The sequence below is a fragment of the Clostridium sp. genome, from assembly GCF_051656525.1.
Lineage (GTDB): Bacteria > Bacillota > Clostridia > Clostridiales > Clostridiaceae > Clostridium.
Window position 1 is genome coordinate 1 of the sequence record NZ_JBOGCC010000127.1, and the last position, 51,342, is coordinate 51,342.

Below are 51,342 nucleotides of genomic sequence, written 5' to 3' on the forward strand. Positions count from 1 at the left end.
AAGAAATTTACTCATATGTTTAGAAAAGGAATAGAATAATGCTTTGTATTATAAGTGTAACTAAAAAAGGTGATAATATAGCAAAATCATTAGCTAAAGAATTTAATGGAGATTTAGTTTTAAAATCAGAAATGGAAAGCTTTAAACTTGGAGAAGAGGCAAAAAAAGCTTTTGAATATTATGAAAGAATAGTTTTTGTTTCTTCTACAGGAATCGCAGTTAGAGCTATAAATGGTCTTATGGAAAGTAAGGATAAGGATCCATGCGTAATTGTAGTAGATGTTTGTAATACTTTTACAATAAGTCTTCTTTCAGGTCATCTCGGTGGTGGAAATTATTTAACATCTAAAATTGCTAGATTTTTAAATAATACTCCTGTTATAACTACAGCTACAGATAATATGGGAAAAGATGCACCAGATATAGTAGCTTTAGAAAATAATTTAACTATAGACTCTTTAAAAAAAGCTAAAATATTTGCAAGTCGTCTTGTAAATGAGGAAGAAGTTTATTTTTATGATGAAAAAGAAAAAATAAATCTTCCTAAAGGATATATAGAAACTAAAGAAATAAAGCCTTGGACATTAGCTGTAACTAACAAAAATATAAATAGAAGTGATGTGTTATGTCTTATAAGAAAAAACATTATATTAGGAATAGGTTGCAAGCGAAATACAGAACCAGAAAAGCTAAAAAAAATAGTTTTAGATAGATTAGAAAGCTTAAATATAAATCCACTAAGTATAAAAATTATCTCTTCAATAGATTTAAAAAAAGATGAAGAAGCTATTTTAAATTTAGGAAAAACTCTTAATGCAGAATTAAAATTTTTCACAAAAGAAGAAATAAGTATCTATCATAATAAATATGATGGAAGTGATTTTGTAGAAAAAATTACAGGAGTAAGATGTGTAAGTAGTCCTGTTATTGACCTTTTAAATGGAAAAATTATAAGAGATGTAGAAAAGATTAACGGAATAACTCTTACTATAGGAATAATAAATTAGAAATTTATAAAGCTAAAGGAGAACTAAACATGGGAAAATTATTTGTTATTGGAATAGGTCCAGGTGGACTTGAACATATGACTTTAAAAGCTTTAGAGGCTATAAAAGAATGTGATGTAGTTGTAGGATATACAAAATATATAGATATGATAAAACCTATTATAGACGATAAGGAAATTTTTATGACTGGAATGAGAGGGGAAGAGGCTAGATGTATTGAAGCATTAAAGCTTGCTAAAGATAAAAAGGTTGCTTTAGTAAGTACTGGTGATGCTGGTATTTATGGAATGGCTGGTCTTATATTAGAACTTAAAGAAGAGGAGGATGTGGAAATAATTCCAGGACTTACAGCATCAAGTGCAGCAGGTTCAGTAGTTGGCGCACCTCTTATGCATGACAATTGTAATATAAGTTTAAGTGATTTAATGACACCTTATGAAACTATTAAAAAGAGAGTTAGAAATGCAGCAGATGCAGATTTTATAATTTCTTTATATAATCCAAGAAGTAAAGGAAGACCTCATTATTTAAGAGAGTGTATTGAAATTATTAAAGAATACAGAGGTGACGAAACTCCAGTTGCAGTAGTAAGACATGCACTTAGAGATGGACAAGAGTGGACTTTATTTAATCTTGGAAATTTTAATGAAGAAATAGTTGATATGTTTTCTATAGTTATAGTTGGAAATTCTCAAAGTTATGTTAAAGATGGAAAATTTATAACACCAAGAGGATATAAATTATGCTAGGATTCGTCTTAGGAACAGGTGAGGGACGTGAAATTTTAAAAGAGGTAAATAAATTTACTTCTAATATATTTGTTTCAACAGCTACAAAATATGGTGGTGAACTTCTAAAAAATAATAAAATAAAGGTTTTAAATACAGAACCTTTAGATTTAGAGGGCTTTAAAGCTGCTATAAAAAAAAATGATATAAAAATTTTTGTAGATGGAACTCATCCTTATGCAAGTGAGGCTTCAAAAACTATAATTAAAGCTTGTAAAGAGATGAACATTACTTATGTAAGATATGAAAGAAAGAGTTTTTTTGATGAATTTAATCATAAAAATATTATAAGAATAGATTCATATAAAGAATTAAAAGACGCAGTTAAAGATATAGATGGAACTATTTTAAATACAACAGGAAGTAATAATGCTTTAGTAATTCATAATTTAAATTTGAAAAATAGAATTATACATAGAGTTCTTCCTATGTGGCAAGTTTTAAAAAAATTAACTGATGGCGGAATAGATATAGGAGATATAATTGCTATAAAAGGACCTTTTTCAATAGAATTAAATAGAGGAACTATTAAAGAATATAATATAAAAGCTATTATAACTAAAGATAGTGGATTTGAAGGTTCAGTAGATTCAAAAGTAAATGCAATACTAGAAACTGATGGGAAAATAATCTTAATAAATAAGCCTAGGATAGAATATACTAATGTATTTTCAGAAATAGCTGAGGTGGTTTCTTTTTTAAAAGATACGATGTAATAAACATATTTTTGAAGAGATTTAGAGGAAGAGTGAATGAGATTATAAAAAGTGGATAAGTTTATTTAGCTTGTCCACTTTTAATATATAATAGAAATATAAAATTAAATTTTGGGGTGATTATTATGATTAAAAGTGTATCTTTAAGGAAAAATATAAAAAGTATAGATGAAACAGATAAAGAGATTATGGCTCAAACTAAAGAATATATTGATAATTTAGCAAAACCATTAGGGAGTCTTGGAGAACTTGAAAGTATAGCGATAAAGCTTAGCTCTATAACTGGAAAAGTTAAAAATAAAATTGAAAAAAAGGCTATTATTATAATGTGTGCTGATAATGGTGTAGTAGAAGAACATGTAGCATCCGCACCTCAATATGTAACACTAGCTCAAACTAAACATTTTATAAAAGGAGGTACTGGAGTTGCAGCTTTAGCTAAAGAGAATAATACAGACTTAATAGTAGTTGATATTGGTATAAATTCTAATGAGAAAATAGAAGGTGTCTTAGATAGAAAAATTCGAAAAGGCACAAATAACCTATATCAAGATAGTGCAATGTCTAAGAATGAGGTCGAGAGAGGAATTGAAATCGGGATTGAAATCGTAGAGAAAGCAGTTAAAGATGGATATGAAATCTTAGGAGTTGGTGAAATGGGGATAGGAAATACTACTACCTCTTCAGCTGTACTTTGTGCTCTTTTAGATGAAAATTTAGATAATGTAGTGGGAAAAGGTGGCGGTATTACTGAGGCTAGTTTTAGAAAGAAAAAAGTTGTAATAAAATGGGCTCTAAAAAGAATTACTAGTGATGATGTTATAGAAATTTTATCTGAAGTTGGAGGCTTTGATATTTGTGGGATGGTAGGTGTATTTTTAGGTGCTGCTAAAATGAAGATTCCTGTTGTTGTAGATGGTTTTATTTCAGCTGTATCTGCTCTTGCTGCTTATAGACTAAACCCTTTAGTTAAAGAGTATTTATTCTCATCTCATAAATCATTTGAAATTGGATATGATTTAGCTATGAAGGAGCTTGGTCTTAGTCCTATTTTAAATCTAAACATGCGCCTTGGAGAAGGTAGTGGTTGCCCAATTGCTTTTTCTGTTATAGATTTTGCAAATAGTATGGTAAACAATATGGGAAGTTTTAACGATGCAAATATAGATAACTCCTATTTAGATACAGTAAGAGAGGAAAAAAATTATAAAGTATGATTATATTTATAAGTGGTGGTTCAAAAAGTGGAAAATCAAAAATAGGTGAAGATTTTAGTAAAAGTCTTCATAGAGAAGGAAATTTAATATATTTAGCTACAATGAAACCTATGGGGAGTGAAGATTTAAGACGAATTGAAAATCATAAAAAAGATAGAATAGATACAAAGTTTAAATCTTTTGAAATAGAGTATGATATTTTAAAAGCAAAAGAATTTATAGATAAAAAAGATACAGTATTATTAGACTCTTTAACATCTCTTATGGCAAATGAAATGTTTAAAGGTGAACTTTTATTAGATGAAGATAAAATAGTTAAAAAGGTTAGTGAAAAGATTTTTTCAGAAATTGAGAAGCTTAGTAATTTATCTAAAAATTTAATAATAGTTTCTGATTATATTTTTTCAGATAGCATAATTTATGATAAAGTAACAGAAAATTACAGAAAAGAATTAGGAAACTTAAATAAAAAAGTATCCCAAATGGCGGATGTATCTATATATGTAACTTATGGGTTAATAGAAGTATTTAAAGGAGAGGGGATTTTAAAAGATGAAAAACTTATTTAATGCCTTTAATATGGATATAGGTATGTTTACAATTCTTCCTCCTCTTAAAAAAGTTTGGGATGAAAAGTCTGGAAAACATATGATGAAATTATATCCTATAATAGGACTTATAGTTGGAGTACTATGGTATGCAGGAACAATTATTTTAAAGGAATTGCATTTACCTAATATGCTTTTAAGTGTATTTTCTTTAGGTATTCCATTTTTTCTTACAGGATTTATACATTTAGATGGATTTATGGATGTAAGTGATGCAATACTTTCAAGAAGAGATAGGGAAACTAAATTGAAAATATTAAAAGATTCAAGAGTTGGCGCATTTTCAGTAATTTCTTTAGCTTTTTTACTACTAGTAGATTTTTCAAGTTTAAATGAAATAGTATTGTCGAAAAACAAATTAATCTTTTTAATTTTAATTCCTTTTATTTCAAGAAGTATAGTGGGATACTTTTTAATAAAAGAAAAGCCCATAAATGAAAGTTACTTTGTAAAACTTTATAAAGAAGGAACAGGTATATTTGATATTATAGTTTTATTGTTTTTCTTTTTAATTGGAATGACAGTTTTTTTAATTATAGGATATAAATATCTTTTAATACCGGTATGTATGCTTTTATTTGGATTCTATCTTTTATGGAATTGTAAAAAAAATTTTGGTGGAATCAATGGAGATGTAGGTGGTTATACATTAGTTTTAATAGAAATGATAGGACTTATAGTCCTTTGTATAATTTAGGAGGAGAAATTTTGATAATTTATTTTGGTGGCGCATATAATGGAAAATTAGAGCTTGTTTTAAATAAATATAATTTAAATAAAAATGAAATATTTTTTTGTAATGATGAACATCTAGACTTTACTAAGAAGATTATTTCAGGATTAGATAAATTAATTTTAAAAAGAGCTTTAGACAAAAAGGAAAGTTTTAATTATATTGTAAACAATATAGATAAATTAAAAGATAAAATAATAATTGTAGATCAAATTTCAGAAGGAATTGTTCCAATAAAAAAAGAAGAAAGATTTTGGAGAGAAGAAACAGGAAAGGTAATGCAAAAGCTTATAAAAGAAAGTGATGAAGTTTATAGAGTTTTCTTTTCTTTAGAAAAAAGGTTAAAATAAATGACTAAAATTATATATTTAATTAGGCATGGAAAAACATCATATAATCTTGAAAGACGCTACTTAGGTTATACAGATATAAGTTTAAGTATTCAAGGTAGAAAAGAAATAGAGGCTAAAAATTTAATTATAGATAGTGTAGACAAGTATTTTACCACTGGCATGAAAAGAACGAATGAAACTTTTAATATTTTATTTAAAAATAAGGATTATGAGATTATAGATGAATTAAAAGAGTATAATTTTGGTGATTTTGAGGGAAAGACCTATGAAGAATTAAAAAATAAAAAGGAATATATATCTTGGATAACTGACTCTACAAAAGAAGTTAAAACTCCAAAAGGGGAATCAAAAAAAGAGTTTTATAAAAGAATTGAAAAGGGAATTAATAAAGCTTTAGAAAAAATAAATAAAAATGGAGTTATAGTTTGTCATGGCGGCGTTATAGGTACACTTTTAGAACTTTTCACTGATACTAATGATTATTTTTATAATCTTCAACCTAGTTGTGGAGGTGGTTATAAGGTAATTGTTAAAGAAATATCTCCATTAAAATTAGAAATCGTAGAGGAGTTTTAAATTATGAGTTCATTATTACTTGGATTTATTTTAGATCAATTTATAGGTGATCCTGAAAATCCTTATCATCCTGTTAGATATATTGGTAATCTTGGAATGGGATTAGAAAAATTATTTAGAAAATTATTTAGAAATGCATTAAAATTTGCAGGACTTTTAACTTGGATTGCTACTATATTAATAAGTTATTTTATAACATTAGTTATTGTTGGGATATGTCAAAGAACTAATATCTATTTAGATATTATAGTTAATGGGATTATTATTTATTTTTGTATTGCAAGTAAGGGATTAATAGTTGAAGGACTTAAAGTTATTGAAGAGTTAAAAAGTAATAATATAGACGGGGCACGAAAAAAATTATCTTATATTGTTGGAAGAGATACAAACAATCTAGATGAGGAATCTATTATACGAGCTGTAATAGAAACTGTAGCAGAAAATATGTCTGATGGCATTATTGCACCATTATTATTTATAGGTCTTGGTGGAGCACCTCTTGGAATTGTTTATAAAGCTGTTAATACATGTGATTCTATGTTTGGATATAAAAATGATAAATATAAAGATTTTGGATTTTTTCCAGCAAAGTTAGATGATGTATTTAATTATATTCCAGCTAGAATAACAGGATACCTTATAGTAATTGCATCTTTTTTATTAGGATTAGATTACAAAAGTGCTTACAAGATCTATAAAAGAGATAAAAATAATCACAGTAGCCCAAATAGTGCTCATCCTGAAGCAAGCATAGCTGGAATGCTTGGTGTACAGCTTGGTGGAGACAATTATTATTTTGGAAAACTAGTAAAAAAACAAACTATTGGGGATAAAAATAAAAAAATTAAAATAGAAGACTTATATAATGTAAATAAAGTTTTAATTATAGTAAGTTATTTAGGGCTTATAATAAGTTTACTATTAAGAGGAGTGATTTTAAAATGATGGGACATGGAGGAAATATAGAAGAAATTAAAAGAAAATTTAATTTAAATGAAATAACAGATTTCTCAGCTAATATTAATCCTTTAGGAATAAATAATAAAGTAAAAGAAGCTATGATTAAAGAAATAGATAATATAGAAATTTATCCTGATATTACATACTTTAATTTGAAAAAAGCCATTAGTGAGTATGAAGAAATCTCTATAGATAATATATTTCTTGGAAATGGTGCTGCAGAGGTGATATTTAATATTGTACGTGCTATTAAACCTAAGAGAGCTCTAAATATAGTACCAACATTTAGTGAATATGAAGAGGCTTTAGGTAGCATAGATTGTGAAATTGAACATTATGAAATGGATAAAGACTTTATTTTAAAAGAAGACTTTATAGATAGCATAAAAAATATAGATATATTATTTATTTGTAATCCCAATAATCCTACTGGAAAGATCATAGATAAAACTTTAATAAAGCAAATTCTAAAAAAAGGTTTAGATGAGTCAATAACTATAGTTTTAGATGAATCTTTTATAGATTTTTTAGAAAATAAGAATGAGCATTCATTTATAGGTGAAATAGAAGATTATGAAAATTTAATTATAGTAAAATCTTTAACTAAATTTTTTGCATTTCCAGGCATAAGACTTGGTTATGGAGTAACTAAAAATAAAGAGTACTTAGAAAAAATTAAAAAAGTAGAAATACCTTGGAGTATAAACAGAATAGCTCAAAAAGCTGGTGAAGTAGCTTTAAAAAGGACTTCATACATAAAGGCAACTATAGAAAATTTAAATGAAGAAAAGGAATTTTTATTAGAATCATTAAACCGATTTAAAGGATTGCAGATTTTTGATGGAACAGTTAATTTTATATTTTTTAAAGGAAAAGAGAATTTAAAAGAACTACTTTTAGAAAAAGCCATTTTAATTAGAAGCTGTGAAAATTATAAAGGACTTGAAAAAGGATACTTTAGAATTGCAGTAAGAAAAAGAGAGGAGAATATAAAGCTTATTAATGCTTTAGAAGAAATATATTGTAATGAAAAATAAAAGAGTAATGATACTTGGGACCTCTTCATCTGTGGGGAAAAGTACAATATCCACAGCTTTTTGTAAATACTTTAGATCTAAAGGGATAGATGTAGCTCCTTATAAAGCACTTAATATATCATTAAACTCATATATAACTGAAGATGGTGATGAAATTGGACGTTCACAAACAGTACAAGCTGAAGCATGTAAATTAGAAGCAAAAGAATATATGAATCCTATTCTTATGAAACCAGGTGGTGGTAAAACACAAGTTATAGTAAGAGGAAAAGTATTTTCTACAGTAGATGCCTATAAATATAAAGATTTGAATAATGTATTAAAAGAGAATGCATATGAAGCGTTTCTTTTAGCCGAGAAAACTCATGAAATGTTAATACTTGAAGGTTCAGGGGGCTGTGCTGAATTAAATCTTAGAAAAACAGATATTGCTAATATGTATATGGCATTAAAAACAAATACTCCTGTAATTTTGGTTGCAGATATAGAAAAAGGGGGTGTATTTGCATCAGTTATAGGAACACTTTCTATTATTTCAGAAGAAGAAAGGAAGCTTATTAAAGGAATAATAATAAATAAGTTTAGAGGAAATCCAAAATTTTTTGATGAAGGTAAAAATTTAATAGAAGAAAAAACAGGAGTTAAAGTTCTTGGGGTAATGCCATATACTAAACTTAATATAGAAGAAGAGGATTCTCAAACAGAGAATATAAATCGCGAAAAAATTAATGGAATAGATATAGCTGTAATAAAATTACCTTATATGTCAAATTTCACAGATTTAAATTATATAAGTACTATTAAAGATATAAGTGTGCGATATATAGAAAAACCTAATGAGATAGAAAACGCAGATGTAATAATACTTCCAGGAAGTAAGAATACTATAGAAGATTTACGAACATTAAAAAGAAGAGGTTTTGAAAAAGCTTTAAAGAAATTTTCAAATGAAGGCAGAAAAATACTTGGTATTTGTGGTGGATTTCAAATGATGGGTTCAAGTCTTAATGATCCTTTAGAAATAGAAGGGGAAATAAAGAAAGAACCTGGCTTAAATTTTTTTGAAATGGATACTTATTTTGAAGAGGAAAAAATAACTAAAAGAATAAAAACTAAAACTGATACAGAAATTAATGTAGATGGATATGAAATCCATAATGGAAGAAGTTATTCAAAAGAAATTCCTTGGATTAAAGAAGATGATAGAATAGTTGGATTAAAGAAAAAAAATATATATGGAACTTACCTTCATGGTATATTAGATAATAAAGAGATTATAAAAGAACTTTTAAATATTAATTGTAAAATTTCTTATAATGATTTAAAAGAAAAAGAATATGAAAAACTAAAAAATATATTAGAAAAAAATATTGATATGAAATATGTTGAAAAAATAATCAAAGAATGGGAATGATTAATATGATATATTGATATTTTTATAGGGGGACTAAAGATGATTTTTAGAAAAGCAGTATTAACTGATTTAGAAAATATTCGTGAAGTAATAAATGACGGAAAATTATATTTAAAGACAAATGGAGTAGAGCAGTGGCAAGGTGATTATCCTACAGATGAACTTTTAATTTCAGACATAGTTTCTGGCAATAATTACGTTTTAGAGGAAAATGGGAAAATAATAGGAACAGAAGTTATAATATTTGATGGAGAACCTAGCTACACTAAAATAGATGGAGAATGGCTTAGTAATAAAGATTTTGTTGTAATTCATAGATTATCTGTTAAAAGAGGTTTTAGAAATAAAAATATAGGAAGTGAATTATTAAAATTTGCAGAAAACCTATCAATAAAAAATAATATTTATAGCTTAAGAATAGATACACATGAAAATAATTTAACTATGAAGCATTTAATGGGGAAAAATTCATTTGTTTATTGTGGAATTATATATCTTGAAGATAATTCAAAACGAATTGCTTTTGAAAAGATTTTAGATTAATTTTAAAGTAAGTGCTATACTGAATGGTGATATTATTTAAAATAAGAAAGGTGATTTGATTACATATGAAAAAAGTATTATTATCAATTCAGTGGATGGCATTTATTATATTATCTAATGTTGTTTATGCATTAGCAATTGGCCCTATGTTTCATTTAACTGAAATACAAACAATAGCATTTCTTCAGCGAACAATCTTTATTTTAGGTGTTGGAGCATTAATACAATTATTTTTTGGACATAAAATTTATATAAGTGAAGTTCCATCTGGCCTCTGGGTAGGTCTTATGGTAATTTATGCTGGAATTGGGCAAGCACTCTTTGGAAGTGATGTAAATACAATTAGAGTTATAAGTTTTGCTATAATTGCTACTGGAATTATTATTATTTTACTAAGTATTTTTGGACTTTTAGAAAAATTAATGATAATTTTCACACCATCTGTACTAGCAACTTTTCTATTTTTAGTTGTAGGGGAATTATCAAAAGATTTTATAGAAGGCATGTTTGGAATTGGATATAACGGGAGAAGTGAAATTTCAATACCAATAGCATCAGTTTCAATTGGTATTGTTATTTTATCTCTTATAATTAGAAAATTTAAAAAGCTTGCTCCAATATCCTTTATTATAGTTATTGGTATGGGATGGCTTGCATTTTATATTTTAGGTTTACCAATTGATAAAATGCCACATATTCATAGCTTATTTAATTTACCTAAAGCATTTCCTTTTGGAATGCCAATTATAAGTATGAGTATGATTCCATCAATTATTATTGCAGTATTTGTTTTATTAAGTACAATGATTGCATCTACAAATATAATTAAAATTATGCTTGAAAAAGCAAATAATAAAACTTATGATGTCTCATTAAAAAAGGGTGGCGTTGCTTTAGGTATAAATCAAGTAATTGCAGGAATATTCTTTTCTGTTGCAGCTATTCCTGGAGTAGTTGTTGCTGGATTTATAGAGCAAACTGGCTCAACAAGAAGAACACCTTTTTTAATAGGGAATATCCTAGTTATAATAATTAGCTTGGTAACACCAATAATGGCTTTTTTTGGGACATTACCAACACCAGTTGCATACGCTTCTATTTTCACAGTATTTGCAAGTCTTTTTGGAAATGCAATAAAAGAACTAGATAAATTACAAAATAAAAGTAAAATGCTTTTTAGTATAGGAATTCCTATATTTGCAGGTTATGGAATAATGTATCTACCAAATTCAGCATTTACTGGATTACCTACAGGATTAAGTTCATTTTTAAGTAATGGTTTAGTTGTGGGAATAACTTTAGCAATAATTATAGAAATATATAATTTAATCTTTAATAAATAAAGCTATTCTATAGAGACTATAATTAATAGTCTCTATTTTTATGTAAAAAAATCTAAAGTAATTTATAAAGAAAAACATTATATCATAACCTACAATTAATGATATAATGAACTTATTCTTTATAAAGAGATAATTATTGAAGAAAAATAATAAAAATGAGGATATGCAAATGAAAATATTAAAAAGAGAAGATTTATATGTAAGTGGAAATTATATAAACTTAAAGAAGCTTTCTATAAAAACGGGTATTAGAAAAGGAGACTTAAAAAAAGATTCATTTAAAGGAAATTATTTAATTGATCCTAAAACAGAGAAACTTTTAAATACTAAAAATTATGATGTAGTAAAAGAAAATGATGTAGAAAATTTAATGTATTATACTGAGGAATTAAATGAAATATTTTTAGTTGAAACTATTTATTCTGATAAAAGCAAGGAGAAAGGAGCTAAATTTAAGGTTTATTATATTTTAAATGGAGTAAAATATATATTAAGCTTTAATGACTTTGAGTATATCTATAAAGATTGTATGTCTATTTTAAAAAAAGAAATAAAAACAGATACAGAACTTAAATATGTAACTGCTGGATTTTTAAATTTAGAGAAAACTGAAGTTAAAGTAGATTTAAAGACTAACTTAAAAAGAGTAAAAGAGTTTAAAGATAAAGCTGATTACAAAAGAAATGTACCATATTTCGTTATAAATAATACTTTAGCAACTACTACTAAATTTGATATAAAGTCTAATATAACTAAAATAAAAACTGATAGAAATATATTTGTTTTAAGATACAATCCTAAAGATAGACTTTATTATAAATTATTAGAAGAGGTTGTACAATTAAGAGAAACTGATTTGATAGTATCTTTAGGTGAAATTAATACAGTTCATATATATACATCTTATGGACTTGGAAAACTTTTAGATATTAAGAATAATGTTATTCCAACCAAAAATAATATATCTTTATTTGCTAATATATTAGATTTAGGATTAAAGGTATTAGGATAAAAAATTAAAACTTAGGAGAAAACTTTAATGAGAAATATAAAGCTTATAATACAATATGATGGAACTCGTTATAAGGGATGGCAAAAACAAAATGTTAAAGGTCATGAAGCTATAACTATTCAAGATAAATTTGAAAAAGTTCTTTCAAAAATGATGAATGAAGATATTCAAGTAATAGGTTGTGGCAGAACAGATAGTGGTGTTCATGCTAATAATTATGTTGCAAACTTTAAATGTAATTCTAATGCTACAGTTGAAGAAATAAATACTTACCTAAAGTTATATCTGCCTGAAGATATAGTTGTAAAAAATATTAAAGAATGTAGTGATAGATTTCACGCAAGATTTAATGTAATAAAGAAAACATATGTTTATACTATAGATAATAATTCATACTGTGATGTCTTCAATAGAAGATTTTCTTATCATGTAGAAGAATCTTTAGATATTGAAAAAATTAAAGAAGCTGCAAATGTTTTAATTGGTACTCATGATTATAGAAGTTTCACTAACTTAAAAGCAAAAAGCAATAAATCTACAGTAAGAACAATTTATAGTATTGATATTTCAAATAATAATGGAATTATTAAGATAACTTACTCTGGAAATGGATTTCTTTTAAATATGATTAGAATTCTAACAGGAACGCTAATTGAAGCTGGTAAGGGAGTAATTTCAGCTACTGATGTAAAAGATATATTGGAGGCTAAATCACGTAATGAAGGTGGATTTAAAGTACCAGGTAAGGGACTTTGTATGGAAAGTGTTGAATACTAAATATAAAAATTTTTAAAAGTGCTAAAATTATTTTTAGCACTTTTACTTTAAGTATTTTCTTAAATTTTTATTTATATAATCTTCCATTTCTAAATGAAGCATATTTAAGCTATTTAATTCTGAAGTTCTTTCAAAATGCTTTGTTGCTAATTCCAACGAGTCTATAATTTCTAAATATTTTTTAAAATCTAATAAATCTAATTTTTTTTGAATTTCAAATTTAAACTTATAATCATCAATATCTTTTTGTTCTGTAATAGTTTTTATCATATAAATAAGTTCTTCTACTGTAAAAATAAAATCTCCTCCTGTACTATATATTTTTTTATTTACATATAGTAATTATATCATTAAATATAATTTATTAATATAAAGCTTATGTTAAATAAGAGGTGAAAATATGAGTGATAATGTAGATGCAATACAATTATTTAGAAATAATATCTATGAATTTGAAAATAAATATTATTATCCTGGTGAACTTGGGAGCACTTATACAAAAGAAAAAACTATCTTTACTTTATGGGCTCCGTGCTCAAATAAAGTATTTCTTTTATTGTATGGAATAAAAGGAAAAAATCTTAATTATAAAGAAAGACAAATGATTGAAATGTCTTACCTAAGTAATGGTGCTTGGCAAATTGAAGTTGAAGGTGATCTTCATCTTCAATATTATAATTTTTTAGTGTTAAATGGTGAACTATCACATGAGGTTGTAGATCCTTATGCTAGATCAGTATCAGTAAATGGTTTACGCTCTCAAATAGTTGATATGGAAAGAGTAAATCCTCCAAACTTTAAAGATGATAAAATCCCACCTTTAATATCATTTCAGTCTTCAAGTATATATGAAATGCATATTAGAGATTTTACAATAGATGAAGCTTCTGGTATATCACCTAAGATACGTGGAAAATATCTTGGATTTTGTGAAGATAACACATATCTTTTAGGAACTAGTATAAAAACTGGACTTTCTCATTTAAAAGAACTCGGTATTACTCATGTTCATTTACTGCCCTTCTTTGACTTTTCATCTGTTGATGAAAGCAACTTTGGTATAAACGAATATAATTGGGGATATGACCCACAAAATTATAATGCTTTAGAAGGTTCCTATTCAATTGATCCAATAAATGGTGAATCTAGAATAACTGAATTTAAAACATTAGTTCAAACATTTCATAAAAATGGTATTAGAATTATTATGGATGTGGTCTATAATCATACTTTTAAAAGTGATGACTCTAATTTAAATAAAATAGTGCCTAAATATTATTATAGACAAGATTATTATGGTTGTTTTTCTAATGGTTCTGGTTGTGGAAATGAATTATGTTCTGAAAGAAAAATGGTTCGTAAACTTATTATAGATTCTATAATATATTTTGCTAAAGAATATCATATTGATGGCTTTAGATTTGATTTAATGGGCCTTCATGATATTGATACAATAAAATTAATTAGAGAGGAACTAAATAAAATAAATAGTTCAATTATTATATATGGTGAAGGTTGGACTGGAGGAGACACACCACTTCCTTACGAAAAACGAGCTATAAAAGATAATTTAACCGCCTTTGATAAAAAGCAGATTGCAATTTTTAGTGATGATATTAGAGATGGAATTAAAGGACATGTTTTTTATAGAAATTCTCAAGGTTTTGTAAGTGGAGCTTATGGACTAGAAGAAACTATTAAGTTTGGTGTCGTAGGTTCCGTCTATCATCCAGAAATTGATATAAATAAAGTGAATTACTCTAATCATTTTTGGGCTAATGAACCATATCAAACAATTAATTACTGCTCATCCCATGATAATTATACGTTATTTGATAAGTTGTTTCTTTCTAACTCTGAAGACGATGAAAGTGTTCGTCTTTTAATGAATAAATTAGCTGCTACAATTATTTTCACATCACAAGGAATTCCTTTTATCCAAGGAGGAGAGGAGCTACTTAGGCAAAAAAAAGATTTGAATGGTAATATTATTGAAAACAGCTATAATTCATCTGATATAATTAATAAAATTAATTGGAGTAGAAAGAAAAAATACTCTGAAGTTTTTAATATATATAAAGAGTTAATATCTATAAAAAAAGAACACCCAATCTTTAGTCTTCCAAGTAGTGACATTATTAGAAAAAGTATTACCTTTTTAAAGAATGGTATTGACTTTAAATCTAATAATTTAATTGCTTTTAGAATTAGTGGTTCTTTTGTAGAAGATACTTGGAAAGAAGTAATTGTAATTTATAATGCAAATAGAGAGTATATAAATGTTTCACTTCCTAAAGGCGAGTGGACTTTAGTTTTTAATAGCCATATTTCTAATTCAAGTAATACTAATTTTATTACTAATATATTTAATTGTGCTGAAATAGGTGGTTATATTTTAGCAAAATTTTAATACAATTTATTTTTGTATTAATTATTAAATATTAAATTTACTATTAATCTCTTATTTTTATACAAAAAAGAAGGAATTTAAGTTTTTTTATCGAAATAATATAATGAATTTATTTGTATTTATATAAGGGGGAATTGGTATGGAAAATATTAATGGGTGTTATGTTTTATTAAAGGATGATTTTGGGAATATTTTATTAGTTCAAAAAGGGAAAAAGAAGAATCCAGGTAAATGGCAATTAGTTGGAAGAAATAAAAAAGGAAAAGAATCAAATGATAAATGTATAAATAACTCTATAAAAGAGGATTTAAATACATTAATTTTTGACTTAGAGGAATACAAATCTTTTAATATTTCAGAAACCGATAACATATTAGTTTTTACAGGAAAGATAAAGGATTTTATGAATCATGGAAAAAATGTTGTGACTAGTGAATGGATTAGTAAATCTAAATTTGAAACATTAGATACTGATGAAATTACTTCTGTAATTCTAAAAGATTTTTTCACGATTTAATAATTTAATTAAGTGTTTCATGGTTATCTGGAACACTTAATTTTAAATGTAAATTTATATTTTAAGGAAGAAGCTTTATGATTAGAATAAAAATTGAAAAAAATAGATTTGATGAACCAATTTTTAAAATTTCTATACAAGATGAAGAGTTATTAAATAATAGAATTTTAAAAAGGGTACTTTATGAATCAACTCCTTTAAAGGGATTATACAATTACAAACTACCTATGAGATTTTTTTATCCTGTTGTAAATAATTTAAATAAAGAAACTTTATATATTGATACACGTTCAAATTTGAAGTTTTTAGAATTTACAGATGATTTTGATGAAGAATTTCATTATTCAATCTGTGCTAATGCTAAGTATATGAAAAAGTGGCGAGAATTTAATTGTCCTAATATATTTGTAATAGAAATTAATCCAATAGATAAAAGTATTTCTAAACGAATTGCTTTCAAAAAAATTGGTATGGTTATTTAAAAAAGTAGTATTATTAAAGAAAAGTAGTTTTTATGCTACTTTTCTTTAATTTTATCTATAAATTTGTTAAAATTATTATAGTATAAATTAAAACTTAAGGAGTAAGGAATGAATTTATTAACATTAGAAAATATAAATAAGAACTATAGTGAAAAAATCCTTCTAAAAGATGTTTCTCTTGGAATTAATACAGGTGATAAAATTGGATTAATTGGTATAAATGGAGCAGGAAAATCAACATTTTTAAAAATTATTGCAGGATTAGATGAATTTTTTGACGGTTCAAGAATTGTCGGTAAAAATATTACAATAGAATATTTAAGTCAAAATGAAAAAACAGAAGAAAATTTAACCGTTTTAGAGCAAATTTTTAAAAGTGATACACGAGAATTTAAAATTTTAATGGAATATGAAACTCTTGTTAATGATATAGAAGTAGGCATTTCTACAAATCATACAAAGCTATTATCATTACAAACTGAAATAGATAATTTAAATCTTTGGGACTTAGAAACAGAGGCTAAAAATATTTTAAATAAACTTGGAATTATTAACTATAATCAAAAAATGAATGAGTTATCTGGTGGCCAACGAAAAAGAGTTTTTCTTGCTGCAGCACTTATCAAACCATGTGATTTATTAATACTAGATGAGCCTACAAATCATTTGGATTCTAAATCTATAGAATGGCTTGAGGAATATTTAAACAAGCGTAAAGGTGCCCTTTTAATGATTACACACGATAGATATTTCCTAGATAGAGTTTCAAATAGAATTATTGAATTAGATCGTGGTACTCTTTATTCTTATGAAGGAAATTATACTAAATATCTCGATAAAAAAATTGAACGTCTTGAAATGGAAAAAACATTAGAAACTAAAAGACAGTCTTTAATTAGAACAGAACTTAAATGGATTAAACGTGGTGCAAAAGCTAGAACTACAAAGCAAAAAGCTAGAATTCAAAGATTTGAAGAACTTGTATCTAAAGACTATACTGAAGTAAATACAGATATAGAGATAAATTATATCGGAAGTAGATTAGGTAAAAAAATAATTGAAATTGAAGGTATTTCTAAATCTTTTGATGATAAAATTTTAATAAAAAACTTTTCTTATATATTCACAAAAGAAGATAGAATAGGGATTATTGGTGATAACGGAGTGGGAAAGAGTACTTTTCTTTCTTTACTAGAAGATAGTTCAAATGCAGATGCTGGAACAATTACTGTTGGTGAAACAGTAAAAATAGGAACTTTTTCTCAAGAAGGAAAAGAACTTGATCCAAATATGAGAGTTATTGATTTTGTAAAAGAAGGAGGAGAGTACATTCCAACTAGTGATGGCAGTAAAATATCTGCATCTACATTAAGTGAAAGATTTTTATTTGATTCAACTCTTCAATACAGTAAAATCGAAAAATTATCTGGTGGAGAAAAACGAAGATTACAATTATTACGTGTTCTTATGGAAAATCCAAACTTTTTAATTTTAGATGAACCTACAAATGATTTAGATATTGAAACATTAAAAATTCTTGAAAACTTTATAGATGAATATAATGGTGTTATTATAGTTGTATCCCATGATAGATATTTCCTAGATAGAATTTGTAATAAAATATTTTATTTTGATGGAAAGGGAAATATTCAAATTTATCATGGTAATCATAGTGATTATTTAATGAACAGAAAAATTGAAATAGAAGAGAAACCACTTGAAACAGCATCGCCTAAAAAAGAAAAATTAAAATCAACGTCTAAAGCTCCTAAATTTTCATTTAATGAAAAGAAAGAGTTTGAAGAAATAGATTCAATAATTGCTAAACTTGAAGAAAAGCTTGAAAACATTGAGGTTGAAATAGAAAATAATTCGACTAATTATTCTAAACTTCAAGAATTAGTTGAAAGTAAAGAAGAGCTTGAACTTGAAATACTTGAAAAATATGAAAGACAAGAGTACTTATTTAACCTAGCTAAAGAAATTGAAGATTGGAAAAAAAATAAAAACTAAGAGGTGTTTAAATTTGAAAATTAAAATAGCATTAAAAGGTGTTAGAGAACATCGTATTATCGAAGCTGAAAAGATTGAAATTTTAGACCTTTCACTAGAAGGAACTAATTATAAACAAATTAGAATTTATAAAAAGGGAAGTTCTAAATCTGAATATATAAAATCAGATTTAATCCAATTTATAAAAGAAATTTAAGTAGGAGACAGAATTAATTTTCTGTTTCTTTTTTATTTCTTTTGAATATTTTTCTTTAAATTAGAATATGTATATATAAATAATAGAGATGTATATGCACATTATTTTAATTATTGGCATCTCGTAAATTTAAAAGACGTAAGTAATTGCAAAGATTCTTTAAAACAACGTCTTGTTAAATCTCTGATAGCAATTTTAGTTATCAGAGATTTTTATAAAAAGGAGGAATTAATTTGAGATTTTTAAATAAAGTTAAAGGTTTCTTAAATGAGGATAATGATTATTTAAATGGATTTGATCCTAAATTGGATGAATTTGATTACACAGTTGAAGGTGACTTTTTATTTGATAACGAAAAATATCAAACTATGTTTTTTTATAATCACTTATTAAGTATTTCATATAATAAAGCTCCTATAAACATAGATTTTGCAATAGCAGCATTAGAAGAAGATAAAGATTATTTCTTTAAATTATTATCTTATCTTAGGGATAGAGAAGGGCTTAAAAACAAATTTGCATTTAGATATATTATTAATAAATTATCTAATTTATATCCAAATGAATTTAAATCATATGCGAAATTTATCCCTAAATACGGAAGATATGATGATTTGTATGAGTTTTTTTATACAGAAGTTGAGGATACAGTTATTTCTTTATTTCAACGTCAACTTACTCATGACATCAATTCAGAATATCCAAGCAATCTAGCAAAATGGCTAAAATCCACTAATGCATCAAATGAAAAAAATAATCTTCTAGGAAAGAGAACAGCAAAACTACTATCCATGGATTATAAAACTTATAGAAAAACATTAGTATCTTTACGAAAAAAATTAAATGTTGTTGAATCATTTATGAGCACTAATCAATGGCATAATATTAAATATGGCTCCTTAACACAAAATAATATAAAAAAATATTCCAACTCATTCCTTAAACATGATTCTATAAGATTTAAAGAATATATCAATTTAAGTACATCAAAGAAAAATAGAAATTTTATTTTAGAGAAATCTAATAAATTTATGCAAAAATATGATTATTTAAATTTATTAACTGAGCATTTAGAAAGTAATAGTGATATAAATACTTATTCAAAAGCAATTAATTTTTTCTATAGAAATTTAAATGTAGAAAAAGATACTTGGCTTCCTATAATCTTATTAGATAAGGAAAATGCATCAGAACCAAATAAAAAGTTTTTAGAGCAAATGTTTCTCTCAGTCTTTTTTTTATGCACCAACTCTGACTATTATAAAAACTATGCAATTAAAAGTAGCGGAAGTACAATTTTAAAAAGATTTACTAGTTCAGATCTTAACGATATATTTAGCTTAATTAAAAATATCTCTTTTTCTAAAAGTATATCCATCGAGAGTGTATTTGACCTTCTTTTACTTTCGTACGTAAAAAAACGTAATCAGAATATTATTCCACCAACCGGAGTTGTTTTTTCCCTAGAGAATCTAGACTCAATCTCAGAATTAAGTTGTGAGAACATATGTTCTAACACCGATAAAATAGCACTTTTATATAAATCAATCTCTAAGAAATGGCTTGATTTCGGCATTTCTGCTCCAAAATTAAAAATTTGGATTAATGAAGAAAATTATAATCCTATAATTTTTGAATCTGATGATAAAAAGATTATAATTATTAGAGGTAGTGGAGATAAAGTTTTCAAAACAGTAGTGAATTCAAATATTAAAGATGTAAATAATATAACTCACACAGAATTAAAAGAGGATTTAATTGAAATCCTCAGTAATAAACGCTATGATTTTGGAGATACTTTTCAAATATAAAGAACTGTTTTTCATAAAATCCTATATTATTTCGCTAAATTGTTATTTAGCGAAATAATATATGGTGAAATATACAAGTTTTTCATCTAATTATCTAATTTGATTTCTCTTATATTATTCTAAATATTTTTATCTTTTTTCTCCTCCTAGTTTATATCTCATTTAGAAAATAAATTCAAAAAAAGTTTTTAGCGCTTCTAGTTTTATCTAATCTTAATAATTCTTAAAAAAATATTTATTTTAAAAATGATAATGAATTTAAAATACTTTTTATGAAAAATTTGTATTTTAAAAGTCAGATAAAGTCAAACTAATTTCATATAATATCCTTTAGTAAAAAAATATGATAGAATATATTTATAAACTATATTTACATGATAAGGAGTTTTTATTTTGATTTATGATTTTACTGACTTAAAGAAAAAAGAAGAGCTTTCCCCCATAATAATAGATTTTTTAACTTATTTAGAAACAATTAAAGGTAAATCAATTAATACAATTGATGCTTATAAAATAGATTTAACTATGTTCTTTAGATTTTTAAAAATTTATCGTGAAGAAATTTCAGATGTAGAATTTTCATTAATTCCAATTAATGATATTGATGCAGAATTTATAAAAAAAGTAAAACTTTCTGAATTGTATGCTTTTATGAGCTTCCTAGAACGATATAGAAATAACAGTTCTTATGCTCGTGCAAGAAAAGTTGCAACTCTTAAATCTTTTTTTAAATATTTACAAAACAAAGCGAAAATTATTGAAGAAAATCCTACTCTAGAATTAGAGTCACCTAAAATAAATAAACGTCATCCAGTTTATTTGGATTTAGAACAAAGCATAATATTATTAAATTCACTTGATAAAACTCATAAGAATTATAAGCGTGATTTTTGTATTATAACTTTCTTCCTCAATTGTGGTATGCGTTTATCAGAACTTTGTAATATTCGTTTAGATACAATCAAAGAGGATACATTAACCATTATTGGAAAAGGTAATAAAGAAAGAACTGTATATTTAAATGCTGCTTGTTTAGATGCATTAAATGAATACTTAAAAGTAAGAGATTCTTCTAAATGTACACTAGAAGAAAAAGATTATCTTTTTCTATCTAATCGTAATAAAAGAATTAATAAACGTACTGTAGAAATAATGGTTAAAAATGCTACAAAATCCGCTGGATTAAATGATCAAAAATATACACCACACAAGCTTAGACATACAGCTGCAACTTTAATGTATAAACATGGTGAAGTTGATATTCGTGCACTTCAAAGTATTTTAGGCCATGAAAGTATTTCTACAACACAAATCTATACTCATGTAGATGATGACACCTTAAGGCAAGCTGTAAAAAGTAATCCGTTAGGAAATATAAAAAGCAAGGATTAGGTCCTTGCTTTTTATATTATTGAACTTGTTTTCCAAAAATTTGATTTAAAGCAGTTAATATATTAACATCACTTCCGTCATACACTACAAATACTCTTCCCTTTTCAAATAAATGAAAATTCAACGTCCAGTTACCTGCATTCTGACTAACAATATACCCCTTTTCATTTATTGTATTATAGTCATTTTGCATCTTCTGTTTATCTCCTATTCCATACTGATATATTGAAATATATCCACCATTTAATTGTACTAATTCTTGTGGTACTGAAAAGAAGTTATCATAGGGTTTTTCTGTAGCTGTTATTTTCTTTGCATCAAAACCTTTTTTATTAAGTTCACTTATTACATAGTTAGAATCAAAGCCTATATCCTCTGATGTAAATTGTTGTATATTTTTATTTTTTGATTTAGAAGCTTCACTCTTATTTTGAATATCTTTCTTAGAATTATCAACTCCTTGATTTACATTGTTCTGGATACCATCAACTTGCTTCTTAGCATCATCACAACTAGCTAAACTCCCCACTATAAAAATAATTATCACTATTAATCCACTAAAAATTTTCTTTTTCCTTTTAAACATTTAACAAAAACTCCTTTGCTATAAATTTATAGTTAGTTTTTGCTTAAATATTCTTTTTATGCATATATAAGTATAAAAAAAGAAATAAGCCGTTAATATGGCTTATTTCTTTTTCAATTTTCTCAATCCTGGGAAAACCTCTTCTGTTTCATCTTCTAAATCAGCTTCTGTTAAATCTAAATCTTCTAAATAAATTATTTCATCATCAAAAGAATCACTTTCATTCGAATCTTCTAGGATATATTTAACATCTTCTGATAAGTTTTCATTTAAATTAGCATATGTTTCTAATAATACTTTTTCTATTTCAGATCTCTTCATATTAGGATCTATTTTTTGAGCTTTAATTATAAGTTCTTCTAAATTAGGAATATCTACCTCTTCTTTAATATCAATAATTTCATCTAAATCAGATTCTATTATTGCATTCTCATCAACATTCTTAGAAATTTCCTCTATTTTTATTGCATGTAAATCTGCGTCACTTAAATTTAAACAAGCACCACAATTGTCACATATTTTGTTGGGATCTAAAAAATCACAAAATTCATCAACTATAAAAGCTTTTGTCATGATTAACACCTACCCTCAAATTAAATTAGACTTCCATTATAACAAACTTTATATATCCTAGCAATCTTTTGTCTTATTTTGTCTTCTTTTATCTAAAAAGAACGTAAGTTTGATTAGATTATTTCTATATGCTATAATGAATTAAATAAATTAAGATGAGGTGTAAAATGGTAAATTTAAAAGAAAAACAAGGTCAAATTTATGAATTTTTAAAAACTTATACCGAAAATAAAGGATACCCTCCATCAGTTAGAGAAATTTGTGAAGCTGTAGGTTTAAAATCTACATCAACTGTTCATGGGCATCTAAAACGTTTAGAAAAAAAAGGATTAATTAGAAGAGATCCAACTAAGCCTCGTGCACTAGAAATTCTTGAGCTTGCAAGTGAAAAACCTGAAATGATTTCTATTCCTATAATAGGAAATATTACAGCAGGACTTCCAATCTTAGCTTCTGAAAATATTGAAGATACTTTTATTCTACCTTTAAACTTTGTAAAACATGATAATGAACTTTTCATATTAAAAGTTAAAGGTAATAGCATGATTAATGCTGGAATTCACGATGGTGATCTTGCAATTATAGAGCAAAAATCTACTGCTTCAAACGGTGAAATTGTAGTTGCACTTATTGATGATGAAGCTACTATTAAACGATTCTTTATTGAACCAGAACATATAAGGCTTCAACCTGAAAACGACTCAATGAATCCAATAATAGTAGATAATTGTTTAATTTTAGGTAAATTAGTTGGTATATATAGAGACTATAGATAAAGCTATTCCAAAAGGAATAGCTTTTCATATACTCTATATATTTCTAAATAATAATTCTACTGGACAATGATCCGATCCTAATATTTCTGAATGAATACTTGCATCAACCACATTATCCTTTAAACTATTTGATATTATAAAATAATCAATTCTCCACCCAGCATTATTTTTTCTAGCATTAAATCTATATGACCACCATGAATATGCGCCCTCTTTAGTTGGATATTTAAGTCTAAATGTATCAATAAATCCTGCATCTAGAAATTCATTAAACTTTCCTCTTTCTTGTGGACTAAATCCTGCATTTTTCATATTTGCTTTTGGATTTTTTAAGTCTATTTCATTATGTGCAACATTTAAATCTCCGCATACAATAACAGGTTTAAATTTTTCTAATTCTTTTAGATATAATCTAAATGCATCTTCCCATGTCATTCTATAATCAATTCTTGCAAGTTCTGCTTTAGAATTTGGTGTATATACTGTAATAAAGAAGTAGTTTTCAAATTCTAATGTAATAACTCTCCCCTCTGTATCATGCTCTTCAATCCCTAAACCGTACTTAACAGAAATAGGCTTTTCTTTTGTAAATATTGCTGTTCCAGAATAACCTTTTCTAAATGCATAGTTCCAATACATATCATATCCGGGTAAATCTAAATCTATTTGCCCTTCTTGAAGTTTAGTCTCTTGAAGTGCAAATATATCAGCATCTACTTCATTAAAATAATCTAAAAATCCTTTTTTAGCACATGCTCTTAATCCATTAACATTCCATGATATAAATTTTTTCATTTTTATTTCCTCGTTTCTTTAATATCTTTTGTTATTTCTAATTTTTAAAAGAATGAATTGGTGCTGGAATTCTTCCACCTCTACTTATAAAAATTTCTGATGAATATTTATTTACTGGCATAACTGGTGCTCTTCCAAGTAATCCACCAAATTCAACCATATCTCCAACTTTGCATCCTGAAGCTGGGATAATTCTAACTGCTGTAGTTTTATTATTTATCATTCCTATAGCAGCTTCATCAGCAATCATAGCAGATATAGTACTTGCAGATACATCTCCTGGAACTGCAATCATATCAAGTCCTACAGAACAAATAGCAGTCATAGCTTCAAGTTTTTCTAAATTTAATGAACCATTAAGTACAGCATCTATCATTCCAGCATCTTCAGATACAGGTATAAATGCTCCACTTAACCCTCCAACATGTCCACAGGCCATAACTCCACCCTTTTTAACTGCATCATTTAAAAGAGCAAGTGCTGCTGTAGTTCCATGTGTCCCTACTACCTCTAGTCCCATTTCTTCTAATATATGTGCAACTGAATCTCCAATAGCTGGTGTTGGTGCTAATGATAAATCTACTATTCCAAAAGGAACATTTAATCTTTTAGATGCTTCATTCCCAACTAACTGCCCCATTCTTGTAATTTTGAATGATGTCTTTTTAATAGTCTCTGCTACCACATCAAATGATTGACCTTTTACCTTTTCAAGTGCTCTTTGTACTACACCAGGTCCTGATACACCCACATTAATTACTATATCCTCTTCTCCTACACCATGAAAAGCCCCTGCCATAAAAGGATTATCTTCTACTGCATTTGAAAAAACAACTAACTTAGCACATCCAAACCCTTTTTTATCTGCTGTAAGAACAGATGTTCTTTTTATAATTTCACCCATTTCTTTTATAGCATCCATATTTAATCCTGCTTTACTTGAACCTATATTAACAGATGAACAAACTTTATTTGTACATGCTAAAGCTTCAGGAATTGATTTTATTAATATTCTGTCTCCTTTTGTATACCCTTTATGAACTAATGCTGAAAATCCTCCTAAAAAATCTATTCCTAATTCTTCAGCTGCTTTATCTAAAGTTTTAGCAAATTCTACATAACTAGTATCACTAGTTGCCCCTGCAATTAATGATATTGGTGTTACAGATACTCTTTTATTTACAATAGGAATTCCAAATTCATTTTCTATTTCATTTCCTACTTTTACTAAGTTTTCTGCGGACTTTGTTATTTTATCATAAATTCTTTGCCTAGCTCTAGTCCCATCACTATCTATACAATCTAAAAGTGATATTCCCATTGTAATTGTTCTTATATCTAATTTTTCTTCCTCTATCATTTTTATGGTTTCTATAATATTGTTACTATTCATAATATATCTCCTTTAAATTGTATGCATTGAATTAAAGATTTCTTCTCTTTGAATTTTAACATCTACACCTAGGACTTTTCCTTTTTTAATAAGAGATGTTTTTGCTTTTTCAAATCCATTTGTATCTTTTAATTCTACCATCATCATCATTGTAAAATTTGAACCCATTATTGTTTGGTTAACATCTAAGATGTTTATATTTAAATTTTCTAATTCTGTACTTATCCCGGCAATTATTCCTACTTTATCTTTTCCGATTACTGTTAATATAGCTTTCATTTTCACTCCTCCTAAAAATAAGTTTTTCTTAAATTTTATTTCTTTTTACTTATTTTGTCAATGTTTTATAGCTTTTGATATATTAAATAATATTTTCTTTAAAGTATAAATATTATTGCTTTTGTAAACTATATTATTAAGAATATTTAAAAGGAGTTGTATTTATGAATAACTGGATAAAACCTAAAATTATAATTAGTAAATGTTTAAACAACACACCTTGCAGATATAATGGTGAGTCTTGTAATAATAAAATAGTTACAAAACTATCACCTTTTATAGATTTTATAGATATTTGTCCTGAACAAGAGATTGGGCTAAGTACGCCTAGAAATCCTATTCGATTAGTTCAAAAAAATAAAAAAACATTACTTATTGATACTAAAACATTTAAAGATTATACATCTTTAATGACTGAATTTTCTAATGATCATTATAATATTCTACAAGATGTACGACCTCAAGGATTTATATTAAAAGCCAAGTCTCCAAGTTGTGCTATTCATGATGCAAATGTTTATGCAGACAGTTTAAAGGGTTCACCTGTTTTATCTAAATCTAGCGGACTATATGGTGCTTTTATAAAATCAAAATTTTATAATATTCCAATTGAAGATGATGGAAGATTAAGCAACTTTGTTATTAGAGATCGATTTCTTACAAAAATTTTTACTTTATCATATTTTTATAGTTTGAAGAATAAAAATGATTTAAATTTACTCTTATTATTTCATAAGAAAAACACACTTTTATTCATATCATATAATAAAAATCTAGCTGATTATATGAGAAATATTCTTAATGATTCTACTACTGATTTTAAAAATATTTTCTTATTATATGAGTCAGCCTTATTAGACTTATTTGCTACTCCCCCTAAACATACTTCTATGATAGATGCTTTTCTTTATGCTTATGTACATTTTTCAGATATGCTTCGAACTGATGAAAAAAAATATTTCTTTGAGCTTATTGAAAAATATAATTTAGGTGAATGTCCTCATTCTATAATTATACATACACTAAAAGGATATGCTATTCGTTTTTATAATGATTCTATATTAGAACAAAGCCTATTAACACCATACCCAGAAGAACTTATGGATTTTTCAGATTCTGGAAAAGGTATTGTTAGAAAATAATGTATATTGTTAATTTTAATTTAAATTCAAGTTAATATTTCTCTTTTTAAAGTATAATATTTATTGTACATTTTAAAATGGGGGATTAAGCTAATGAAAACTTTTGATTTAGACAAATTGACTACATCCTTTATTCACTGGGCTATTACTAGTGGAATTAAACTTTTAATTAGTATTGTTGTACTGTTTTTAGGATGGAAACTTATAAGTACAGGATTAAAAAGACTAAATATATTTTTAAAAAAGAAAAATGTAGACCCAACGCTAACTGGTTTCTTTCATGCTTTTGCAGATATCGCATTAAAGATTTTACTTGTCATTTGTGTTATATCCTATCTAGGTGTTCAAACTTCAAGTTTTGCAGCAGTAATAGCTTCTGCAGGATTAGCAGTCGGACTAGCACTTCAAGGAAGTCTTTCAAACTTTGCTGGTGGCGTTATAATACTTCTTTTAAGACCATTTAATGTAGGTGATGTTATTGAAGCCTCTACTAAAAGTGGAACAGTTGAACAGATAGGTATTTTCTATACACATATTGTATCTGCTGATAATAAAGAAATAATGATTCCTAATGGTAGTTTAGTTAATGGAACTATTATAAACTATTCATCTAAGGATTTAAGAAGAGTAGATTTAACTTTTGGTGTTGGATACAATGATGATATTTTAAAAGTAAAAAATATTTTACATGAAATAATTTTGAAACATCCATTAATTCTTAAAGAACCAGAACCATTTATTGCTTTATCAGAACAAGCTGCAAGCTCTCTTAATTTTGTAGTTCGTGCTTGGTGTAAAAATGAAAATTACTGGACAATTTACTATGATTTATTAGAAGAATCTAAATTAAGATTTGATGAAGAGGGAATTTCTATTCCTTATCCTCAAATGGATATTCATGTTGATCAAATTAAAGAATAATAATAAAGCCAATGAAAATATTAAATTTTCATTGGCTTTTATCAAAAATTTTCCTTTAATAAAGATAAGATTTCTTCTGTTGTTAATTTATTAAATATATTACTATTTTCCATATCACTATCTAATATTGAATTTGTAATTTCTTTTTTCTTCTCCTGTAAACTAATTATCTTTTCTTCAATTGTTCCCTTAGCAATAAGCTTAATAACCTCTACTACATTTTTCTGCCCTATTCTATGTGCTCTATCTGTAGCCTGACTTTCTACAGCAGGATTCCACCATGGATCTAGGTGTATAACAATATCTGCACTAGTTAAGTTCAATCCTGTACCACCTGCTTTTAATGAAATTAAGAATACATTTGTATTATCAGTATTAAACTTATTTACAAGCTCTACTCTTTTTTCACCTTTAACGCTACCATCAATGTAATAAGAGGTAACCTCATTCTTTTCTAAAACCTCTTCTACTACTTTAAGAGCACTTGTAAATTGAGAAAATATAAGAATTTTGTGACCTTCTTGTATAGTATCAAGTACAATTTCTTTTAATGCATTTATTTTTCCACTACTTCCTAAAAAGTTTTCTGATACTAATGCTGGATGTAATGATATTTGTCTAAGCTTAGTTATATATGCTAGTATTTCAATACTCTCCTTTTTAAATTCATCTAATGAAACTTTTTTATCTATTAATTCATTAACATACTTAATATATGCACTATATACTTTCTTCTGTTCTTTTGTCATATCTACATAAACTATTTTTTCTATTTTTTCTGGTAATTCACTCAAAACATCTTTTTTTAATCTTCGTAATATAAACGGAGCTGTTAGCTTCTTTAAATCTTTAATCAAAACTTCTTCTTCTGATAAATTTCTATTATATCTAGTATTAAATGTTTTTTTATCAAACAAATATCCTTCCATTATAAAATCAAAGATTGACCATAATTCTAAAAGGCTATTTTCAATAGGAGTTCCTGTTAATGCAAATTTACTTTTTGCTCTTATTTCTTTACATGCTTTAGTTATTTTAGCACTTGGATTTTTTATATATTGGGCTTCATCTAAAATCATAAAATCAAATTTTAATTCTTTATATGAATCCAAATCATTTTTTAGTAAATTATATGAAGTTACTACTACATCAAATTCATCTAACTTTTCTAGCATTTTTTTTCTTTTCTCTTTAGATTCTGTATTAACAAGTACGCGTATACTAGGTGAAAATTTTGAAAATTCATTTTCCCAATTATATACTAGTGATGTAGGTGCAACAATCAATGTTTTTTTCCCCTCTTCACTTGTTATAAATGTAATAGCTTGCAATGTTTTTCCAAGTCCCATTTCATCTCCTAAAATTCCTCCAAGCCCTAATATACTTAAGCGTTTAAAAAAGTTGTACCCTTCAATTTGATAGCTTCTTAAAGTTGCATTTATATTCAATGGTAAATTAAACTCTTTATTTTCAAGAATCTGATTTTTAGTTTTATCTAACTCATCTTTTCCCTTATAATCTGCTACAATATTATTTAATTTTTCATATATATATGCGCTTTTATTTAAATTGAATTTTATAGTATCATCTGAGTAATCTGTAGATATATTCTCTAATAATTTTAATAGTTCTCTTAAGTTTATATCTTCTAAATCAATATACTCTCCTGAATTTAACTTATGATACTTTTTATTTTCTCTAAAACTCATTAATATATTTCTAAACTCATCATCTGGTATATTATTTATAGCATACTTAAATTCAAAATACTCTTCTCTTCCTCTTTGTACTTGAATATTAAAGTCTCCTTTAGAAAGATTTAATTTCCCTTTAAAATCTTCTGAATAATAAATTTCTCCAAGTTCATGAAGTTCATCTATTTTTTCATTAAAAAATTCAAATGCATTATCCTCACTTCCAATAAAAACAAATAAATCATCATTAACATTTCCAAATTTTAAATTTATAACTGTATTAATTACATACTTCTCTAATTTTGTATCTCTATAGATATATTTTTCTTTAATATCATTAAAAATATTAAATTCATATTCACCGTATACCACTTTTATTATAAGCTTTATATATTCGTCTCTATTAAAATAAAACTTAAATCTAGGTTTTTCAAAAACTAGTTGTTCTGAAATTTTATTATCTAAAATAAGTACATTAGTCATATCTTGAAGTGAAGGTATTAATTCCTTAAATATAATATCTTTATTATCAACATCAAAGCTAACTTCATTTTTATTCTCTAAGTTATCTATATATCTCAATAAAATATCTCTTTGCTTTTTTGATGGGCTATATATTGTTGTATCATATAAAAATAAATCACTATTTCCTCCAAACACTTCTGGTAGCTCTCTTGGAAATTTCATTTTAATACTTTCTTCCATCTCATATAATTCAATTGGAATTTCAATATCACTTTCTAAAATCTCTGTTTCTATATCTCTTGAAAAAAATCCTGAGCCTAAAAATATTTTTGATTCTTTTATGCCTAATAAAAAAGATTTTAGTAATCCATCTGGAATAATCATCTCTTTCTTATTTAAAAAACTATCTTGCCTTTTTCTAAAATTTCCTTCGCTACTTTCAATCTCAGACATAGAATTCATTACAGCTATAATCATTGCTGCTTCTTCATTAACAGTATAATCCTTTAATGAAAATGTAAAATCATTACTAAAGTCCATAGGAATATTATTATTATAATTTAAAAGAAACATTTTTATATCTTTTATTATGTACCTCTTTTTACTTGAGACTTCTCCAATTTTAAATTCAAAACCTATTTTTTTAGTCCAAATATTTTTATTAATATATACTTCCATGCAAACTAAACCTTTTTCAATACTAGGTAATAATTTTTGCAATAATTTACTTTCTTTATTTTCTTTTTTAAAAATTATCTTCATAATATTTTTTTGATCTAATATAAACTTTTTTATAAAGGGATCTTCTTTTAAATTCTCAACATTTTTTAAGTACATAGAAACAATATGACTACAACAATAATTTTCTTTTTTGCTATTCATAAAGTCCTCACAAGTGCATGAGGTAAATTCTATTTTTGAAGATATCATACCTATAATAAGTTTAGATTTATATGAACTATATAAATCTGATGATAGTATCTTACCTTGAAATGAAATTTTCCGTCCTTCTAATATCTTATAAGTACATTCTTCTATAAGTTCATTTTCTATAATCTTTCTTGCAGCATCTCTTGTCTTAATATTAATCCCATTTAAAAAGTCTTTCATAAAATTATTTTTAACCATAATTAATACTTCCTTTTAAAAATTAAGGATAGCAAAACTTGCTATCCTTAAAAATTATTTTACTTGAACACCCACTAGTGAGAATGGTTGAGCTCTTTTTATATCTACATTAACTAATTTTCCAATTGATTCATTATCACCATCAAAATTAACTAATTTACCATTTCTAGTTCTTCCCATTAATTTTGTTTCATCATTCTTACTAATTCCTTCTACTAGTACTTCTTGCACTGTACCTTCATAAGTTTTATTACTTATCGCGATATTTTTATTAACTAACTGAACTAATCTGTTAAATCTTTCATGCTTAACATCATCTGGAACTTGATTCTCCATTTTATCAGCTGGAGTATTGTTTCTTCTTGAGTAGATAAACATAAATGCTGAATCATACTTAACTTTATCCACTAAATCAAGAGTATCTGCAAAATCCTCTTCAGTTTCACCTGGGAATCCTACTATAATATCTGTTGTTATAGTAGCACCTGGAATTTCTTTTTTTATAAGATCTATTAAGTATAGGTATCTTTCTCTATCATAATGTCTATTCATTACTTTTAATAATCTATTTGATCCACTTTGTACTGGTAAATGAATTTGTTCACATATTTTATCACAATCTCTTATTGCATAAATAACATCTTCATTTAAATCTTTAGGATGTGATGTCATAAATCTTAATCTTTCTAATCCATCAACTTCATTGATTTTTCTAAGTAACTTAGCAAAATCAATATCCTCTTCAAGCCCTTTTCCATATGAATTGACATTTTGTCCTAAAATAGTTACCTCTTTATATCCTTTAGATACTAAATCTTCAATTTCTTTTATTATATCTTCTGATTTTCTGCTTCTTTCTCTACCACGTACATATGGTACTACACAATAAGTACAGAAGTTATTACATCCATACATTATTGTTACAAATGCTTTAATTGAACTTTCTCTATCTATTGGAATTCCTTCAACTATTTCAGTTTCTTTATCTAATATTTCTTTTATTTGAACTCCCTCAGTTTGTACTCTACTTAAGTATTCTGGGAATTTATATGCATTATGAGTTCCAAATATTATATCTACAAATGGGAATGTTTTTAAAACCTTATCTGCCATTCCTATTTGCTGCATCATACAACCACAAATAGCTATTATAAGATTTGGATTTTTCTCTTTTAATCTCTTTATAGCTCCTAAGTTACCAAAAACTTTATTCTCAGCATTTTCTCTTACACAGCAAGTGTTAAATATAATTATATCTGCTGTATCTCTATCTTCTGTTCTTGAATATCCTATTCTCTTTAACATTCCAGATATTTTTTCAGAATCTTCTTCATTCATTTGACATCCATATGTAGCTATAAAATATGTTTTATTTAAATTTTCTTTATTCATCAAAGTATTCCTCCATGTTTATAAATTACTTTTGTATTATAACATAATACAATATAAGTATAAAGATTACTTCTATTGTATTATTAATCTTTTAACCATGTACCAATATTTCCGAAAAACTCAAATCCAAATGTTTGATATAATTTTAATGCTACATAATTTTTACTATCTACATAAATATATAAATTATTTATATTATTTTTCTTAGCTAACTTACACATATAATTTAAAAGGATTTTTCCAAATCCTTTGCCTCTAAATTCTTTTAGTACTCCAAAATTAACAAGAATATATTTATTATTTCTCTTTATTATTTGTGCATATCCAATAGGAATATTACCTATATATTCAAAAATTGAAAAATCATTTATATAGTTGATAGTACTTTGTTCAAACTTAATATCCAGTTTATTAATTGGTATTCTATCAACACTATAAAAAATATTATTTTGAAGATATGCCCTAAGTTCTTCATCTTCATTTATTTTAAATTTTTTAAAACTTATATCTTCAACAGTAGTTATATTTGTAATATGGAGCACTTTCCTTAATAAGTTTACAGATTTCATTTTATAGAAAGAATTATTTTTAAGTAAAGAAATATTTTCATAATCCTCAATTCCTTCATAAATTAATACTTTTTTATTTAATTTACTTAATTCATTAATTTTGAAAAATTTAATATAATCTAATAATATATACATATCTAAAATTCTATATTCATTTAAACTAATTTTTTCTATCCAAATATAACCTATATATTTTTCATCATATTTTACAAAATAGAAGTTTTTCTTCAAAATATACTTATCTATATTCTTACTATTCATATACACTTCTAAAAAATTTTGATTAAAGGAAGCAAAATTTTTTTTTGTGAATTTCTCTAAAATATTTATATGTTTATTTTTAAACTTTTCAAAATTAACCATATTAACTCCTTTTATAAAGAAGAGGCTGTATCTAATGATACAGCACTCTATTTTTTATACATCTTTTATACTTAATCCAATTCTTTTACTAGCCTTATCTACTGATAAAATTCTTGCTTTTATTTCTTCTCCAACAGTTAATATCTCTTTAATATTATCAACTTTATTGTGACTTATTTTTGATATATGAACTAATCCATCTACACCTGCTTCTAATTCAATAAATGCTCCAAAATCACTTATTCTAACTACTTTCCCTAACACTACTGAATCTATTGGATATTTCTCATCAATTTTTGCCCATGGCTCTTCAGTTAACTCTTTTATACTTAAAGATAACTTTTTATTTTCTTTATTCATATCTATGATTTTCACATCAATAATATCACCAGTTTTTAAATAATCTTGTGCTTTTTTAACATGATTCCAAGATATTTGTGATAAATGAACTAATCCATCAATACCATTTACTTCTACAAATGCTCCAAAATCAGTAAATCTTTTTACTTCTCCTGAAACAACCATTCCAACTTCTAACTTATCCCATGTAGCTTTTGCAAGTTCATTTTCTTTTTCTTCTAAAATAGCTCTTCTTGAAGCAACTATTCTGTATGGTCTATCTAATTTTAATTCAATTAAAATTACTTCAATTGTCTTATTTAAAAATTCGTTTTTATCTTTTATAAATTTTGTATCAATTTGTGATCCAGGTACAAATATTCTTATTCCTCTATAAAATCCAATAATTCCATTTTCTTTTATTTCAGAAATTTTAAGTTCAAACTTCTCTTTATTTTCAAAAAAGCTTTGTAGTTCTTCTAAAGCCTCTTCTTTTTCATATTCTAATCGTGAAAGCACTACTAAGTTATCCCTATTAGCAAGCTTAATTACTTTTGCAGTAATTGAATTTCCAACTGTAATTCTTTCTAAAAATGCCTCTGGTTCTTCTTTTGATGTAAGTTCATTACGTGGAATTATTCCATCTGTCATATATCCAATTAGTGAAACAGTTAATCCATCTCTTGTTTTTGATAATATTTCCCCAGTAATTTCCTCTCCAACTTTAATTTTTCTGTCCATTGAGTTCATAAGTTCTAATTGTTCATTATTTTCGCTGCTATTATCTATCATAATTACAACCTCCTAGTAAATCTTATGGTATAATCCCATTTTTTCATTTGATTTATTTAAATTTATTTCATAACATCAATAACTTCTTCAATTATCCAGTCTGGTGTTGATGCACCAGCTGTTATTCCTACAACTTTTATATTTGGATTCTTTATATATGCATCTGTTAACTCTTTTGCATTTTCTATATGAATTGTATTTTCACAATTTTCTTTTGCTATTTGATACAATTTTGTTGTATTCGAACTATTTTTACCACCTATAACTATTACTGCATCTACTTTTTTTGATAAATCTAATACACTTTTTTGTCTAACTTCTGTAGCAGAGCAAATTGTGTTAAAAGCTAATAATTCTTTTGTTTCAAAAGATAAATTAGAAATAGCTTTTTGCCAGTTTAACTCTTTTTCTGTGGTCTGAGATACAGCACATACTTTAGATGGAATCTCTTTATCAAATTCACCATTTTTTGTAATGATAGCATTATTATCACACCACCCATTAATTCCAACAACTTCTGGATGTTTTTCATCTCCAAGTATTACAATATCATATCCCTTTTCAGAATATTTTCTCACTTTTTTTTGTATATTAGTCACAAATGGACATGTTGCATCTATTATATTTAATTTTTTTTCTTTTAATTTTAAAATGACCTCTTCTGATACACCATGTGACCTTATAATTACAGTATCACCTTCATTTAATTCATTAATATCATCTAATTCTACTGCAAAAATATTATTTTCACTTAAATAATTTACTACATCATTGTTATGAATTAATGGTCCTAATGTATATATTTTTTTCTCATATTCTTTTTGAATCTCTATTGATTTATCAACTGCTCTTTTAACGCCAAAACAAAATCCTGCGCTTTCAGCTAATATTATTTTTCTCATTTTTATTCTCTCCAAAACTATTAATTAATTTTTAAATATATTTGATCACAAATCTTCTTTGTTACTTCACTTATATTTAAACCTGTTGTATCTATTTCAATAGCATCATCAGCTTTTTTTAATGGATCTATAGCTCTTGTGCTATCTTCATAATCTCTTCTTATAATATCTTTTAATATTTCATCGTATGAGCATTCAATATCTCTATTTGATAATTCCTTATATCTTCTATCTGCTCTTTCTTCTGGTGTTGCTGTTAAAAAGAACTTGAACTTTGAATCTTTTAATACAACTGTTCCTATATCTCTTCCATCCATTATTACATTGAATTTTTTAGACATTTCACGTTGAAGTTCAACTAATGCTCTTCTAACTTCTTTTATTGATGCATATGCAGATACAATAGAACTAATATGTGGCATTGTTAGCTCATCTTGAATATTCACTCCATTTAAATAAAGATCATCATTTTCAAAATGCATTTCCATTCCTTTTATCATTTCTAATATCTTTTCCGTATCAGTTGAAACAAATTTATTTTTTTCTGCCATTAAAGCTACAGCTCTATACATTGCTCCTGTATTTATATACATTAAATCAAATTCTTTTGCTACTAATTTAGCTATTGTACTCTTCCCCGCTCCTGCTGGTCCATCTATCGCTACTGCTATTCTCAAAGTTAATCCACCTTTCATTTTTTGCGTTTACAAATTTATTATATAGCTTTATTTTCCTTTAAACAAGTTATTTAAATATTACTTCCAGCAATATATCCTGTTGAAAGTGCAATTTGCACATTATATCCTCCAGTAAATGCATCTACATCCATGACCTCACCTGCAAAAGCCAAATTATCTATAATCTTACTTTTCATTGTAGATGGATCTATTTCTTTAGTGCTTATACCTCCTGATGTTACAATAGCTTCTGCTATAGGGCGTAATCCCTTCACTTTAAACTTAAAGTTCTTTATTAATTGAACTAAGTTTTTTCTTTCTTGCTTTGTAATTTCATTTACCTTTTTATTTTCATCTATATTTGATAACTCTACAATTATTGGGATTAATTTTTGAGGTAAAAGAGCATCTAATGACTTTTTAAATTCTTTATTTAAGTTTTTCTTAAAATCATTTTGAACTCTTAAGTCTAATTCCTTTAGCTCTAAAGCTGGTTTTAAATCAATTATTAGTTCATACTCTTTATCTTTATTTTTTATAAATCTACTTCCCTTTAATGCTAGAGGTCCTGATACTCCAAAATATGTAAATTTAATTTCACCAAATTCTGAATATACTTTTTTAGAATTTTCTAAGATCTCCACGCCTATATTTCTTAAAGATAATCCCATTATTTCTCTTAAAAATGGGGCATCTAATTCAATTGGTACTAATGATGGTTTTAAATCAATTATTGTATGACCTAATTTTTTACTCATTATCTGACCTTCACCTTTAGATCCTGTTAATGGATATGATGCTCCTCCAGTTGCAATAATTAAATAATCAACATTTAATACTTCCTTATTATTTATTTCTACTCCTGTAATTAAATTTGTTTTTTCATCTTTAATTATTTTAGTTGCTTTACTTTCTAACATTAACTTAACTTTACTTTCTTTAAGTGCTATATTTAATCCTTTAATTATGTCAGATGATTTATCAGAATCTGGAAATACACGTCCTCCTCTTTCACCTTTTAATTTTATTCCTCTACTTTCAAAAAACTCCATTGTATCAATATTTGTGAATGTATATAATGAACTATATAAAAAATATGGATTTCCTGGAATAAAATCAAAAAACTCTGAAATATCCTTAGTATTAGTTACGTTACATCTACCTTTTCCTGTTATAAAAAGTTTCTTTCCTATTCTATCGTTTCCTTCAACTAAAATAACTTTATTTTTTTCACTAGCCTTTACTGCTGCCATTATTCCAGCTGGCCCTGCACCTATTACAATTACTTTTTTCAAAAAAATTCACTCCTCTTTGTATAAATTTTTAGAAATTCTTCTTCTTTTATAATTAATATTTCTTTTCCTTTTTCTATTAATGCTATTGTTTTTAAATATTTTGTAGAAAATCTATCGTTTCTGAATTTACCGCAAATTAATATATCTATATTAGGAATAAAACTTCCAATTGTATTCCCTCCTAAATTTCTTATTACTCTATATGCTTCATATCTAATAACACCAGTTATTTTTCCAGTAAATAAAATATTTTTCCCATTTAAGTTTACTTTTTCTAAATTACTTTCTTTAAACTGAATTTGATTATATTCTAACAAAATATTTATTAATGTTAAAATATAATATAAATCTTTTGCTTTAATATCCTTTGAATCATAATAATTTTTTAGTGAATTCTCAAGAATTATTAATTCAAAATTCAAATTAATCAAAAACAAACTTAAATATCTATATGTGTCTATATCTCTTACAATTATTTTAAAAATACTAACTTCTTTAATTTTTTTCTCAAATTGATTAATTTCTATATTTATATAACGTATTTCATCATCTTTTTTTATTAGCACTGCTGTTAGTATTCTATTTTTAAAATCATCTATTAAAAAAAATTCCATTTTCACTCCAAAAAAGCTAAAAGAAAAATTTTTCTTTTAGCTTTTAAATTATTTTTCTAAATCAGAAATTGTTTTGTTATTTATTTGATATATTTTATAATCTTCCCAAATTCTTTCAAGTGATCCAAAAATATTTGCAATATTTTCTTTTTCTCTCATCCCAACAGCTATAATAAGAGCATTTATAAGTGATAATGGAGCTACTAAAGAGTCTACAAATGATGCCATATTACTTTGAGCTATTAGTGCCATATCTGATTTTGTTGCTAAAGGAGAATTTGCACTATCAGTAATTGCAACTACTTTTGCACCTCTGGATTTTGAAAAATCTAATGCATCAATCGTTTTAGATGCATATCTTGGAAATCCTATACCAATAACAAGATCTCCTTCTTTTACGTTTATAATTTGCTCAAATATATCAGATATTCCATAGCTTACAGTTCTTACATTTTGTAAAATAATATTTAGATAAAACCCTAAAAATTCTGCAACTGCTGTAGAACTTCTAAGCCCAATTATATAAATATTTTTAGCTTTAAATATTTCATCTACTACTTGTTCAAATACTTTTGTATCAATTTTTTCAAGAGTTAACCTTATATTTTCCATATCTGATTTTAAAACACCTTTTAAAGCATCTTCATCAGAAATATAATCATTAGATAACTCTAACCTTTGCACTGTTGTAAGTTTATTTTTTATAAGCTCTTGCAATGCTTTTTGAAGTTTTGGATAACCTGAAAAACCTAATTCATTTGCAAATCTTACAACTGTTGATTCTGAAACTCCAACTGAAACTCCAAGTTTAGCTGCTGTCATAAATGCAGCTTTATCATAATCATTTAATATATATTCTGCAATTAATTTTTGACCCTTACTAAGTTTAGAAAACTTAGCTTGAATTAATTTCATTAAATCCTTATTATCATTTAAATCAATATCTTTAATCTCTTTCATAATATACCTACTCTTTTTTATTTAATTAAGCACAATAATTTTAACATTTCATAAATGTTAATGCAATTAAAATTTCATATTTAAATTATCTAAAATTTCAATATGAAATTTTATGCATTCTTTTCTATAACTAAAAGTCTAGGCGCAAGCATACTTCTATTAATATATTTATGTTCTAAAACAGCAAATTTATTTTTGGGTAAGTTTGATACTAACTCCATTATGCAAGCCTCTTCTTTTTCTCCTTCATCATGCCCAACATAAATGCATATTGTCATAATTCCATTTTCTCTTAATAATTCTAATCCTTCATTTATGCTACTAATTGTTGAATCTGCTTTTGTAGTTACCCATTTATTCCCGTTACCAGGTAAAAATCCTAAGTTATACATAATACAGTCTACTTTTTCTTCTTTAATAAAATTTATTAGTTTATCATGTGATTCATTTATAATAACTACATTTTTAATTTCTTTCTTTAAATATTTTTCGCATGCTTCTTTTTGTATATCAAAAGAATATACCTTTTCAAACAGTGTTGCTAGAAAATCAGTGTCATGTCCATTTCCTAATGTACAATCTATTGCTACCTTTTTTTCTATTACATACTCTTTAATTATATTTTGAGCTATTTTACTTATATCATCTATATATTTATACATTTTATCCTCCCTCAATTTTTATTTCTAATAAATTAAAATTACTTTTTTTCAATTCGTCTATTATTATTAATAATTCTTTTTCATTTACATGCATTCTATACTCTATATTTAAAACTTCTATATCTCCTTTATACTCCACCGAAAATGATGTAAAGTCAACTGCCTTTACAATTTTATTAATATTTTCAATAGGCTCTTTTGTATTCTTAGGTAAATATATTTTTAATGATAATCTTTTAAACTCTCTATTTCTATTAAATAAATGTACTATCTCTAAACAAATTATTGAAACTAGCATAGTACATGTTCCAATTTCAAATAATCCTGTTCCTATACTCATACCAATTCCTGCTGATACCCAAATACTAGCTGATGTTGTTAGACCTTTAACTATATTTTTATTTAATATAATAGTACCTGCACCAATAAATCCAATTCCAGAAACTATTTGAGCTCCCATTTTACTTATATCAACTGTAATTCCTTCTGTTCCTATTAAATTAGTAAATCCATATATAGAAATTAGCATAATAAGTCCACTTCCAAGCCCAACTAAAAAATGTGTTCTAAATCCTGCTTCTTTTGATCTATAATCTCTTTCTAATCCAATAATGCCTGGTATTATTCCTGATAAAATTAACCTCAAAAAAATTTCTAGATTCACTATCTCATCTCCTTCATAATGCTATATGTTATAAAAAATAAAAGTGCTATCTTAAAATAAATAATTCTTACATTAATAGCTTGTACTCGATGAGTGTTGTACAAATTATTAATTAAATTTAATAACTCAAGTAGAAAAATTAAGTTCTACTTGAGTTATTTTATTTGACCTTTCTCTTAAGTTTCTACCAATTTTTTTAAGACAGCCACTTTATTTCAATTTTAATAAAGACATCTATTATTATTATTTAATAATAATATCCATAATAATGGGTTATTTCCAAATCCTGTTCCATAGCCACCACAGTTTCCAAATCCACAATTCCCGAACCCTTGATTGCAAAATCCATTGCCATAGTGATTGCATGAATTACATCCAGTATTACAACAGCTATTACAACAACAATTTCTTCTTCTTGACATAAGTTTATCACTCCTTTTCTTTTGTTTTATTTAATATATAATATGATTTGTTTATATTCTATGCTACTATTATTTTATAAATATATTTTAGGAGGATTTTAATTATGAATGAACGAACTAGAGCTATTGTTCCACGAAATGTTATTAATGCTAAAATGATGTATATGTTATATATTTTAAAAGAACTAGCTAAAGGTAATACTGTTTTTGGAAATAAAGTTCTTTCTACATTTAAAGAAACATTCCAATCATCTTCATTACCTTTTCCAGTATCATCAAGTACAATATATGAAAGCTTATATGAACTTGAAAAATGTGGATATGTTATATCTAAATGGAGTGGGGATGAAGCTTCTAATAAGCGTAGTAAAAAAATATATACAGTTACAGATTCTGGGATAAATTATTTAAATAATCATTTAGCAGACTATGTTAGTAACTTAGATAAAAATAAAGCTACTCTTGATCAAATAAAAGCTCTTTTATTAAAATAAGATATCTTTTTAGATATCTTATTTTTCACTTCTCTTAATAGCCTCTTCTTCAATACTTTTATTTTTAATAGCTATTTTTTCTTTTAATATATTTTCTTCAGCACAAAGATAATCTAACCTCTTCAATACATCTCTATATCCTTGCTTTATATATTCATTTCTACATAATTCTTTATATGTAACTTTATCTATATCTTCTTTCAATATTTTTTCAACATTATTTCCATAAATTTTTTTCAAAATCAAATAAAATCCATTTGTAATTATTTTTTTATCTTTTTCCTGTTCGATATCTTTATTTACTTTTTCAATTATTCCATATAATTGATAAATATAGCTTAATTCTTTTAAATTATACTTATCACTTAAGGATGCAACGGCACAAGAATAACCTTTATTTATAGGTAATATATATGGTATATTCTCAATATTTGATGTTAATATAAATCTAACACTTTCATAAATTGCTGTACAAATATCTAATCTAATTACATTCGCATTTGCACAAACTTCTTTTATTTTAAATCGCTCCTCATACTCTCTTTTTTCTTCAATAAGCTTATACTCCTCCTTCTTTTTTCTTTCATGCATCTTATTATTAATAATCCAACTAAATACTCCTCCAAGTACTGAACCAGTTATTATTGATATTGCTGATATTATAGATGTGATTACTGGTATTGGCATATTATTCTCTCCTCTCATAAATAATTCCTATAATATTATTCCTTAAAAAAAAATTTTTATGAAATAAATTTAATATCACTTATTATATATGAACTCTGTACTTTTTTTGTTTATTATTTATTTATATTTTTTTCATACAAAATAGGTATAATAATAATAGTATACATATTTGGAGGAATGAATCATGTTCGAAAATAATCTACTAGTTTTAAGCATATTTTCTATGCTTTTTGCTCAATTTTTAAAAATACCTATTGGTTATATTATAGATAGAAAAATCAATTTTAAACGAATTTTTGAAACTGGTGGAATGCCTAGCTCTCATTCTGCATTTATTGTTTCTCTAACGGTTGGTATTGCTAGAAAAAATGGAATTCATTCATCTATCTTTGCGTTGTCTTTAGTTATGGCTTTTATTGTAATGTATGATGCAATGGGAATTCGCCGTGCAGCTGGGCAACATGCTAAACTTTTAAATATAATTGTTGAAAATGAAGAGGCTGATAAAAAACTTGGACTTCCACAAATTAAACTTAAAGAACTTTTAGGGCATACTCCATTTGAAGTATTAGGTGGTGCAATTTTAGGAATTATTATAGGTCTTATTTTTCCTTTATAAAAAAAGATTGGTACAGATTAAATCAGTACCAATCTTTTTTCAAATTCTCTATAAATTCTAAATAAATTATATGCATCGTCTCCCGAATTATGTTGTGATCCTTTAAATTCTAAATTAGCTTCTATTAATCCATTTGTTAAAGATAGCATATCCTCCCTATTTAAAATATCTTTACATAAAACCTCTTGAAAATCTATATTATTCGTTATAATCCTTAATGCGTCTTTACTTTTTTTGAGATTTCTATTAAAATCATTTTTTAAAACTGAAATATCATTTCCACCCCAAAATAAAAATAATGCCTTTTCATCATTTATCCATTGTCCAAAATTTTCAAAAACATTATTAAATTCATTAGCATTATCAATTTCTTCTTGATTTAATGCTGTTATTTCAATGCATTTTTGAGTTAATTCACTAACCTCTTGTGGTTTAATTAGATTATAGTATCTAGAAATGTCTTTAGTTTTTAAGTCTATTTTACATGCACCTATACTTATAATTTCTACACTTTTAAAATCTACTAAACAATTCATTTCAAAGTCAAAGAATACTAATGTCTTTGCAGTTTCAATGCTCTTTTTTAATTTTTCTAATGTTGAATTTCTATTTATTATTTTTCTATACTCTTTTCCTGCTTTCTTGCATTTAATATAGACATTCATAGACACCTGTTTTTCTTTTTTTAAAAACCGTCCAATATTTCTATATTCAACAATTTCTTTTAAATTTATTTTATCTAAAAAGAATTTAAGACTACTATAGGTTGTATTATTACTTTTAGATAATATTATTCTTGAACTTTTATTATTAGTAAAAACTCTAATTTCTGATTTTTCTTTTATTTCTTTTATTTTCTCTAAAGAAATAACATTATTTAAAAGATGCTCCAAACTTTCAATAGTTCTTTTTTCAGATGTATCTCCCTTTAAGTTTTTCTTAATTTTCATAAATACAACATTTGTAGTAATGTCTTTTATTACATAATTTAGTTTATAACTATTATTATATTTTTCTATACAAAAATATACTCCTACATTATCTTTCATTAGTGTATTTCCCTTCATTTATGTATTAATATAATTATTTTATCATCTTTTAATTCCTTTTTCTATAAATTTGGATCTTACTTCATATAAATATACTGATAGGAATTATTTGTATCGTATTTTCTATTCTTATCTTTTCAAGTACCGGAATTTCAATTCCTATATTAATATTATCAAAAATATTTTTTATCTTTAATAATAAATTTTCATAAAAAACTGTTTGATCTAATTTTCTTAATAAACTTATGTGCTCACTGCTTGCACTTTTTTTTATTAACTTGCCAACAATATTTACCATACAACCTATATTAGAACTTCTACAACAATTTGAGTTAAAAAAGTTTTTTCCATTAACTTGTAAGATATATTCATCTTGCTCATTTTGAATTATTAAATCCATAAGCCCATCCTTTTCCATATTCTGTTTCATTTTTTCTAAAATTATTTTTATATTTTTTGTTTTTAGTAATGCGTCTTCTGGAATTAATGGATCTAATACTTTTTCTCCGTATCCATCTATAACAAGCAAAATGCTTTCAATATAACTTAAAGTTGTATTTTCAATTAATGTTCCTTTTAAAAATACATAATCTCCACTTTTACAACTATTTCCATTACAATATTTCTTTAAATTTCCTGAAGCTATTAAATTATTACAAAAATCCATATGGTATACATATGCTGTATATATTTCTGTTATTTGCTCTTCACATCTTGTTCCACCACGCTGTTCATTAGTTCTATCACATAGTTCTAAACTTGTTTCAGTTTTTACATCTGATTTATTATATCCTTTAAATCCTTCTCTTTTATCTTTATTTTCTCTATCCTCTAGATAACATGTATTTTGATTTTGTTTATGTTCACGCGATGTTAAGCCTACATCCCATATCTTTCGCCTTGTTTTTATATCTATATATCCATAAGAGTTACCTTGAATGGAATTTATACTTTTTACTAATATATCATCTAAATAAATTAATATTCCTATTCCTAGATTATCTATCATACTACATCACCTCTATATAGTTTATTCAACATATCTAAATAAATTTCCCTTTCTTTTATTCTAGCTTTAAATAGATATAAAAGGTATAATATAAACTATTAACTTACAAAGGAGATTTAAAAATGAATACTTTAAATGAAAATTTAAAAAATGCACTAAAAAAGAAGAATTTTGAATCATTAACAACAGTTCAAGAAAAAACTATTCCTCTATTTTTAGAATCAAAAGATATAATTGTTGAAGCTAAAACAGGAAGTGGAAAAACTCTTGCATTTCTTCTTCCATTATTTAACAAAATAGAAGAGGATAAATCTAGTATAAAGGCACTTATTCTAGCACCTACTCAAGAACTTGCATCTCAAATATATAATGAAGCTCTTCTTTTAAAAGAAGAATCAAATCTTAATATAACATCGGCACTTCTTATTGGTGGTGCGAATATTAATAACCAAATAAAAAAACTTAAAGAAAAACCTAGCATTATTATTGGTACACCTAAAAGAGTTTTAGAACTTATTAAACTAAAAAAACTTTCTTGTCATACAATTGATACTTTAGTTCTTGATGAAGCTGATCACCTTTTAGATAAAACTAATTCTAAAACTACAAATTTAATAAGAAAATCAACTTTAAAAAATACCCAAGTAGTTGCATTCTCAGCTACAATTGATGAAAGTACAACTTCACGTGCTCTTTCACTTATGAATAAAGGGGAACTTGTTAAAGTTAATGAAGAAAAACTTGGATCAAATCTTTCTCACATTATTGTTGAATGTGATAGACGTGATAAATATGAAGTTACAAATAAAGTTTTAAATACTTTCTTTGATTCTAAATGTATTATTTTCACAAATTCAAAAAATGATTTAAATCTTTTAAAAGAGACTTTAGATTTTCATAAGAAAAAATCTGTTGTTTTAAGTGGCGATAAGAACAAGTATGATAGAAAGCTTGCTTTATCTAACTTTAAAAATGGTGATACTGATATTCTTGTTTGTTCAGATATTGCTGCAAGAGGTTTACATATTCCAAATATTGATTATATTATAAATTTAGATTATCCACTAATGTCGAATGAATATGTTCATAGAGCAGGTCGTGCTGGACGTAATAATACATCTGGAACTTCTATTTGTATTGCAACAAAAAGAGATTTAAGCTTTATAAAAAAATATTCTGATGATTTAAATATTTCTTTTGATAAAAAAGAAATGTGGCATGGACAATTAATTTAAAAATAATAATAGCCTCTTTTAAGAGGCTATTATTATATAATAAATACTATAGTAAATATGTAGAAGATTTATTCCACCATATATTATTAAGCTAAATATAGAAATAATATTTATTTTCTTTAATTCACTTTCATCGGCAATTTTAAATAAAGAAATTAATCCATAAATAATAGCTCCAATTACTATGATTTTAAGAAAAAATCCTTTCAATGGATTTTCTACAAAACCTTCCATTAATAAATTTCCTTCTTCAAAATATCCAGTACTAGTTAATACTATTGTGAATATATAATCTGTTACATTTAGGAAATATAGTCTTATTAGATTTTTCTTTATTTTACTATATGTAATATTAGTTAATCCTAAAAAAATAAAGCAACACCTCCATATTTTAGTATTGCCTTACTTTTTTATTTATAATCTACTTCTTTTTAATTTCAAATGAGTAAATATTAGTTGCTTTTACATCAATATTTTCTCTATAAGTAAATAATCTATTTATTAATTCATTAAATTCTTTTGTATCTTTTTCTCCTTTATATGCATCATCTGGAAAGCTTACTCTAACTTTCTTAGCCTTATGCATATAAGTTACTTCATCATCTTGTGGTGCTGGTTTAAATTTTAATGTTATAACAGCTCTATCTGCAAGTGCTAATGCTATATCATCAATATATCCATCATAAATTCCTATTTTTTCAACTGTTGATCCTTCAAAATTTCCGTATGTTGAAACTTCCCATCTTCCATACACACTTCTAAATCCTTCATTAAAATCAGATACATCAATATCATCACTTTCTAATGACTTACCACATATTGGGCAAAACATATATTCAGCATCATAATATTTATCACAACTTGCACAATGTTTCATATTAGTATCTTTCGTATTCATACAATTCATGTTCATCCCTCGTTTCTTTTTCTTTAATTATACTAAATTATATTCCCATTTTTATTATTTTTTCAAAATTTTATATTTTATTAACTTTATCTCTAAATTTCTATTATAAAATATTAGCTTTTAATTTTTAATATATTACTGTCAGAGCAGAAATTTTCAAAATTATATAAAATAAATATTTCATCTACTTCTATTTCTTTCAATAATTTTTCCATACTTCCATTAAATAATCTAAGGTCAACTACATGAATCTCTTCATAATGATTTGTTAAAAATGGAATTAAAGAATTTGCAAATGAATCCTTTATAATTAAAATCTTTTTTCCACTATTTATATTTTTACTTTTTATCTTTAGATAAGGATTATTTCCTCTTAAATAAACACTATATTTATCTCTTTCATTTAATGCCTCTAAATTATATAACGAATCATACTTCACATCATTTATACTCATCTCTATATTTTCTATTAGAATATATGAAAGTACATCTCCTTCATTAAATATCGGTTTTGCTTTAGAATAAAATGTACCATAAAAATCATTACTTTTAATAGCCTCATTTCTAATATCTATTGCTTCTTCTCCCTTATCCTCAATAAACTTTTCATATGCTAAATATGCTCCATTTATGTTCCAGTGATGATCTGTTTTATAATATAATGGTGTCTCTTTATTCTTTTTAAATAGAGTTACTAAATCTATTAGATTAACTCCCGCTATTTTTTTATAAATTTCATCTATCTCTTTTTCTTGATTTACTAATGGAGGATGTCCTTTAATCTCATTTTTATATACTTCATAAGAGTTAGGTGCAATCATAAATGTTATATCCTCATTTCTTTTTTTAGCAAATTCTAGTATTGAATTAATATTATAGTCCTTTCTATAATTATCAACTTGGAAATATTTTAAAAACAAATAATCATTTTTTCCAAATAACACACCGTTATTTTCTAATTTATAAAGTACTCTCTCATTCAGTGCTTTTAATGAAATAAAGTTATCACGAAATATAAATTGATCATTTATATAATCATTATAATTTTTAGAAAAATCTCCACTAATAAAATTATTATAATTAAATTTAACTTCCTTTTTTAATTTTCTATTTTCTAAATTAGAATACTCTTTTATTGGGTTAATAATATCAAGAATACTTATCCCACCAATAAATATGCAGAAAAAATATATAAGATAATTTCTTTTCATAAGCTTCTTCTCTCTTCCCTTAAAATCTAAAATATAAAAATGGGTTATAACTTGAATCAACTATATATGAAATACTTAATATAAATATACTCATTAAAATAACAGTCCTCAAAATTTCATTTTTTATAAATTTTTCATATAGCTTTTTAATTATAGGTGTAGATAATAAAACTCCAATAATTAAAATTACTCCATAATTCTCTAAATAATATATCCAAGCTCCATCCTTATAAATAAACATAGTTTTAAAATATATTATGCCTTCCTCTAAATTACTTGTACTAAATATAAGCCATCCTATAGAGAGTAGTATTAAAGTATATATATGTGACCATATTCTATATTTGTCAAGAATGTTTTTTAAATACGTTTTCTCTATTAAAATTAATACAAAAAAGTATAAACCCCATAAAACAAAATTATATTCTGCACCATGCCAAATTCCTGTAGCTATCCAAACTAAAAATAAATTTCTAAGAAGTTTTACTTTCCCTTCACGACTTCCACCTAATGGTATATACACATACTCTTTAAACCAACTACCAAGTGTTATATGCCATCTTTGCCAAAACTCTGTTATACTTCTTGATATATATGGATATCTAAAATTAATTGGAAACTTAAATCCTAAAATTTCTCCAAGTCCAATTGCCATTAAAGAATATCCTGAAAAATCAAAATATATTTGCAATGAAAATGCAATTATTCCAAGCCAAGCTAAAGCTGTAGGAATATTATTTACATTCATACTCCCTATCTCTTCCAAAAGCATTCCTATATTATTTGCTATTAATACTTTTTGTCCTAATCCTAATATAAAATTTTCTATACCACTTTCAATCATTTCCTTTGAAATACTTCTAGAATTCAATCTTTCACTAACATCAGTATATTTTACAATAGGACCTGCAATTAATTGAGGAAACATACTTACAAATGCTCCAAAATTAATTATATTTTTTTCAGTACATATCTTTCCTCTATAAACATCAATACTATATGATAATACTTGAAAAGTATAAAAACTTACTCCTAGTGGTAATGTTATTTGAACTTCATTAAAAGAAGAGGCAGTTATTCTATTTAGAATTTCTATAAAGAAATTCATATATTTAAAAACAAATAAAATTCCTATATTAAATATTATTATTAAAATAAATAGACTTATTCTAAACTTATTTCTTTTAACTATCTCAATCCATATACTAAAAAAATAATTTATTAATATAGAAAATACTATTAATAAAAAGTATTTTCCTTCTCCCCATGAATAAAAAAGTAGACTTCCTAGAAGTAATACTATATTTTTAAATTTTTTAGGTACAATGTAGTATATTAAGAAAAATATTGGCAAGAATCTAAATATAAATACTAAACTACTAAATACCATAAAACCTCCATACTATATTGAAAGCTGCTTAAATTATCTTAAGCAGCTTTTATATTATTTAAATGAATTTTCAAATTCCTCTATAACCTTGTTCATGTTCCCTTGTCCTTCTTCATAATCTGGTATTATAAAAAATCCAAGATAATTTCCTTTTTCTATAAATTTAGCATTCTTTATAAATTCTTCTTCATTTGGATAAGGTCTCATACTTCCCTTGTATTCCTCTAAAGATTTTTTAACATTTTCCATTTTACCATCTTTAACTTTAATTATAGCTATAGTTTCTAACCCTGTATTTATCATACCTTTTTCTATAACGTACTCTTCTATATCATCTAAATTTAATTTTAAAATCTCTTTAGCTTGTTCATCATCAACTTTACCAAGAGATCTTAACTCAACTTTCCCTTTAATATTTTCTACAACCTTATCTATTTCTATATCTTTTACCTGCTCTTGTGCTGTTCCACTTCCTGAATTAGAATTATCTCCACCACATCCAACAAAAATAGTGCTAGTCATAGCTACTGCTAAAATTAATAATACTACTTTTTTTCTCATACCATTTCTCCCATACTATAAAACTTTTATATTTAAAATTATACAACATTATTAATTTTTTGTTAACACATTTTATTTGTACATTAAAAAAGAGTTTTAGCAAAACGCTAAAACTCTATATGTCAGATATTGAAAGTCCTTTAATATAAGCTTGATATTTAAATGAGTTATAAAAATCTCTATTTACTTTATAATTAAAATAAATTGGTATACTATCATATACATACTTAAGATTTAAATTTAAATACTTTTCACATTCTACTGCTAAGTAGTATAAATCTTGGCTTGATTTAGATGCCATATATCTTAGAAGTAGGATATTTATCTCAGTATCCATTTTTGATACTTTTCTTGCAAGCTTTAGTGCTTTGTTTTTTGCATCTTGGGCTTTTAAAAAAGATTCCATTTTATTATAATATATCTCTTTTATCATAGTATCCCCTCCTTAACTTTTTATCTATTATATCATTTTTAAATGAAATTTAAAGAGGTTTTGTATGAATTTTATTTTAGTTTTTTGTTAATTACAAAGTATCATTTACGAGTATTTTAATTACGAAAAAATATTATAGGATTTTTTCATTGAAAACATTTTCTAATCCTATTTTCTTAATCTTTTCTCTTATTTCTTCTCTTTCTGTTAAATATAATGCTTCCTTTTTCATTCTATCAAAGAAAACCGATCCAGCAAAAGTATATCTTAACTTTCTCCCTTCCTTCTTCCCTATCATTTCATTAGCAAATCCTATTATATCTCCAACAGCTAAATTCCTTGGAAGTGTTAAAAGCTTCATTCCCATAGCCCATCTAACTGCATTTAAACCAGCTAATGAGCCTGTAGTCATAGCTTCAGTATGTCCAACAAATAGCCC

The 51,342-nt window shown here is 25.6% G+C and carries 53 protein-coding genes and 2 pseudogenes; 28 read left to right on the forward strand and 27 right to left on the reverse strand.

Going from position 1 to position 51,342, the window contains the following annotated elements; translation table 11 throughout:
- The first annotated feature begins 38 nt into the window (after positions 1 to 38).
- The 15 genes from cbiG to truA all read left to right on the forward strand — a co-directional run bounded on the left by cbiG (position 39) and on the right by truA (position 13,084).
- Complete coding sequence (gene cbiG / locus ACRDDY_RS05910; RefSeq protein ID WP_438564047.1) at positions 39 to 1,007, forward strand: cobalt-precorrin 5A hydrolase; 969 nt, start codon at positions 39 to 41, stop codon at positions 1,005 to 1,007.
- Between the two features lie 29 nt (positions 1,008 to 1,036).
- On the forward strand, positions 1,037 to 1,756 hold the full coding sequence (gene cobJ / locus ACRDDY_RS05915) for a precorrin-3B C(17)-methyltransferase (RefSeq protein ID WP_438564048.1): 720 nt from the start codon (positions 1,037 to 1,039) through the stop codon (positions 1,754 to 1,756).
- Positions 1,750 to 2,511, forward strand: coding sequence for a cobalt-precorrin-6A reductase (locus ACRDDY_RS05920; RefSeq protein ID WP_438564049.1), 762 nt, complete (start codon positions 1,750 to 1,752; stop codon positions 2,509 to 2,511). The genes cobJ and ACRDDY_RS05920 overlap by 7 nt, the downstream gene beginning before the upstream one ends.
- 125 nt (positions 2,512 to 2,636) lie before the next feature.
- A complete protein-coding gene (cobT, locus tag ACRDDY_RS05925) occupies positions 2,637 to 3,728 on the forward strand; it encodes a nicotinate-nucleotide--dimethylbenzimidazole phosphoribosyltransferase (RefSeq protein ID WP_438564050.1) in 1,092 nt (363 codons plus the stop codon).
- Positions 3,725 to 4,297: a bifunctional adenosylcobinamide kinase/adenosylcobinamide-phosphate guanylyltransferase gene (locus ACRDDY_RS05930; protein WP_438564051.1), complete on the forward strand. Its 573-nt coding sequence runs from the start codon at positions 3,725 to 3,727 to the stop codon at positions 4,295 to 4,297. Before cobT ends, ACRDDY_RS05930 begins: the two co-directional genes overlap by 4 nt.
- Positions 4,281 to 5,033 carry an adenosylcobinamide-GDP ribazoletransferase gene (locus ACRDDY_RS05935; protein ID WP_438564052.1) on the forward strand — a complete coding sequence of 251 codons (753 nt, stop codon included), beginning with the start codon at positions 4,281 to 4,283 and terminating at the stop codon, positions 5,031 to 5,033. Before ACRDDY_RS05930 ends, ACRDDY_RS05935 begins: the two co-directional genes overlap by 17 nt.
- An 11-nt stretch (positions 5,034 to 5,044) precedes the next feature.
- A complete protein-coding gene (locus tag ACRDDY_RS05940) occupies positions 5,045 to 5,419 on the forward strand; it encodes a bifunctional adenosylcobinamide kinase/adenosylcobinamide-phosphate guanylyltransferase (protein ID WP_438564053.1) in 375 nt (124 codons plus the stop codon).
- Positions 5,420 to 5,998: a histidine phosphatase family protein gene (locus ACRDDY_RS05945; protein ID WP_438564054.1), complete on the forward strand. Its 579-nt coding sequence runs from the start codon at positions 5,420 to 5,422 to the stop codon at positions 5,996 to 5,998.
- A gap of 3 nt (positions 5,999 to 6,001) precedes the next feature.
- Positions 6,002 to 6,943 carry an adenosylcobinamide-phosphate synthase CbiB gene (gene cbiB, locus ACRDDY_RS05950; protein ID WP_438564055.1) on the forward strand — a complete coding sequence of 314 codons (942 nt, stop codon included), beginning with the start codon at positions 6,002 to 6,004 and terminating at the stop codon, positions 6,941 to 6,943.
- Entirely contained in the window at positions 6,940 to 7,995 is a 1,056-nt protein-coding gene (cobD, locus tag ACRDDY_RS05955; RefSeq protein WP_438564056.1) for a threonine-phosphate decarboxylase CobD, read from the forward strand. Before cbiB ends, cobD begins: the two co-directional genes overlap by 4 nt.
- Positions 7,985 to 9,409: a cobyric acid synthase gene (locus ACRDDY_RS05960; RefSeq protein ID WP_438564057.1), complete on the forward strand. Its 1,425-nt coding sequence runs from the start codon at positions 7,985 to 7,987 to the stop codon at positions 9,407 to 9,409. Before cobD ends, ACRDDY_RS05960 begins: the two co-directional genes overlap by 11 nt.
- A 39-nt stretch (positions 9,410 to 9,448) precedes the next feature.
- Positions 9,449 to 9,952 carry a GNAT family N-acetyltransferase gene (locus ACRDDY_RS05965; protein WP_438564058.1) on the forward strand — a complete coding sequence of 168 codons (504 nt, stop codon included), beginning with the start codon at positions 9,449 to 9,451 and terminating at the stop codon, positions 9,950 to 9,952.
- A 65-nt stretch (positions 9,953 to 10,017) separates the two neighbouring features.
- A complete protein-coding gene (locus ACRDDY_RS05970; RefSeq protein ID WP_438564059.1) occupies positions 10,018 to 11,295 on the forward strand; it encodes a purine/pyrimidine permease in 1,278 nt (425 codons plus the stop codon).
- Positions 11,296 to 11,464: 169 nt separating this feature from the next.
- Positions 11,465 to 12,307: a hypothetical protein gene (locus ACRDDY_RS05975; RefSeq protein WP_438564060.1), complete on the forward strand. Its 843-nt coding sequence runs from the start codon at positions 11,465 to 11,467 to the stop codon at positions 12,305 to 12,307.
- 27 nt (positions 12,308 to 12,334) lie between these two features.
- Complete coding sequence (gene truA / locus ACRDDY_RS05980) at positions 12,335 to 13,084, forward strand: tRNA pseudouridine(38-40) synthase TruA (RefSeq protein WP_438564061.1); 750 nt, start codon at positions 12,335 to 12,337, stop codon at positions 13,082 to 13,084.
- Positions 13,085 to 13,126: 42 nt separating this feature from the next.
- On the opposite strand, the gene ACRDDY_RS05985 is transcribed toward truA, so the two are convergent.
- Positions 13,127 to 13,354, reverse strand: coding sequence for a hypothetical protein (locus ACRDDY_RS05985; protein WP_438564062.1), 228 nt, complete (start codon positions 13,352 to 13,354; stop codon positions 13,127 to 13,129).
- A gap of 130 nt (positions 13,355 to 13,484) precedes the next feature.
- Between ACRDDY_RS05985 and pulA the strand changes: the two genes are divergently transcribed.
- The 7 genes from pulA to ACRDDY_RS06020 all read left to right on the forward strand — a co-directional run bounded on the left by pulA (position 13,485) and on the right by ACRDDY_RS06020 (position 21,905).
- Positions 13,485 to 15,494: a type I pullulanase gene (pulA, locus tag ACRDDY_RS05990; protein ID WP_438564063.1), complete on the forward strand. Its 2,010-nt coding sequence runs from the start codon at positions 13,485 to 13,487 to the stop codon at positions 15,492 to 15,494.
- 139 nt (positions 15,495 to 15,633) lie between these two features.
- Positions 15,634 to 16,011, forward strand: coding sequence for an NUDIX hydrolase (locus ACRDDY_RS05995; RefSeq protein ID WP_438564064.1), 378 nt, complete (start codon positions 15,634 to 15,636; stop codon positions 16,009 to 16,011).
- 77 nt (positions 16,012 to 16,088) lie between these two features.
- Positions 16,089 to 16,493 (forward strand): hypothetical protein, encoded by a 405-nt coding sequence (locus ACRDDY_RS06000; protein ID WP_438564065.1) that lies wholly within the window; start codon positions 16,089 to 16,091, stop codon positions 16,491 to 16,493.
- 108 nt (positions 16,494 to 16,601) lie between these two features.
- Complete coding sequence (locus ACRDDY_RS06005; protein WP_438564066.1) at positions 16,602 to 18,506, forward strand: ABC-F family ATP-binding cassette domain-containing protein; 1,905 nt, start codon at positions 16,602 to 16,604, stop codon at positions 18,504 to 18,506.
- 13 nt (positions 18,507 to 18,519) lie between these two features.
- Positions 18,520 to 18,702: a hypothetical protein gene (locus ACRDDY_RS06010; RefSeq protein WP_438564067.1), complete on the forward strand. Its 183-nt coding sequence runs from the start codon at positions 18,520 to 18,522 to the stop codon at positions 18,700 to 18,702.
- A 233-nt stretch (positions 18,703 to 18,935) separates the two neighbouring features.
- Complete coding sequence (locus ACRDDY_RS06015) at positions 18,936 to 20,513, forward strand: DUF2828 family protein (RefSeq protein WP_438564068.1); 1,578 nt, start codon at positions 18,936 to 18,938, stop codon at positions 20,511 to 20,513.
- Between the two features lie 393 nt (positions 20,514 to 20,906).
- Positions 20,907 to 21,905: a tyrosine recombinase XerC gene (locus ACRDDY_RS06020; RefSeq protein ID WP_438564069.1), complete on the forward strand. Its 999-nt coding sequence runs from the start codon at positions 20,907 to 20,909 to the stop codon at positions 21,903 to 21,905.
- 16 nt (positions 21,906 to 21,921) lie between these two features.
- Here the strand turns inward: ACRDDY_RS06020 and ACRDDY_RS06025 are convergent, their stop codons facing one another.
- A complete protein-coding gene (locus tag ACRDDY_RS06025; protein ID WP_438564070.1) occupies positions 21,922 to 22,491 on the reverse strand; it encodes a hypothetical protein in 570 nt (189 codons plus the stop codon).
- A 102-nt stretch (positions 22,492 to 22,593) separates the two neighbouring features.
- Positions 22,594 to 23,064 (reverse strand): hypothetical protein, encoded by a 471-nt coding sequence (locus ACRDDY_RS06030; protein WP_438564071.1) that lies wholly within the window; start codon positions 23,062 to 23,064, stop codon positions 22,594 to 22,596.
- A 167-nt stretch (positions 23,065 to 23,231) separates the two neighbouring features.
- Here ACRDDY_RS06030 and lexA point away from each other — a divergent pair, with 167 nt between their 5' ends.
- Positions 23,232 to 23,840, forward strand: a complete 609-nt coding sequence (gene lexA / locus ACRDDY_RS06035) for a transcriptional repressor LexA (RefSeq protein ID WP_438564072.1) — start codon at positions 23,232 to 23,234, stop codon at positions 23,838 to 23,840.
- A 33-nt stretch (positions 23,841 to 23,873) separates the two neighbouring features.
- On the opposite strand, the gene ACRDDY_RS06040 is transcribed toward lexA, so the two are convergent.
- Genes ACRDDY_RS06040 through ACRDDY_RS06050 form a run of 3 tightly spaced genes read right to left on the reverse strand, consistent with a single transcriptional unit; the run spans position 23,874 to position 26,307 of the window.
- Positions 23,874 to 24,635 carry an exodeoxyribonuclease III gene (locus ACRDDY_RS06040; protein WP_438564073.1) on the reverse strand — a complete coding sequence of 254 codons (762 nt, stop codon included), beginning with the start codon at positions 24,633 to 24,635 and terminating at the stop codon, positions 23,874 to 23,876.
- A gap of 37 nt (positions 24,636 to 24,672) precedes the next feature.
- On the reverse strand, positions 24,673 to 26,028 hold the full coding sequence (locus tag ACRDDY_RS06045; RefSeq protein WP_438564074.1) for a PFL family protein: 1,356 nt from the start codon (positions 26,026 to 26,028) through the stop codon (positions 24,673 to 24,675).
- A 12-nt stretch (positions 26,029 to 26,040) separates the two neighbouring features.
- Entirely contained in the window at positions 26,041 to 26,307 is a 267-nt protein-coding gene (locus tag ACRDDY_RS06050; protein ID WP_438564075.1) for an ACT domain-containing protein, read from the reverse strand.
- Between the two features lie 164 nt (positions 26,308 to 26,471).
- On the opposite strand from ACRDDY_RS06050, the gene ACRDDY_RS06055 reads away from it, so the two are divergent.
- Entirely contained in the window at positions 26,472 to 27,449 is a 978-nt protein-coding gene (locus ACRDDY_RS06055) for a YbgA family protein (RefSeq protein WP_438564076.1), read from the forward strand.
- A 93-nt stretch (positions 27,450 to 27,542) separates the two neighbouring features.
- Positions 27,543 to 28,370 (forward strand): mechanosensitive ion channel family protein, encoded by an 828-nt coding sequence (locus ACRDDY_RS06060; protein ID WP_438564077.1) that lies wholly within the window; start codon positions 27,543 to 27,545, stop codon positions 28,368 to 28,370.
- 41 nt (positions 28,371 to 28,411) lie between these two features.
- Here the strand turns inward: ACRDDY_RS06060 and ACRDDY_RS06065 are convergent, their stop codons facing one another.
- The 11 genes and pseudogenes from ACRDDY_RS06065 to ACRDDY_RS06115 form a co-directional block, all read right to left on the reverse strand.
- Positions 28,412 to 31,657 carry a DEAD/DEAH box helicase gene (locus tag ACRDDY_RS06065; RefSeq protein ID WP_438564078.1) on the reverse strand — a complete coding sequence of 1,082 codons (3,246 nt, stop codon included), beginning with the start codon at positions 31,655 to 31,657 and terminating at the stop codon, positions 28,412 to 28,414.
- 54 nt (positions 31,658 to 31,711) lie between these two features.
- Positions 31,712 to 33,049, reverse strand: a complete 1,338-nt coding sequence (gene miaB, locus ACRDDY_RS06070) for a tRNA (N6-isopentenyl adenosine(37)-C2)-methylthiotransferase MiaB (RefSeq protein ID WP_438564079.1) — start codon at positions 33,047 to 33,049, stop codon at positions 31,712 to 31,714.
- 83 nt (positions 33,050 to 33,132) lie between these two features.
- Positions 33,133 to 33,981: a GNAT family N-acetyltransferase gene (locus ACRDDY_RS06075; protein ID WP_438564080.1), complete on the reverse strand. Its 849-nt coding sequence runs from the start codon at positions 33,979 to 33,981 to the stop codon at positions 33,133 to 33,135.
- Positions 33,982 to 34,035: 54 nt separating this feature from the next.
- Positions 34,036 to 36,014 (reverse strand): annotated as a pseudogene (locus tag ACRDDY_RS06080) (bifunctional 4-hydroxy-3-methylbut-2-enyl diphosphate reductase/30S ribosomal protein S1).
- Positions 36,015 to 36,034: 20 nt separating this feature from the next.
- A complete protein-coding gene (cmk, locus tag ACRDDY_RS06085; RefSeq protein ID WP_438564081.1) occupies positions 36,035 to 36,691 on the reverse strand; it encodes a (d)CMP kinase in 657 nt (218 codons plus the stop codon).
- Between the two features lie 71 nt (positions 36,692 to 36,762).
- Positions 36,763 to 37,986, reverse strand: coding sequence for an NAD(P)/FAD-dependent oxidoreductase (locus tag ACRDDY_RS06090; protein ID WP_438564082.1), 1,224 nt, complete (start codon positions 37,984 to 37,986; stop codon positions 36,763 to 36,765).
- Positions 37,983 to 38,600, reverse strand: a complete 618-nt coding sequence (locus ACRDDY_RS06095) for a hypothetical protein (RefSeq protein WP_438564083.1) — start codon at positions 38,598 to 38,600, stop codon at positions 37,983 to 37,985. The genes ACRDDY_RS06090 and ACRDDY_RS06095 overlap by 4 nt, the downstream gene beginning before the upstream one ends.
- 48 nt (positions 38,601 to 38,648) lie before the next feature.
- Positions 38,649 to 39,560, reverse strand: coding sequence for a MurR/RpiR family transcriptional regulator (locus ACRDDY_RS06100; RefSeq protein WP_438564084.1), 912 nt, complete (start codon positions 39,558 to 39,560; stop codon positions 38,649 to 38,651).
- A gap of 110 nt (positions 39,561 to 39,670) precedes the next feature.
- Positions 39,671 to 40,222: a tRNA (mnm(5)s(2)U34)-methyltransferase gene (locus ACRDDY_RS06105; protein ID WP_438564085.1), complete on the reverse strand. Its 552-nt coding sequence runs from the start codon at positions 40,220 to 40,222 to the stop codon at positions 39,671 to 39,673.
- Between the two features lies 1 nt (position 40,223).
- The gene (locus ACRDDY_RS06110; RefSeq protein WP_438564086.1) at positions 40,224 to 40,886 is read right to left on the reverse strand and encodes an MgtC/SapB family protein; all 663 of its coding nucleotides are present in this window, start codon (positions 40,884 to 40,886) and stop codon (positions 40,224 to 40,226) included.
- A gap of 221 nt (positions 40,887 to 41,107) precedes the next feature.
- Positions 41,108 to 41,308, reverse strand: coding sequence for a hypothetical protein (locus ACRDDY_RS06115; RefSeq protein ID WP_438564087.1), 201 nt, complete (start codon positions 41,306 to 41,308; stop codon positions 41,108 to 41,110).
- A 104-nt stretch (positions 41,309 to 41,412) separates the two neighbouring features.
- Between ACRDDY_RS06115 and ACRDDY_RS06120 the strand changes: the two genes are divergently transcribed.
- A complete protein-coding gene (locus ACRDDY_RS06120; RefSeq protein ID WP_438564088.1) occupies positions 41,413 to 41,802 on the forward strand; it encodes a PadR family transcriptional regulator in 390 nt (129 codons plus the stop codon).
- Positions 41,803 to 41,820: 18 nt separating this feature from the next.
- On the opposite strand, the gene ACRDDY_RS06125 is transcribed toward ACRDDY_RS06120, so the two are convergent.
- A complete protein-coding gene (locus tag ACRDDY_RS06125) occupies positions 41,821 to 42,489 on the reverse strand; it encodes a hypothetical protein (RefSeq protein WP_438564089.1) in 669 nt (222 codons plus the stop codon).
- 184 nt (positions 42,490 to 42,673) lie between these two features.
- Here ACRDDY_RS06125 and ACRDDY_RS06130 point away from each other — a divergent pair, with 184 nt between their 5' ends.
- On the forward strand, positions 42,674 to 43,108 hold the full coding sequence (locus tag ACRDDY_RS06130) for a divergent PAP2 family protein (RefSeq protein ID WP_438564090.1): 435 nt from the start codon (positions 42,674 to 42,676) through the stop codon (positions 43,106 to 43,108).
- A gap of 17 nt (positions 43,109 to 43,125) precedes the next feature.
- On the opposite strand, the gene ACRDDY_RS06135 is transcribed toward ACRDDY_RS06130, so the two are convergent.
- Positions 43,126 to 44,157 carry an exonuclease domain-containing protein gene (locus tag ACRDDY_RS06135; protein WP_438564091.1) on the reverse strand — a complete coding sequence of 344 codons (1,032 nt, stop codon included), beginning with the start codon at positions 44,155 to 44,157 and terminating at the stop codon, positions 43,126 to 43,128.
- An 82-nt stretch (positions 44,158 to 44,239) separates the two neighbouring features.
- The gene (locus ACRDDY_RS06140; RefSeq protein WP_438564092.1) at positions 44,240 to 45,166 is read right to left on the reverse strand and encodes a hypothetical protein; all 927 of its coding nucleotides are present in this window, start codon (positions 45,164 to 45,166) and stop codon (positions 44,240 to 44,242) included.
- Positions 45,167 to 45,288: 122 nt separating this feature from the next.
- Here ACRDDY_RS06140 and ACRDDY_RS06145 point away from each other — a divergent pair, with 122 nt between their 5' ends.
- Positions 45,289 to 46,401 carry a DEAD/DEAH box helicase gene (locus ACRDDY_RS06145; RefSeq protein ID WP_438564093.1) on the forward strand — a complete coding sequence of 371 codons (1,113 nt, stop codon included), beginning with the start codon at positions 45,289 to 45,291 and terminating at the stop codon, positions 46,399 to 46,401.
- 18 nt (positions 46,402 to 46,419) lie between these two features.
- Here the strand turns inward: ACRDDY_RS06145 and ACRDDY_RS06150 are convergent, their stop codons facing one another.
- The 7 genes and pseudogenes from ACRDDY_RS06150 to ACRDDY_RS06180 all read right to left on the reverse strand — a co-directional run.
- The gene (locus tag ACRDDY_RS06150) at positions 46,420 to 46,791 is read right to left on the reverse strand and encodes a DUF5658 family protein (protein WP_438564099.1); all 372 of its coding nucleotides are present in this window, start codon (positions 46,789 to 46,791) and stop codon (positions 46,420 to 46,422) included.
- 31 nt (positions 46,792 to 46,822) lie between these two features.
- Positions 46,823 to 47,308, reverse strand: coding sequence for a hypothetical protein (locus ACRDDY_RS06155; RefSeq protein WP_438564094.1), 486 nt, complete (start codon positions 47,306 to 47,308; stop codon positions 46,823 to 46,825).
- A gap of 113 nt (positions 47,309 to 47,421) precedes the next feature.
- Entirely contained in the window at positions 47,422 to 48,519 is a 1,098-nt protein-coding gene (locus ACRDDY_RS06160) for a DHHW family protein (RefSeq protein ID WP_438564095.1), read from the reverse strand.
- A gap of 19 nt (positions 48,520 to 48,538) precedes the next feature.
- Positions 48,539 to 49,909 (reverse strand): MBOAT family O-acyltransferase, encoded by a 1,371-nt coding sequence (locus ACRDDY_RS06165; RefSeq protein WP_438564096.1) that lies wholly within the window; start codon positions 49,907 to 49,909, stop codon positions 48,539 to 48,541.
- A 54-nt stretch (positions 49,910 to 49,963) separates the two neighbouring features.
- Positions 49,964 to 50,470, reverse strand: coding sequence for a DUF4358 domain-containing protein (locus ACRDDY_RS06170; RefSeq protein ID WP_438564097.1), 507 nt, complete (start codon positions 50,468 to 50,470; stop codon positions 49,964 to 49,966).
- A gap of 115 nt (positions 50,471 to 50,585) precedes the next feature.
- Entirely contained in the window at positions 50,586 to 50,903 is a 318-nt protein-coding gene (locus tag ACRDDY_RS06175; protein ID WP_438564098.1) for a hypothetical protein, read from the reverse strand.
- 133 nt (positions 50,904 to 51,036) lie between these two features.
- Positions 51,037 to 51,342 (reverse strand): annotated as a pseudogene (locus tag ACRDDY_RS06180) (FAD-dependent oxidoreductase); the annotation flags it as partial.

What these genes read in the sequence shown, in the direction of transcription:
- cbiG (WP_438564047.1), top strand. Translation starts at nt 39, where the DNA reads ATGCTTTGTATTATAAGTGTAACTAAAAAAGGTGATAATATAGCAAAA.
- cobJ (WP_438564048.1), top strand. Translation starts at nt 1,037, where the DNA reads ATGGGAAAATTATTTGTTATTGGAATAGGTCCAGGTGGACTTGAACAT.
- ACRDDY_RS05920 (WP_438564049.1), top strand. Translation starts at nt 1,750, where the DNA reads ATGCTAGGATTCGTCTTAGGAACAGGTGAGGGACGTGAAATTTTAAAA.
- cobT (WP_438564050.1), top strand. Translation starts at nt 2,637, where the DNA reads ATGATTAAAAGTGTATCTTTAAGGAAAAATATAAAAAGTATAGATGAA.
- ACRDDY_RS05930 (WP_438564051.1), top strand. Translation starts at nt 3,725, where the DNA reads ATGATTATATTTATAAGTGGTGGTTCAAAAAGTGGAAAATCAAAAATA.
- ACRDDY_RS05935 (WP_438564052.1), top strand. Translation starts at nt 4,281, where the DNA reads ATGAAAAACTTATTTAATGCCTTTAATATGGATATAGGTATGTTTACA.
- ACRDDY_RS05945 (WP_438564054.1), top strand. Translation starts at nt 5,420, where the DNA reads ATGACTAAAATTATATATTTAATTAGGCATGGAAAAACATCATATAAT.
- cbiB (WP_438564055.1), top strand. Translation starts at nt 6,002, where the DNA reads ATGAGTTCATTATTACTTGGATTTATTTTAGATCAATTTATAGGTGAT.
- cobD (WP_438564056.1), top strand. Translation starts at nt 6,940, where the DNA reads ATGATGGGACATGGAGGAAATATAGAAGAAATTAAAAGAAAATTTAAT.
- ACRDDY_RS05960 (WP_438564057.1), top strand. Translation starts at nt 7,985, where the DNA reads ATGAAAAATAAAAGAGTAATGATACTTGGGACCTCTTCATCTGTGGGG.
- ACRDDY_RS05965 (WP_438564058.1), top strand. Translation starts at nt 9,449, where the DNA reads ATGATTTTTAGAAAAGCAGTATTAACTGATTTAGAAAATATTCGTGAA.
- ACRDDY_RS05970 (WP_438564059.1), top strand. Translation starts at nt 10,018, where the DNA reads ATGAAAAAAGTATTATTATCAATTCAGTGGATGGCATTTATTATATTA.
- ACRDDY_RS05975 (WP_438564060.1), top strand. Translation starts at nt 11,465, where the DNA reads ATGAAAATATTAAAAAGAGAAGATTTATATGTAAGTGGAAATTATATA.
- truA (WP_438564061.1), top strand. Translation starts at nt 12,335, where the DNA reads ATGAGAAATATAAAGCTTATAATACAATATGATGGAACTCGTTATAAG.
- ACRDDY_RS05985 (WP_438564062.1), bottom strand. Translation starts at nt 13,354, where the DNA reads ATGATAAAAACTATTACAGAACAAAAAGATATTGATGATTATAAGTTT.
- pulA (WP_438564063.1), top strand. Translation starts at nt 13,485, where the DNA reads ATGAGTGATAATGTAGATGCAATACAATTATTTAGAAATAATATCTAT.
- ACRDDY_RS05995 (WP_438564064.1), top strand. Translation starts at nt 15,634, where the DNA reads ATGGAAAATATTAATGGGTGTTATGTTTTATTAAAGGATGATTTTGGG.
- ACRDDY_RS06000 (WP_438564065.1), top strand. Translation starts at nt 16,089, where the DNA reads ATGATTAGAATAAAAATTGAAAAAAATAGATTTGATGAACCAATTTTT.
- ACRDDY_RS06005 (WP_438564066.1), top strand. Translation starts at nt 16,602, where the DNA reads ATGAATTTATTAACATTAGAAAATATAAATAAGAACTATAGTGAAAAA.
- ACRDDY_RS06025 (WP_438564070.1), bottom strand. Translation starts at nt 22,491, where the DNA reads ATGTTTAAAAGGAAAAAGAAAATTTTTAGTGGATTAATAGTGATAATT.
- ACRDDY_RS06030 (WP_438564071.1), bottom strand. Translation starts at nt 23,064, where the DNA reads ATGACAAAAGCTTTTATAGTTGATGAATTTTGTGATTTTTTAGATCCC.
- lexA (WP_438564072.1), top strand. Translation starts at nt 23,232, where the DNA reads ATGGTAAATTTAAAAGAAAAACAAGGTCAAATTTATGAATTTTTAAAA.
- ACRDDY_RS06040 (WP_438564073.1), bottom strand. Translation starts at nt 24,635, where the DNA reads ATGAAAAAATTTATATCATGGAATGTTAATGGATTAAGAGCATGTGCT.
- ACRDDY_RS06045 (WP_438564074.1), bottom strand. Translation starts at nt 26,028, where the DNA reads ATGAATAGTAACAATATTATAGAAACCATAAAAATGATAGAGGAAGAA.
- ACRDDY_RS06050 (WP_438564075.1), bottom strand. Translation starts at nt 26,307, where the DNA reads ATGAAAGCTATATTAACAGTAATCGGAAAAGATAAAGTAGGAATAATT.
- ACRDDY_RS06055 (WP_438564076.1), top strand. Translation starts at nt 26,472, where the DNA reads ATGAATAACTGGATAAAACCTAAAATTATAATTAGTAAATGTTTAAAC.
- ACRDDY_RS06060 (WP_438564077.1), top strand. Translation starts at nt 27,543, where the DNA reads ATGAAAACTTTTGATTTAGACAAATTGACTACATCCTTTATTCACTGG.
- ACRDDY_RS06065 (WP_438564078.1), bottom strand. Translation starts at nt 31,657, where the DNA reads ATGGTTAAAAATAATTTTATGAAAGACTTTTTAAATGGGATTAATATT.
- miaB (WP_438564079.1), bottom strand. Translation starts at nt 33,049, where the DNA reads ATGAATAAAGAAAATTTAAATAAAACATATTTTATAGCTACATATGGA.
- ACRDDY_RS06075 (WP_438564080.1), bottom strand. Translation starts at nt 33,981, where the DNA reads ATGGTTAATTTTGAAAAGTTTAAAAATAAACATATAAATATTTTAGAG.
- ACRDDY_RS06095 (WP_438564083.1), bottom strand. Translation starts at nt 38,600, where the DNA reads ATGGAATTTTTTTTAATAGATGATTTTAAAAATAGAATACTAACAGCA.
- ACRDDY_RS06100 (WP_438564084.1), bottom strand. Translation starts at nt 39,560, where the DNA reads ATGAAAGAGATTAAAGATATTGATTTAAATGATAATAAGGATTTAATG.
- ACRDDY_RS06105 (WP_438564085.1), bottom strand. Translation starts at nt 40,222, where the DNA reads ATGTATAAATATATAGATGATATAAGTAAAATAGCTCAAAATATAATT.
- ACRDDY_RS06115 (WP_438564087.1), bottom strand. Translation starts at nt 41,308, where the DNA reads ATGTCAAGAAGAAGAAATTGTTGTTGTAATAGCTGTTGTAATACTGGA.
- ACRDDY_RS06120 (WP_438564088.1), top strand. Translation starts at nt 41,413, where the DNA reads ATGAATGAACGAACTAGAGCTATTGTTCCACGAAATGTTATTAATGCT.
- ACRDDY_RS06125 (WP_438564089.1), bottom strand. Translation starts at nt 42,489, where the DNA reads ATGCCAATACCAGTAATCACATCTATAATATCAGCAATATCAATAATA.
- ACRDDY_RS06130 (WP_438564090.1), top strand. Translation starts at nt 42,674, where the DNA reads ATGTTCGAAAATAATCTACTAGTTTTAAGCATATTTTCTATGCTTTTT.
- ACRDDY_RS06135 (WP_438564091.1), bottom strand. Translation starts at nt 44,157, where the DNA reads ATGAAAGATAATGTAGGAGTATATTTTTGTATAGAAAAATATAATAAT.
- ACRDDY_RS06140 (WP_438564092.1), bottom strand. Translation starts at nt 45,166, where the DNA reads ATGATAGATAATCTAGGAATAGGAATATTAATTTATTTAGATGATATA.
- ACRDDY_RS06145 (WP_438564093.1), top strand. Translation starts at nt 45,289, where the DNA reads ATGAATACTTTAAATGAAAATTTAAAAAATGCACTAAAAAAGAAGAAT.
- ACRDDY_RS06155 (WP_438564094.1), bottom strand. Translation starts at nt 47,308, where the DNA reads ATGAATTGTATGAATACGAAAGATACTAATATGAAACATTGTGCAAGT.
- ACRDDY_RS06160 (WP_438564095.1), bottom strand. Translation starts at nt 48,519, where the DNA reads ATGAAAAGAAATTATCTTATATATTTTTTCTGCATATTTATTGGTGGG.
- ACRDDY_RS06165 (WP_438564096.1), bottom strand. Translation starts at nt 49,909, where the DNA reads ATGGTATTTAGTAGTTTAGTATTTATATTTAGATTCTTGCCAATATTT.
- ACRDDY_RS06170 (WP_438564097.1), bottom strand. Translation starts at nt 50,470, where the DNA reads ATGAGAAAAAAAGTAGTATTATTAATTTTAGCAGTAGCTATGACTAGC.
- ACRDDY_RS06175 (WP_438564098.1), bottom strand. Translation starts at nt 50,903, where the DNA reads ATGATAAAAGAGATATATTATAATAAAATGGAATCTTTTTTAAAAGCC.